We start from the raw sequence: 57,671 nt of genomic DNA, 5'->3' as shown, positions 1-57,671 counted from the left end.
CAAGGAATTGGAGAACGGAAATACGATCATTTCTCCAAATGACATAAGAATCATACCAATAACCAGGGCTCCTATCCATCCGGTAAGATTGATTACAATGAAGCTCATTGCTGTTAATAGGACCCCAATGAGGATGAGTTTGGACATACTATTTTTACTGCTTTCCAACCATTTGATCAGTGGCATTTCAAAAATAAAAATAAGAAAGCCATTCAATCCTAGGAGCAGGCCTATCTCTGCCTCCGTTAAATGATGCACATCTTTGTAATAAAGGGGAAGGGTAGATAACAATTGAAAGAATGCCAGCCCAAATAATGTCATTCCAACCAAAAGAATCATAAAGGCCATATCCGTGTATGCCTCTGAGGGATTTACCACCTTAACCTGCTCAATAACCTTTGCTTTCTTAGGGTTCAGAATTTTCAATAATAACATACCGGCTATAAAACAGGTTATGCCATCTATCCAAAACAGTCCCCCATAACTTAGAGCAAATATAATGAGACCTCCCAAGGCAGGTCCCGCAGAAAAACCCAAATTAATGGCCAACCTGATCAGCGTTATGGAGCGCGTTCTATTTTCTGGTTTACTATAGGAGCTTAATGCTACAAACATGGCCGGACGGAACATATCGGCGATGGCCATTAGAACTAAGACTCCAACACAAAAACCAACAAATGTTGTAATGTACTGTAAGAGGATAAATGAAACTCCAGAGGCCAATAGGCTTAATACCATCACCTTGTAATAGCCTATTCTATCCGTTAATTTTCCTCCCAACCAAGAGCCGATCACAGACCCCAAGCCAAAAAGTGCCATGATCCAACCTACATCCGAAAGGCTAAAGTTTAAACTTTGGGTAAGGTATAGGGAAAGAAATGGTATTACCATGGTACCGGCCCTGTTAATAAGTGTAATAAGTGCCAGCCACCAAACTTCTCTGGATAGTCCATTAAAGGTGTTAACATAACTGGATAATAGCTTTCTCATTTTTGTCGTTCATTTTTAATCCCACTTGGTATAATGGTATATTCCTACATTGGTGATAGATACGAGATAATTGTTACAGATTATCATCCCAATAATAAAAATTTGATTCCTTGTTCAACGCAAATCCGGTTTTTGAATATAGATTATTGCCCTTTAAATTGAATATTTTCGTTTCCAAAAACATCCCGCAGGCAGATGTCTCTTTTACTAATTTCTTGGTCCTTTCAATTAAATGTTTGGAGATTGAAATTATTCCTTAATTTGCTTTTACCAATAAATCATACAATAACCATAACCTTTTTATTCCCGAAGATGAAAATAATAGGTAAAGTTGCGTGAAAGCGGTTATTTAGTATTATCCCTGATATACTGTACAAATTTACCCTACCATTGATTTATTACAGTAGGTGGCTTTCTCAAAATCCCGGATGTTTATGGAAATAATGGGAACTTCCGGAAACATTGATTTCAATTCAGAAACTATTTTTTTTGATAAATCTTTTTTTTCGGGAATGCTTCTTCCTTCCATAATATTGGCGAAAACGTGCATAAAGTCGTCTCTGGTATTGCCTATCGTATAGTATTCAAAGGGATTGATCCTTACCTTGATGTCCCCGGCTTCAAAAAGATCGGTTGCTTCAGCGGTATCATAAACCCTCTGAATGATTTCGTTAGGAGCTTTTTTGTTTAAAATGTTTTGCGAGCAATCAATTACAAAGTGTGGCATACTATTATACTTTAGATTATTTTAGGCAAGTCCAACCTGCTTTATAAGGATGTTGAACTTGCCATACTTTTTTTCAATTCTATTTGGTCAGGCAGTTTGGAATAATTCTTCCTTGGTCTTTCTTATTTTTAATCTATTCTGGGATTTATCGGAAGCAGATCTATACCCTACAGGGGCTATCACTGTTGCATTAAGTCCCAGTTCATCCAATCCCAATATTTGATTATAGGCCTGGTTGTCATAGCCTTCCATGGGACATGCGTCTATTTTTAGCTCGGCACAGGCAATAAGAAGATTGTTCAAGGCCAGATAGGTTTGCTTTTCCGACCAACTTTTTCGTTCCTCTGCCGACATCTTGGCGATGCTTGTCTTAATAGATTCTCCATATTGTTTTATCCCATCGGAAGAATTGCCCTGTGTAGTGATAATTCGTTCTACATAATCGTCTACATGCCTATCATAATCTAGGGTGTAATTACAAAAAACGAACAACTGGGATGCGTCGGTAATTTGGGATTGATCCCAAGAAGCTTTTCGCAGTGCTGCCCTGATTTCATCGTTTTCAATGATCAATACTTTATAAAGTTGTAGGCCATAGGATGATACGGAAAGCCTTATGGCTTCTTTTAGAAATTCCAAGTCTTGCTTGCTTACCTTTCTTTTTGGGTCGAACATTTTGGTGGCATATCGCCAATTTAGATGATCAATTAAATTCATTGTATACTGTTTTAATGTTTTACAAAATTTTGAATAAGGAAATCTTCTTGAAATCCTGTTTTTAGATATAGTTCTTTTGCCATGGAAGACGCTTGTAGGGTGGCATAGATGGCACCTTGCTGTTTGGCCAGGTCCAAAACATGATTCAGTAGGTCTGCGGCATATCCCTTTCGCCTATGGTCCGGGACAACACCAATGGAATGAATGCCTGCCGTATTGGGATTATCTCTATAAAGAACAGCTGTTCCAATGGATTGTGGCCCATGGTTCCCAATGAGATAGTCTACCCGACCCATGGTGAGTTCTACTGTTTTCGGGCTGATAAAGTATCCAAAGGCTTTAAGGAAAAGATTGGACCACAGTACAGCTGAGCTGGCATCGCTTACCTTTTGGAAGGATAATCTATGTGTTCTATTGTGGGTGCCATTCAGCTGTAATGACATTCCGGTCAATTCATTTTTTAAGGAGAAACCACGGGACTTTAATAGTCCTTCCGGCACAATGTTTTGCCATATGGGAATAGTGATGCCGTCACTTTCACATCTAGTAAGGATTTCCTCCAATAGCTCTTGGGTTGGAGGCCTATGAAACCATAATTTATTAGGCCATTCCGATTCTGACACGGTGCTGATGGCGAAATTTTCATTATCCAAAAATTGACCGTCCTTAATGCCAGCCAAGCTCCATAAGCTTGTAAGATTTTTAATGTTTGCTGTAATCAAATCCATAATCATTAATATTTTATGAGTATTACTCCTAAGGTCATCACTATCATTCCCATAACTTTTTTAATGGTCATGGGTTCCATGGGCATTCCGAACCAACCAAAATGGCTCGCTATCGCTGCAAAAATTATTTGACCACTTAGTCCAAAAATTACCGCTGTAGATATCCCAATACGTGGAATGATGTAGTAAAAGAGGGTAACTGCCAAGAAACTTAAAGCCCCTCCTGTAAACCACATATAGGTGGGTATAGATTGTATTTGGTCTATACTTGGAAGTTCGCGGACGGTCATGAAAACTGCAATTAGTGTAAAACTTGCACTCATTACCAAGGCAGCGGTGGTAGCTAGCAAGGTGTTGTTTAGCAGTATCCCGAGCCTAGCGTTAATTCCACCCTGGATTACGACCAAAATACCTACCGAAAACGAGAGAAGTAATAGCGATGAATTGTTCATGGCTTACTTTTTTGTGTTAAAAGGGATGGCAAGGGGCCGCATTGGGGATCCGCTTGCACCCCTTAATTTTAGGGATGCCGCAATAAATGCAAATTCATAGACCTCATCTTTGGATAGCTCTTCCAAGGATAGCTGCTCTATGAACATTACCCCTTTTTCGGCGAGTAGATAGGTGTGCACAGGTACCCAATTGTCTTCCCGTTCTGGCGGAAATGCCTCAAAACTAAGGTTATCGGCACCCAAGAGCATAATTCCTTGCTCTTCTACCAACCACTTAACGGCCTCAAGGCCAATACCTGGATAGTTATCTAGGTAGTGTGAGGCATCTTCGTAGAATTCGGCTTGGCCGGTTCTGATCAAAACAACATCCCCGCTCTTTAGCTTTATACCCTGTTTTTTAAGGGTGAGCTGTAAGTCTTGGGAGGTGATGTGATAGTTTTTTGGAAGGGGTCCTTTTGCATCCGCCACATCCAAGAGTACTCCTCTGGCAATAATTGGAGGAATAGTTTCTGCTCCGGTCTTCTTCCAGCCCTTGTTTCCTAGGTATTCCTCTGGGGTAAATCCGTTCCATATTTTCCCATCCAGGCCAAAGTGGTTCAGGGCATCTATGTGTGTGCCCATATGGGTATACAAGGAGATGGCGTCCCCGGTATAGCTTACCTTTCTGTTCATTTCCTCACCTAGGCCATTGGGATTGTCCACTATAGTGCCGTGTGGTGTATGTGTAAGCCAATACTGGTATCCAGGATCTCCCAGCGAATGAAAACTGGGCATCCCAACAAAGTATTCTACACTGAGGTCGTAGGTCTTTCCAGAGGATATTTTGGAGAGTACCTGAAGCTTTGAAGCTTCGGTCATCATATTAAGGGTGCCAATTTGATCCTGTGGTCCCCATGGGCTTTTACCCACTGTTTCTTGTTGTTGCCCTCTCAACATTAACTGAAAAAAGAGCAGGACTGCAATTAAAATCTTAGTTCTTTTCATGGTTTAAATAATTTGTTTGTGCAAATATTAAAACCATGTGGAACTATTCCATTAAGGTATCTTAAGAACGCTAATAATCCCTTATATTTTTCCGGATGGAGCTTAGGTGCTCTGGGGTCACCCCCAAGTAGGAGGCAAGCATATATTGAGGAATCTGTTGTTCTATGTCTCTGTAACGCTCAATAAACTCAAGGTAACGTTGCTCGGCGGACTGACTCATATTATTGATAGTTCTTTCCTGTAGGGCAACATAGCCATTCTGTGTTTTGATACGGAAAAATCTATCCATCATATGGATTTTATCAAAGAGTTCATTTAATCTATCCCTATGTATTTGAAGTACGGTACTCTGTGTAATGGCCTGAATGAAGAATGTTGCAGGTTTTTGGGTGAGATAGGCATACAAGTCGTTGATCCACCATCCACTTATCCCAAATTGTAGAATATGTTCAACACCCAATTCATCTAGGTTATACAGTTTTACGCATCCCTGGGAAATGAAGCGCATATGGTTGGAATATTCCCCGCTTTGAAGTAAAAATTGTTTCTTTTTAAGATGGACCGGTTCAAACGATTTCTTGATCAGCTTGGATTCATCTTCGGTAAGAGGTACTAATTCCTTAATATTTCCAATGAGGAGGTCATACATTATTCACAGATTGGATTACACTTAAATTTATAAAGTTAAACGTCGAATAAAAATATTATCAGTCAATTTCTATAATCAAGGCGGTATTGTCATGTTCTAAATAACCGTGACGGTTGATTGGAATAAAAATAGTTAATTAAGGTAAACGACCATAATGCTGTTGATCTTTTTCGGTTTATAAGTACCCATTGTTATTTCTTATGGTGTATGTGGGAATTGAAGTTTTAAGTATAGACGGGAAAATGAAAATTTTGTTCTTTATCCATTTTTATTCAACTAATCCAAAGTATACTTCCACAATTTTTAAATAGCCAACTTCTAATATTGCAAAATCGCTTTAGTAAAATTGCCATCCTCAGTAAATTGGGATTTAACGGTTCCAATTCTCCTTGTCTATACGAAATATATTGAAGGATTTTATCATTTTTTCGAATGTCATTCCATTTCTCAAAGCGACCTTTTCAGAGCTTAGGTTATCTTCATGAATCATAGAGATCAATGAATCAGCAAAGTTGTTTTCAAAAGCATAATTTTTACATTTTGTAGCAGCTTCGATAGCAAAACCTTTTTTCCAAAACTCTGGCAGTATAGAGTAACCTATTTCCAATCTCTCCCTATTTTCAATGGTTTGGACTAGGAGCCCACATTGACCAACAAGTCGGTTTGTTCTTTTTTCGATCAGCACGTTCATTCCGCCCAGATCATTTTGGTATCTATGAAAAGCTTTATCAAACCAAATTTTGCATAATTCCGGTTCCGTTAGTTTTGGATCAAGGTCTAAATATTCCGCCACTTTATCTGCCTTAAATAAATTCACCCAAGAATCGAAATCCTCTACTTTAAGTAGTCTAAATTTTAATCTTTCGGTTTACTGTCCTGTAAGTAGGTATTTCATTTGTCAGCAAGTGTAACCCAAAGATAAAGGATCATGGTAAATATGTCTTTTATAGCCTTAGTATAGTAAATCCAAATTATTTCTGTAGTTTGGATACTATTGGTGTAAAGCCCAAGAAAGGCTTCATAAATACAAGGCTAGGGTTGAAACCTATTCTTAAAAAAACAATTGAAAAAAGATGGAAGACAAATGTAAATTTTTTAAACAGTCATTGATTATGTGGATCAGGTCACCAAAGTCCAAATTTATTTATTGTCTTTTCTTGCAATTTAAATTCAGTAAATAATTAGGTGCAAACAAAAAGAGAAATGAAAAGGATCTACAGTGAATTAAATTTCTCAGAAGATATTTCCTTATATTTAATGGTTTGTCTATCGCATGACATATTTGGTGAATATCAAAACACTTTGATAAATTAGTTAATCAGTATGAACCACTTCAAAAAATCAATAAAATCAATTGTCCTTATTTCCCTAGTTGGTTTAAGTTTTCTATTCAGTTGTAATTCAGTAAAAATTAAAGAAAATTCCAAAAAGCAGTTTACTGTTGCTCCGGATTTATTTAATCGTAGAGCAATGGTAGGACCTCAGGAGGATGGTAGCCATGTAGTTGCTACTTCACAAATAATAAATCCAGCTGGTAATACGGTAGTTTTTCCTGGAAGGCCTACGGATCTTGCTTTAAATAATGCAGAAACTATTGTAGCTATAAAGAATAAGAGTGATTTGACATTCTTGGATGTAAACAGTCAATCGATTATACAAACATTGGAATTGCCCAAAGGCGGTAATACATTTGAAGGTATTGAATGGGCGTCAAATGATTCTATTGTTTGGACTACCGACACCGAAGGTATTTTAAGGTCGGCCATATTGGGTGTGAATGGTTTTAATTGGCATAAAGAAATTACATTAAAAGGTCCTGAAAAGGAAGATAACAACAGGTCTTATCCTGGTGGTTTTGTTATTGATGAAGCACAAGAATTGATTTATGTAACCCTTAGTCGTAATAATAGTCTTGGTGTTGTAAACACAAAAACAATGGAGTTGGAAACGCAGATTCCCGTGGGAATAGCTCCTTTTACTGTAATTATAAAAGATTCTAAGGCTTATGTAACCAATTGGGGAGGGCGCACTCCAAACTCGGAAGATATAACAGGGTTAACCTCTGGGTCAGATGCTGTTATTGATCCCAAAACGGGTATTGGTTCTTCAGGAACCATTTCGGTAGTTGATTTAAAAAGTAGAACCGTGTTGAAGGAAATCGAAGTTGGTTTGCTTCCATGTAATATGGTATTGTCAAATGACGCGTCAAGGTTGTATGTTGCCAATGCCAACAGTGATATCATATCTGTTATTGATACCAAACAGGATGTAGTATTAAAATCTATTGAAACAAAACCCAGTGCAGAACTACCTTTTGGGAGTGCTCCCAATGCTCTTGTATTGGAACCATCTGGGAAATTATTATATGTAGCCAATGGTGCTAATAATTTACTTGCCGTAATAGATCTTGAAACAGATAAAGTAACTGGATTAATCCCTACAGGATGGTATCCAGGGGCCGTTGTTATGAATAAAGCCGGGTCAGGGTTAATCGTGGCTAATGTAAAAGGCACTGGAGGTAGATGGGAAGAACGTTCTAAAATTCCTAAGGGAGGTTATAACTCACATGATCATATGGGGTCTGTCTCCTTCATACCAGTTCCTGGAGAGGAGGAGTTAAATAGCTATTCATTGCAAGCGGCCTCTAATATGAGACTTCCAAAAATAATTAACGAATTGAATATTGAAGCTACTGAAGAAAAAGTGGTGCCTTTGCCCACCCGTCCGGGTGAAAAGTCTGTATTTAAACATGTGCTTTATATTATTAAAGAAAACCGGACATATGACCAGGTATATGGGGATCTTCCTCAAGGCAATGGAGATGCCAGTTTATGTCAGTTTGGGAGGGAAGTAACCCCCAACCAACATGCCCTTGCAGAGAAATATGTTTTGTTGGATAACACTTATTGCAATGGAGTGCTTAGTGCCGATGGACATATGTGGGCTATGGAAGGATTTGTTACCGATTATCTCGAAAAAAGTTTCGGAGGTTTTGTTAGAAGTTACCCCTATGATGGAGATGATGTCTTGGCATATTCTTCAGGGGGTTTTATATGGGATAAGGTTTTGGATGCAGGACTTTCTTTTCGCAACTATGGCGAATTTGTAATAGCGGATATTGAACCAAAAGAAGCCACTTGGACCGAGCTATATAATCAATTTAAAGCAGGTACCAATGAAATAAAGATCAGGGCAACTACAGAGGTCAAGTCTCTGGAGCCTTATCTTTGCCCAACCTATGTTGGATTTCCGGGAAAAGTACAGGATGTTTACCGCGCAGGGGAGTTTATAAAAGAATTAAAGGAATTTGAAAAGAATGATAACTTTCCGAATTTTACAGTAATGCTTCTACCTAATGATCATACAGTGGGTACCAGAGCTGGATATCCTACACCTAGAGCAACTGTTGCAGATAATGATTTGGCGTTAGGGCAAATAGTAGAAGCGGTAAGTCATAGTAAATTCTGGGCAGAAACGGCCATTTTTGTTATTCAGGACGATACTCAGGCAGGTTTAGATCATGTAGATGGCCGCAGAACAGGTGCCTTGTGTATAAGTCCGTACACCAAAAGGGGAGAGGTAATAAGCACTCACTATAATCAAAATAGCTTTCTCCGCACCATGGAATTGATTTTGGGATTATCGCCTATGACACAATTTGATCTATTAGCGGAGCCATTGGTTGATTGTTTTACCAGTGAGCCAGATTTTTCTCCCTATAAAGTGATACCTAATAATATTAAATTGGATGAGATGAACCCAGAGTTGTCTTCGATTTCTAATGAGAAACAATTGTATTATGCACAAAAATCAATGGAAATGCCACTTGATGATATTGATGAGGCGGATGAAAGCATTTTTAATAGGATAATTTGGCATTCCATAAAAGGCTATGACGTAGAGTATCCAATTTTGGTCAATAATAAGGATAAATAGAAAATTAGAGATTTACTTTCGTTCCCTTAGCAAGTTTTGTAATACGTTACATTCGGAGTTAAATCGTCCGTTAATAGTTGAATCCAACCGGTGAAGGTCTTGAGTTTTATTTCCTCAAAATTACCTTTACTGGAACATGGGTGATCACTATATTTGGTTACAATAACTTTGCACCATAATCCTTTGACTTCTTGGGTAAGTTTTATTTCCAATAAATCTCCTTTCAAATCTAAAATTAGTTCTGAATTTTCTGAAGGATTTTCCCTTAAATGGAGACCAGGTTCTTTTGCATAGTACCCAATTACTTCCGGACTTTTCTCAATTAGATATTGCATCCAATTAACAATTTGCAATCCCTTATCCTCCAATTCTCCTAATTTAATCCAATAGCCATTTTGTAATTTAACAAAATTTGAATGTTCATCAATGTACAGCAGAGCTGTAATATCATCGCCTATTATTTTTATGTTAGGATGTTCTATTGGTTCTAATTCCCCTTGCACTTTAATGAATATTCCCCTTGATTTATTTTGACGATCTTTTCCGGAGTCTTGAACAATTCTTCCTTGAACTTCACCATTGGGTTTGTTATAAATCTGGATGCCAGACTCCGGAACATAAGCACAACAAAAATTAGAGACGTTAGCTTCTTTGGGTACAATTAGACCCTTAGTAATTTGGGCATAAAAAGATTGACTTAAAGTGAAAACGGCAATAAAAAGGAGTTTTAATTTCATTGGGTTACAAGTTGAATCTGAATAAAAGGATTGCCATTTGGCTCAATAATCATTTATAAAGGGCGTGCAGCCTATTGTAAAAACTGGCTTAAAAGTATTATTTTTTAAGTGAACTACTGTATATCTATGAGAAAGACATTTAAGCTAATAATTCTTCTTGAGCATTAGACTTACACTTTTTGCATAGCAGAAGTTATTAAGATGACCCTTAATTTCTTTGGGTTAGATTTAATCACCGCACCTTTTAAAATATTTTTCCGTAACTTATTGTACACTAAACATATACGATCATGAAAATTAAAAAGGAAAGCATTCCGATCACCATGCAAGCACCAGGTACTACAATGCGGGCTCAACCTGATTTTGGAGGAATGACCGTTTGTTTCAATGAATTACCAAAGGGCACCGATTTCACACCACTCTTACAAGGTTTGAATAATGACAGTTGTCATTGTCCTCATTGGGGATATATATTGGAAGGTGCTTTGTTAGTTATCTATGATGATGGAAAAGAAGAATTACTCGAGAAGGGAGATGTTTTTTATATGCCATCAGGACATACGGCTATAATTCAGAAAGATGTTAAAATGATTGATTTTAATCCAACAAAAGAATTCAACGAGGTAATTACCCATGTTGGAAAAAAAATGGCCGAATTGGGAGGATAAATCTCATTCAATTTAACTCCAGCTATAACAGGGTAGGTTAGTAGAGTTAATATACTACGATATTCTTTTAATAGTATTTATTGGAAACGAAATTCCAAAAGCAGCTGCTCCTGAGAACTGTTTCATACTTGGATGAAAATAATAGGTGAAGGCAATATCAAAATTCTGGTTGGGTCCCAATTCCAATCCAATAGAGCAGGGGACGTGAACAATTAATCCACTTTTATCAAAATCTGTATATGGTGTTAAGGTTTTAAATGACCCTATAGATGTGCCAACCCCAGCTTCTATATAGGGGGCAACCCATGGAATAGGAGCCGTTATTCTTGTTTTTCCTCCGATTAAAAATGCTTTGGAAGTTGCTTTATAAGGAGTTGGATTCTCATTTAAGTCCTCACCATTGGATTTTGTCAAAATTAGTCCAGCATATGGCCTCATGTCCATCCACTTGGCAAGGGTAAATACATATTCGCCCTGTAGGTAAAATCCAGTGGCGGCTACATTAACATCATCATAGGGTGCACTTAACCCGTAACCTACAGAAAAGGCAATGGACTCATCTTTTATTAATTGGGACTTGACCTGGGAAAAAGCCAGTATTGCTATAATTATTATGGTTTTTTTCATAATGGCTGGTCGCAATCGTATCTAATTATCGAATGCATATCTTAAACTAAGATAGCAATTCGGAAGTATATTTTGATATAATATTTTAAGGGTAAATAGCCTTTTGGAAAGAAACTTTATTGTGGAGATTTCATCTAAATGTACAGGTGGTTTTACCAGTGCCTTTTAAGTAGTCCGTATTATAGTTTGGAAGTTTTTTGTTACAATGACTACCTATCATATCTGTCCCACCGATTCTTCCAATCATTCATTACATTATATCGCCATTTTCCTATAGTCATTTGGCATTCAGCAGGAGATTTGTCAAGATCAATATAGTAATTGGGATGAGTATTTTTGTCTGAATGCCTAAACTGTCCGCCCCAACTTTCTTGGGTGGGGTCATCAACGTTTCCCACACCACCAATTATAGGAGACATTAAATACAACAGTGAAGGGCTATCTCCTTCCTTTAAACTGTTTTTGGGATAATTGGCCAATGGAAAGACATCACCGCATTTTTCTTGAAACAAGCCATCGTGGGTAGAGCCGTGGTTACGAATATTGAAATCGGTGAAACTGGTATAGGACCATTCTCCATCTTGAATTCCGGATTGATAAACACCACGAAAAGTTTCATGTTTGCCCCTTGGAAGGATTCCGTTTTCAATCCACCATAATTCAGGGTATTCATTTTCCATGAAGGTATATACAAAATTCCTGCTTACGGGGTCATGTAGGGTGTTGGAAGAACTGATATAGTAGATCCTTATTTTATCGGCAATGTCAGGAGCATCGTGAAGTGCCTGGGCAGTTGTTGTTAAACTTCCCCACACCAATATCCATATTGGACTTTCCTTCGTATAATTTTGGGCTGTTTTAATTATCCATTCAGAACCTTCTGTACTCTGGTTGTCCGAAGGGCCTCCTGGTTTTTTTGCTCCCGATTTTATGATGGAGAGCAAATCTTCCTCCCGCATTAATTGTCGGTAACCGTTTTTACGCAAATGTTCAACATCTATCCTCTTGATCCAATTTTCAATTAGTCCTGTATGTTCTATGGTATCCCAAGGGTGGTGATCAATATCTGAATTGGGCGTTGCTACAATACCTTTTATCTTGATTATATCAGAATAATGCACAGTTCTGAACAATGATTGTATATCATCGGGATCACCTCCCAGATCTGTATCAATAATAACATCAAAGGTTTTGTTTGATGTTGACTCTTGTGCATTCGCAAACAAGATGGTTGTCAACATAATCAGGATATATACCCTATAATATCTCCCACTCTTGTTTATTCTTTTCATTTTCAATTGTTTTTGATGCTATTGTGTCTTCCAAATAAGGGTTCCATTTAATAGAAGTAGCGGTATTTAAGTATCAATCTTGCGGTCTTAAAGACAGATGTTTAATTGAAAATAGTACGTTAAAAAATTTGTTTAATAAATACATCATCAATTAAATAACTCGAAAGCTTTTGTTTTTCATCGGCACCCTTTAAGGGTGGCAATTCCACTTCGTTGGGAGTCTTCCTGCTAGGTATATCGCGATAAGCCCCCGTTCTAAATGAAATTCTTTCAGCAGATTTTACAGCCACTACTGCAGCTAAATTATCTGCTACTGTCTTATCATTGATAGCAAGGGAATAGAAACCCAAGCCACGGGTATCATAATTTATTTTAAAGGAATACCATTTATTGACCTCGAACTTCTGTAAAGACATAATTTTAGCCCCATTTGCAGCCTTAATATAACCATCCGTGTCAAATGATATTTGTACAGGTCTGTTGCCATAACGGTCAGTAATGTCAATATCGAACTGGGTAGTATCCATTGCTTTAACTTTCAACTTAAAACTTGCTGTAACTACTTTGCTTTCTTCAAAAACACGGATCGCCCTGCAATAATCATATGGGTCCATATCCTTCATTTGCAAACATTGATTGCCGTTGTTTTCTTTGATCAAACTTGCTTTTGCCCAGGTTGGCGAATAAATGTTCCAATCTATAACATGTCCAGTGATGTCCATATTTTCAAAGTCATTGGTAATGTCTTCGTCCACTTTGTATTTAATAGGTGTGGGAATACGGGATACCCACATATCCTCTTTATTCATGCTGTAGGTCATCCACATGTCCGTACCTGGAGGGTTTCCATTACCTGGCGTAATGCCTCGCATATAACAGGGGCCGAAATCTTTCCATATGCCATAGAATCGCCTGGCAGGAACTTCTCCTTGGACGAGCAGCAGATCATCATATAGAATACCGTCATCACTACTTGTAATTGCCATGGGAAAACGATACTCCGATTGATCTACAGGGTTATATGAAATTGCATATCTGTCATCTTCTGTTCTTTGCCCCCACATTTTACCTCCGGACATGACTAAAGAATTTACTTTTACAGGGTCTGAAAAGGTAATACCCCCATCGTTGGAAAGTGATGCAAAGGAGTGTTTAAAAAGTCCCACTATCTTTCCATCTTTCCTTACATGCCAATTAAAAGCCTGTTCAGAATTGTTGAAGGTGTAAAAACCATCAACGCCATTATCCTCTTCAAACCATTGTAGGGTCATTAATTTATCTTTCAAAAGAGAATCACAAGCTTCTAAAAATCCTTTATTTGTTGATTTTTTAAAGAATGGATATGTGGTGTTGGATTCATTCCAATTTGTTTGGCTATCATACCTTATAAAATAGATGGGACCCATACTCCCATCTTTGTAAATTTCGCGTACTACACGCCCTATACCATTTTCCCGGAACGGATCTTCCGTGTGACCATAAAAAGCCAAGGTCAGTAATCGGCCATTGGGTGCAACATAAAAGCCCATTCGCTGATGCATCATATAACCCGTTGATCCCTCCGGGATTTTAACTCCTTCCGGAGCTTTATAAGGAGGAAAAATCACTTTGGGAAAACTCCAGTCTTTTCCATTCTTGGAAGTAATCAACATTGTTTGCACGGGTGATCTATGCTCATCGGCTTCACCACTAATATATTGTTGGTAGAATTGACCATTCCAATAGGCTAGGTTGGACGCATGACTATATGTCCATCCATATCCATCACTTAACTCTGGATGTGTACGGTTTGCTCGAAAGGTTTGAATATTTTCGACACCAATGGCATATCTTAAGCCCGCTTCGTGGGTAAAGGGGTCAATATGTGTGCCGCCAATGTAGCGTATAGGTTCGTTTTCACTGCCTGTTTGGGCTTTCGAAATTTGACAAGACATTATAATTAGGAAAATAACACAGTTTATGGCTATTATTTTCACTAGAGTAGCTAAATTTAAAATTGTAGTTGGGTATCCAGCTTTCATTGGTATGTATAAAGATTAATCATTTATTTTATTCAATTTGTTCAGGGTTTTTACCATCCAAGTTTACTCTTAGATTGTTTAAACCTTCAAAGCGCTGGTTACAACATGGTGACCGGACAAATATTTTGAATCTAAGATAGCAAATACCAATTAATAACTTTTACCATTACTTGATTAGCAAAATGCATGGAAAAGTAAAAATACATTGGAATGGATATTAAGCTGATTTTGTAGTTTGCAGTGCCAACTAGAGTGTTTATGGAGAATGAAAGAAAATAGAATAAAAAGAACAAAGAAGCCTTGGCCCACCAAAGCGACTATGGAACAGGTTTATGAAATGAACCTGTGGGGCGGAAACGAATCCGATTTTTATTCCGGCGCAGGGTCACATCACCCAGAAATAGTAAACCCTTATATAGCTGTACTAACATTATTCTTGAGCTCGTTTAAAGAACCCTTAACCGTATGCGATTTAGGTTGTGGGGATTTTAATGTTGGAAAGGAATTGGTAGGGCATACCAGGAAGTACATAGCCATAGATATAGTTACAGGGCTTATAGCCCGTAATAGGGAAAAATATAAGGCAGATAATTTGGAGTTCCATTGTTTGGATATCGCCCTTGATGAGTTGCCTTCTGGGGATTGTGCTATATTGAGACAAGTGCTTCAACATTTATCCAATGAGGAAGTACAAAGTGTAGTGGGTAAGTTGTACAATTATAAATATGTTGTTTTAACGGAACATTTACCTGAAGGGGATTTTGTACCCAATAAGGATATTATTTCTGGACAGGGAATTAGGTTAAAAAAGCAAAGCGGTCTAAACTTATTGGCCCCACCATTTAATTTAAAAGTAAAGGAAAAAAAACCATTATTATCCCATGTTTTAAATGATGGTAAAGGGGTAATAGTAACTACGCTTTATAAAATATTATAGGATTACATCTTGTTGATGTACTTGGTTGTATTTAAAGTTTAACTTACCAGGGTTTCAATTTTAACCAAAGGACGGTCCTTAAGCTGGCCTGTTTAAAGAGGTATTGCCCTACTGATAAATATCATAGCATCCCAGTTTTTAAAAAAATATATTTGGGCAAACAGGTTCAATTATGACACGAAGAATACTTTGTCCTACGGATTTTTCAAGAAATGCTCAAAATGCAATTGATTATGCCATTGCACTTTTCAAGAAGGAAAAGTGTGTTTTTTATATTCTAAACACTTATCAAGTTGAAGCTTATACTTTGGAGCTCACGTTTACCAATACATTGGAGCAATCCAAAAAGAAATCGACTGATGGATTGCAAATTGTTCGTGATTGGGTAACTGCTGATAAGGCTGTTCATCATGAATTCCACACGGTATCAGAACGTGGTAATTTAATTGATACCATGAAAAATATGGTGGATAAACACAATATAGATATTGTTGTTATGGGGACCAAGGGAGCTGCGGATTCTAGAATGGAAATTTACGGGAGCCAGACGGTTCTTGCCATGGAAGAAATAAGAAGCTGTCCGGTACTTGCCATACCTTCAAAAACAACCTATACCAAAATAAAGGAAATTGTTTTTCCAACGGATTATAGGACTACCTTTAAAAGACATGAATTTCAGTCTATGGTAGATATAGCAAAAATCTCAAAATCATCAATAAAAGTGTTAATTGTGCTCCCCAAGGATGAAATACTGGATGAAGACCAGATTAATAATCAAAACCTTTTAAAAGATTATTTTGAAGGCTTGGACTGTTCTTTCCATTCCATAATTAACAAAGATGTGCAATCTGCAATCAATGTGTTCTTACAGAGTAGTGGTAGTAATATGATTGCCTTTATGAACAGAAGGCACCATTTTTTTAAAATGATATTATCCCGACCTATGGTAAAAAACCTGGGTTATTACAGCACTATACCGGTTTTGGCTTTACACGACTTTAGAAAATGATGATAGGAGTACTATGATGGACTCTCAGGAATTGGGCAATGTGCGTAGTTGCGCATAATACGGTTAAAGGGGAGTGTTATGCACTACAATAGAAGTCAACAGGAAGCTTTAACTGCATACATTTGGAGTTCATTAAAAAGACCACAACATTTTATATAGCAGTTCTAATATAGGTATGTAGAAGGATTTTAGGATAAATGGGTCTGTGTTATATTATTTCTAGGGATGACCAATATCATATTATTTGACCCAGGAGTTGGATATTTTTAAAGTATAAACCTAAAACAGTTTTTATATGAGAATTTTAATCCCAACAGATTTTTCAGAATTATCCAAGGTAGCGATCCAGTATGCTGTAGATATGAGCAAGGACCTAGAGGTAGAACTTAAACTACTTCACGTAATAGATACCAGTGCCCCTTCAAGGGCCAGAGTGGGTTCCAATAAGCTTCAAGAGGCTATAAAAGCTAGTTCCGAAAGGGCAATGAAAGAACTTTTGGCATCTATTGAAAAAGATAATACCCATAAGATTGATATAAGCTATGAAATTACTTCTGGTACGTCCATAGGAAAATATGTAGAAACGACCGCGCTTAAAAATGATATCGATATTGTATGTATTGGAACAAAAGGTGCCAGTGGGCTTAAAAAGATTCTCTTTGGTAGTAATGCCGCCAGTATAATAGAGAACAGTAGTATCCCAGTACTGACCATTCCTGAATTTGCCCGATATAAGGGTATCAAAAATATTGTATACTCCAGCGACTTTTACAATCTTGAGAAAGAGCTTGATTTAATTATCCCTTTCGCAAAATTAATGAATGCATGGATTCAAATCCTTCATATAGATAAGGCGGATGAGGGTTTTGAAGGAGACCTGCAACAAAAGGAAAAGAGTTTGATAAAAGATTTTTCCTATCAAAAAATTAAAATGACCGAACTAAAAATCAGCTCCGTTGTATTGGGCATCAATAAGTTTGTGGCCGATGTTGACGCAGATATGGTAATCATGTTTACCCACCATACCAACTTCATAGAAAAGGTATTTCAACAGAGCGTCACCCAAAATACGGCATTTCAAACTAGAATACCACTTTTTACTTTTCAAAAGGAGGCATAAACCTTGAACAAAACATTTTTCCCGTATTAAATAGTGTTACTGTTTTGACCCAGTTTTAGGTATAGGTAGGTGCAGTTCGGAACTAAAACCAATCAAGGATAGTCTAAGTAAAATTGGAGGTTTCGCTTCAGTGAATTTAATGGTATCAAAATAACAGATAAAGGGAAAATTGGACTACCGGAGATATGGTGTTGGCAATCTGCCAAGTGCATTTATGAATGGCACTTAGTATACTCTAATATGACTACAATAGGCTAAAATATTGATATGCATTACCTCAACGAAAGCCACATCCTACTTTTTATTGTGCAGATCCTTGTACTTCTTGGGGTTGCACGAACTCTTGGTGTTATCTGTGAATCCTTAAAGATACCGGCCTTGGCTGGTGAAATTTTAGCTGGCGTTATTTTGGGGCCAACCCTACTTGGACGGGTATCGCCAGACTTACAAAACATGCTGTTTCCAGATAGTGAACCCCAATACATAATGCTGGAAACTGTTTCTTGGCTAGGGGTCTTTTTTCTTTTGTTATCTTCAGGGTTTCACGTAAATGTGGGACATGCGTTACGTAGTGGTCGTTCGTCCATTTTAATCGGCATTGTCGGGGTGTTGTTTCCCATTGCTATTGGCTATCCAATTTTTAGTGCTTATGACCCTATTTATTGGGGAGAAGCAGCTACGGGAATCACCTTCCCTTTATTTTTGTCCGTAGCATGTTCTATCACTGCCATCTCGGTCGTGGCACGTGCCCTGGGCGATCTTGGAATTAGTAAAACGCCACAAGCGTCCCTTGCCCTTTCGGCCTGTGCAATCAATGATATTTTTGGATGGTTATTGTTTACTGTGGTTATCTCATTGGTAACGGCCCATGAAATGAGCTTCATTGATCTGGGCGGTAGGGCATTGCTTGTGATAGTCTTTATTGTTATAAGTATTGCCGTTGGGGCCAAGGTGTTGAATTTTGCGATAAAGCGTGTCGAAGCCACTTCATTACCACAGCCCGCAGCAGCACAGACCCTAATAGTCAGTGTTGGTCTGCTCTGTGGAGCCATCACGCAGTGGATGGGAATTCATGCCATTCTGGGATTCTTCCTTGCCGGTACCATGGCCGGTAGTGCCAAAAGGGTAACAGAGGATCTTCGCAATAGTGTCTCGGATACCTTGCACGCTATCTTTGTACCCCTCTTTTTTGCGACACTTGGTATTAAAATCGACTTTTTGGCCGGACTGGAATTATGGCCAACCCTAATATTCTGTATGGTGGCCATTTTAGGTAAATTTGGAGGGGCCTGGTTAGGAGCAAAATTGGGCAAACAATCCCAACAAACATCTATTTTGATGGGCTTGATCTTTATTCCGGGAGGAGCCATGGAGATTGTGGTTGCTACACTGGCCATTGAACTACAGCTAATTGGACAAGCAATATTCGTCGCTATAGTATTTTCAGCGCTACTGTCCTCAATCCTCGCTGGGCCATTAATTGGAATCCAAGCACGGCGCTTGGGAATTGGGAAAAAGGAAGTCAATCCCGGTTAGAAAGTAATGGAATCACTTTAATCACCTAAAATAAAATGAAAACTTGCAGGCATGAAGAATGAAAAGGAAGAGGTTGGGTTAAAGAAACAACTGGGTACAATGCAAATACTCCTATACGGAGTTGGGACCATGCTGGGAGCAGGTATTTATGTGCTGGTGGGCAAAGTAGCTGGATATTCTGGAACACTGGCTCCTCTTTCCTTCCTTCTTGCCGGGGTTTTGGCAGGATTGACCGCATATTCCTATTCCCTTCTTGCACCGCGGTTTCCGAAAAGTGGTGGGGAGATAATCTATGTAAATAAGGCATTCAATTCAAAACGATTGGCCTCTTTGGTGGGGTGGGGGGTAATATTTACAGGGTTCATTTCCGCTGCTGCCATTCTCAAAGGATTTGTTGGCTACTTGGACGTGTTTATAGAATTTCCCGATGCTATTGTGATCATTGTTAGTATGACACTACTTTGTTTACTTGCCATCCGGGGTATTGGGGAGTCTTTAAACGTGATCGGATTAATAACACTGATTGAGGTAGGGGGGTTACTATTTGTCATTTTTGTGGCAGGTATAGATTTGGAGAAATTCACTTCACAGTTTTCCCAAATGTTCATTATGGCACCTGGTTATGATATATTCGCTGTGTTTCAGGGTGCGTTTCTGGCCTTCTATGCCTTTGTTGGGTTTGAAGATTTGGCAAATGTTGCCGAGGAGGCCAAAGACCCGAAAAAGAGCATGCCTATAGCTATAATGGGCAGTTTGTTCGTAGCCTTGTTCCTGTATATAGCCGTCGCCATAGTCGCCGTGATTGCCTTGCCACTGAACGAACTTATTGCCACCGATGCTCCAATGGCGGAAATAGTTGCGAATAAAGGGCCACATTATGCCTATATTATAAGTATCATTAGTTTGGTTGCTGTTTTAAATGGAGTATTGGCACAGGTAATAATGGGTTCAAGGGTTCTATATGGAATGGCCGGGCAGAACAGCGCACCCAAATTGTTTCATCAAGTACATAAGAAGTATCGTACTCCATTACTGGCCACCATTGCTATAGCCATTGGGATTGTTGTTCTCGCCATTTTTGTTCCTATTGTTGAACTGGCCAATGCTACAAGCTATGTAGTCATAAGTGTTTTTACAATGGTAAATCTCTCACAGACCAAATTGGCCATTAACGATTATGGCAAGGAGAAATGTTGGGGAAACCGGAGGTTTTTACTGCCATTGTTTGCAGCCCTGCTATGCATTGTTTTTCTTGTTTATAAGATACTGGCCGAAATGTAGCACATAAACAACAGGTGTTCAATTAAATATATATTGTTTATGAGTTGTTATGGATAATCAGTTAGGCGCATTCCGATAGCCATCGTGCGAGACCTCATATTAATGCTATAATAGTCTAAAACCTCTCGACTTCCTTATAAGATTAGCATCATTATATTTATAAGTGTTTATTATATGGAGATTACTGAATTTACTTTCTTCTCTCTTAATGACTCAAATTCCCAACGTAATCAATTCCTTTACTTTGTGATAGGTCAATGAAGCTTTAATACATTCCTTCAATTCTTCTTTTGGGATTGTCTGATTTAATTGAAAAACTATGGCCCGTTTACCTTCGTATTGAAATTTGTGATTGAAAACCAATCTAAATGTATCTACCAACCTACTTGTGCAATGAAAATACATGGCGTACTTATCGGGTGTTTTTTCTTTCCAGTCCATGCGCAAGGTACTACCATCTTTGGTTACAAAACTTGGTTCTCCCCATTTCAGGGTTTCTTCCAGTTTGTAAACTCCTTCGGTTTCTTCCGCTGTTTCAAGAACCAATTCCCGTAACGCCTGCATCTTTTCCCTAACAAAATCAGGATAGTTTGCAAAGACCTCATCTACTTTAGGGTTAGTTTTTACTTTTACGTTACCCATTTTATTAGCTTTTTATTTTTGCTGTTTGTAAACAACTACTGACTAATATTAATTTGGAAGTAAGTTACGGTTTTGTCTGAATATATTAAATAGGGAGTAACTTCCGCTAGTCTGATCATTTATTAGAATTGAAAGTATGTTTTGACATTCTAATTTTAGGTAACGTGATTTAGTTGGAAAGTCTATGAGCCTGGTTTACAGAATAGGTAGATTTTGATACCGTATCATAGATTAACAATCCCTCGCTTTGGCTATCGAGTTGTCCGATTAGAATTCCGTTAGCGTCCCAGATGGATGTTTGTCCCGCACTCAGGGAATTATTACAATACCCGATGCAATTGACCATTAAAACTGGCATTGAATATTTGTCCGCTATTTTCGGATAGTCCGTATTCGCTTTTTCCATTCCCGCTTGTGATTTCGCTACGCTCGCCAAATATATTTCTGCTCCCATTCCATGTGCATTTTTGGAATGTTCAGGCTGTAAGGATTCGTAACAAATAGCTAGGGCAATTTTCGAGTCCTTAATGGCCAAAATAGTCTGTTGGGTTCCTTCATTAAAGTACGGCTTTTCGTCCGGATGCAGAATTTGTTTGGAATAAGTTTGTCGTGCTTGCTTGGGCTGAAAAATAACCATACTAATTAAAATCTCGGATTCCATTTTGGTAGGTATACCAACACCAATGGCAATGCTGTTTGTGTCGCTAATTGCTTGAAATACGTCCAATCTCAGATCATTTTGGTCGGTCGCAAAATCTTTTGCGAGTTCCGGTTCGTAGTTTAACAAGGATAATTCAGGGAAAATGATCAAGTCCGTTTTTTCGGAAACGGCAAGTTCTATCCACCTTAAATGGTTTTGGATATTGGCCTTTATATTTCCTTTTTCCGATTTTGTCTGTGCAACACAAATTTTCATTGTATTTGTTTTTTCGAAATTAATTTTCCAACTAAAGTTCCTTTTTTGGTTTTAAATTATGTCGTCGGAGAAATGTCCTTTGTGCTTTCCTTTAGAAAATTTCCCATGGTTAAATTCTGTTGATCTTCCTTTTGGAATAGTCAAACTTTTCCATTCACTTCCTTTGATCATTTTGCCTATATAAACTATTTGTCCAATGTGATAGGAATAATGGGCCAATTGTCTATTTATCGCCTCGATTATTGAATGCTCTTGGTTCCTGATATAAACCTTGGTGTCAAAATTTTCTTTATTAATAGAGGCTAGTGCCTCAAACAGGCAATTCCATCCATCATTCCATTTTGAAAGTAGTTCAACTTTTGATTTTATTTCGGATTCAAATTCCGAATCACGATTACGCCATTCCTTTTCTCCGTCCGTGGTTAAAAAATCTGTCCAGCGCGATTTCATGTTTCCCCAAAGGTGGTTGACCATAATTGCTATGCAATTGGACTCTTCGTTATATTGCCAAAAGAGGTCTTTTTCGTTTAGTTGTTCAAGGGTTTTCTCTCCAAGGGATTTGTAATACTCAAATTGCTTCCTTACGCTATGTAGATATTCAATTTCCATAATATTTTTTCAAATTGGCTATCCTAATTTCTTAAATGTGCACATTGTTGGTGAATGGGGTTTTTTCTCACTTAGATCAGAAAGCTCATTTACTGTTAGCTGAGCGTCAAGTTCCTAAAAGTTAGTTTCTTCGGCCATTTTTACAACACCAACAATAAGGATCAAATTGGCGAAGCGGCGCTGTTCACCGGTTTGAATAATCAATGTGGTGGTAGGTTCCCTGATTTTATCGTAGAAAGCCCAGCGTTCCATGCTTTCCCAACTTACATCACCCAATAATTTTTTATAAGCATCGTGTATTTCGGCGCTTGCTTCTGCAGGCTTTTCCATGACGATAGCACCTTGAACAGGGCAGACTTCCAGAATACCTTCAAGCACCGTGAGTGCGTCCAATAGTCCCGGACGAAAGTTGAGGTGTACAGTGGTGGAGTTTGGACCTGTCATGGCAGCGACCGGTAAATTTCCGTCAGCAATGACTACTTGTGCAAAATGCCCTGAACGGGCAAGCACTTCCATGATTGTAGGATGTATTACCGGAGTCTTTAACATAAACTTATCCTTAAAAAAAAATTAATATTAAAACACGGGGTGTTATTTAGCTCCCAGTATTTTCTGTTTTTCACCTACCTCTTGCATTTGGTTAAGTTTCTGGTCACGTTCAAATTTAGCACGACCTACATATTGTAGACGCCGCCATTGATGTCCAGGGTAGCACCGGTAATAAAGCCGTCGTATTCGGAAGCCAGAAATAATACTGCCCGCGCCACGTCATCTGCGTTACCTGCTCGTTGGATTGGAATACTTGCCGTTGTTGCAGCCGCTGATTCTTTTGTCGTATGAGTGTTGTGAAATGAAGTACCAAGGATAAGACCTGGAGCAACCGCGTTGACCCGAGTACCTTGAGGTCCCAATTCGGCTGAGAGTGCCCGCGTAAATGTAAGGATAGCACCTTTGCTGGTAGAATAAGCCAACGATCCCGGGTGACCTCCTTTTCGCCCGGCAAGTGATGCCAAATTAACAATACTACTATTGTCATTTTTGGCTAGAAAAGGAGCCGCAGCTCGTGTTACGAACATCATGGAGGTAAGGTTTATATCCATTACTTTGTGCCAGAATTCGGCCTCCATTTCGCTCAGCATTTTACGGGCAACAAGTGAACCTGCATTATTGATCAGTATGTCCAGACCACCAAACGCTTTTACTGTTTTTTCCACCAATGCATTCGCATCGGCCTCCTTTGTTAGGTCACCACTTATAGCAACCGCCTTTTGTCCTTTACCAATTGCATATTCCGCTAATTGGTCCGCGGTATCGGCACTGGAAAAATAGTGGATGGCAACATTGGCTCCACTATCAATGAAGTGTCTGGTGATTGATTCACCAATACCTTGGGCACCAGCGGTGATTAGAATGTTCTTTCCTTTTAATTTATTATCGTTTTTCATTTTGTTCCAATATAAGAAGAGTTGATAATCGTAGTGAAATTAATACTTGTCACTTTGAACTGCATACTTTTGCTTGTACAAATATAAAACAACAAGGTACGTAATTTCATATTGTTGGCATCGTCATGGCAATGATTTTGGTATTCGAATCGCTACAGATAATGCTTATAAGCCCGTAAGTATATTAGCATCCAGGCTTAAAACAGTATTTAGTTTTCGACCTTGCCCTGCACAGTGGTAAATCCAATTTGTCCCAAGCTTGTTTCTGCATTTTTGGCAAAAACATGATCTTGGGCATCTAAAATTTGTTTAAAAGGTACATTGCCGACGGTAACAATGGCAATAGCACCTTTTAGTCCAATTTTTTTATCCATTTTGTATTTTTTTCAAAACTGTACACAACTGGCACGGCAAGGTAGGCCGACAGCGGTAGGAGTAGTGGGGTGGGCTTATTACCAAAACAGATACTATCAATTAACATTGCTCTATGGCATTATTCTTCCTTTTTTCATTTCTTGACTATAGTCAATGAATAAGGTAAAATGAGAACCTAAATTTGTAGAAATGATTTTCTAAGCAACATAAAACTATGAATTTAAAGGTAAAATTATCGATGATTTTAATGAACGTTTCTTTGTAGAACCGGCGTACGCACTTAAATATTGGCCTATTGATACTAACTTCCCTTGAGATTTTGAAAAAATAGAAGAAGGAAAACCAAAACATATATTTGAACCAAGTTTAAACTTTGGCTTTAAATTCTAATTTAAAAAATAATGAAATGAAAAGTTCAGAACATTTCTGGAACAAACTATCCGAGAATTATGATAAAAAAGCTATGGATAATGCCTACAATCTAATTCTAAGCAAAAGTCCAAAGTATTTTAAAAACTTTGATACTGTTCTCGATTTTGGTTGCGCTACCGGCCTATATGCTATCGAATTTTCCAATAAGGTTAAGGAGATACAGGCTTTTGATATATCATCTAAAATGATAAGTGCAGCAAGAGAAAAAGCACTAAATAACCAAATTGAAAATATTACATTTTCGCAAACAACCCTTTTTGACAAAAATTATAAATGCAAGAGCTTTGATACTATTTTAGCCTTAAATATTCTATTGTATTTTGAAGATATTGAAAAGGTTTTAAATCGAATGAATGACTTACTAAAAGCAGGGGGTTTGATTATTACTTCAACGGCTTGTTTAAAAGAAAAGCGGACATTTGTAGGGGTATTGTCCGGCAGTATAATACTCATTTTGAAAAAGCTGAAAATTCTCCCTTATTTAAAATTCGTAACAATGTTGGAATTGGAAGAAATGATTACGGATTGTGGTTTTAAAATAATTGAGACGGATATCTTAATAGATAAACCAGCTACAGAATACTATGTTGTGGCACAGAAAATTAATTAATCCATTGTAGCAATTCTACTCCGAATCCGACTTAGGGTTTCTGACTTAATTCCAAGATAGCTTGCTATTTGATATTGAGGTACTCTATTTATTAGGTCGGGCCTTTCTTTCAATAAATTTAAATAACGACCTTTTGGAGTTGATTTTTTAAAATCAGTTAGTTTTTCTTGACTTGCTCCTAGTATTTTTTCCATTTCCACACGACAAACTTCACCAAATCGAGGGAATCTTTTATATAATGCAGTTTCTTTTTCAGCGTTCATAATGGCTACAGTAGTATCCTCAGTACAAGTAAAATAACATTTAGAAGGTTTGTTATTGGTCATGCTGTCAAAATTCACGGCAGATTGAAATTCAGTATAAAACTCGGATGTTATTTCTTCACCATCGTCAATTGAATATTCTCTTATGCAACCTTTTATTACTACAAAAGCATCTTTGGCAATTTGCCCCTGTTTGAGCAAACTTGTGCCTTTTGTATACGTTCTAATAGGAAAAGCTTCTAAAATCCCTTGTTTTTCATCATTGTTCAAGTCAATAAAACCTGACATCATTTCCACCAATGTATTTTCCACTATGTACTAATCTTTTGATTTGTTGGGTTAAGATATTGATTTATGTTTTTAAAGTTGCGATACTGGCTGGACAAAAAATGAACGGTGCCATGGAAGAGTACACTTTGCCGCTAATGGAAGCAGTCCGTTTGGTGACTAATATTGTAGTTTTTACCATATTGGGATAAGGAAATATAGCGATAGCGGGGACTAGTTTTTATTTTTAATTATTTTCACAATTCTGCTATACATTACTTCCGATAAATTCCAGTTGTAACCTTCAAAGTTCACCGTATTTGTAAATTGAATGATCACTGCATCAATGTCGTTATGATATTTGGCGATGGTTTGATAGCCTGGAATCAAACCCGTATGTTCATACTCGTAAATTGAGGTGTAGATTTCCTGTTCTTCTTTATCTTTAAAAACAGTCCCTTCATTTAAGGCTCTTATAAATTTACCAAGATCTTCGGCGGTTGCCAACATTGAACCAATATCATCCGTTTTTAGATCCATATCATAACCTACATAGTAACCGCTCATTACATCATCCATATTTACATCCTGGATGGAACCATAAGTGTGTTTTAGTTTCAATGGTGTCAAAACCTCTTTTTGAATGTAATGGAATGTGGCGTATCCCAGTACTCGGTTCATTATTTTGTCGAGTAATAGATAGTTTGTGTTTGAATATTGAAAATCTTCACCGGGTTTAAAATTGGCGGGCAAATCCAAAACCAAAGCAAGATTCTCATCTGCCGTTTCCTTAGGTGCCACCCAGTACATGTAAGTATCAGTGTAATTTGGAATACCACTTTTGTGCCGAACCAACATACGCAAAGTAATTTTATCTGCATATTCTATTCTTCCTTTTAATTCGGGCAAATAATCAGCTAGTGTTTTCTCCAATGATAATGTCCCATCTCGTACCAATTTAGCGACAGCCACAGCAAAATAAAGTTTCCCTACACTGGCTATTTTAAACAAAGAATGTGGGTCCGCAGGGATTTTATTTTCTCTGTTTTTATAACCCGCAGCATAAAATTCAGGTTTTTCGCCTTTTTCATCCGCATAAACAATAATTCCATCAAATCCATAATCGGAAGCCATATCCACTTGCTCCTGTACTGTATCGGGTAATGGAGCTATCCACGCTTTTACTATAGGCCATGGAACAAAGTATAATGAGATTATTGTTCCAAGAAACAAAAGGATTCTAATTATTCGTTTTGATTTTTTTATAGTCATACTGTTTCTAGTACAATTCTTTCAAATCAGCAACAGCAGCCCCGGTTTACGACCGGACTGTGGATTTAGGAATGCCGATTTGTAGGCTTAACGGGTTTATTGTGGATACTAATTTAGTCTTTTTCTAGAAACCGGCTATTTATCCGAATCGCAGTTGAAATATACTTTAAAAATACACTATGGTTTTTAGACGGCACAATTAGAAACTAAATAAAAAGGTCTTAAATGAAGAGCCAATGCAATCATAAAGTGGATCTCTTGTCGTAAACTGTTCAATTATCCAATCTCACTGATTTATTTAGTCTTGTCTGATTGCTTGGCTATATATGCTGTAACATTGTAAAAGGTATCTACCCAATAATCTTCTTCGTTTTCTTTAAGGTAAATTAATAATTCCCGTAAGGCTTCATTGGATACGTTTAAGTAACCACCTCCAACACTATGAAACATAAAAGTGGCAATAGTGCCTTTTTCTCTTGCCTCTTTTACATAATCAATCAATTCTTGACCCGTATGACTGTCTACATACCAACTTGGCATAAAATTGAGGTCAATATTCTCCATAGTGTCCGGTATGGGCCCATCACTTCTAGCTGCAGAAAATAGTTCTTTTACCACATCTATGTAGGTTGTATCGCCCTGTACTGTATAGTTTGAGCAAGTATAGCCATAAGTTCTATGGCTTTTTCCATCAACAGCCTTAAGTAGGGTGTTGGCTGTATATAATTCCATACGCATTTGTTCCAAAGTATAATTGTTTAGGTCATATTCTGGTGTAACCCAATCAAATAACCTACCATCACATGGATGAAATAACGAATGATTACCTAGTTCATGTCCGTTTTCAACAATTTTTTTCCATTCAGAAGTGCGATTATGTAAAGATTCTTTATTTCCGGGACAGTAAAAAGTGGCTTTTACATTTAAAGAGTCCAATATAGGTATGGCGTTATCCAGATGGGAATCTAGACCATCATCAAATGTTAAACATACTGCGACTTTTTTATTTTCAGGCCATTTGAAGTTCTTATTTATATCCTGGGAATATAAAAATTCGGAAGTGACTGTTATAAGTAATGCACAAATGAATATATTTTTCATAATTATATTTTATTATTCAATATTTTAAATGATGTTTTTATCCTAAAATACTGACAACGGTTCATTATATGGTCATTGGTGTGGGCAGGAGGTAAGTTAGTAAAAGAAACTGAACAATAGGTATGTGCATAGGATTTTAAGAGTACACAGAGAACTTGCAACCCTCCCCCGCCCGAATCGGTACGGTCGGGCGTACCTATTCGGGCAGGGACCATGCCAAAAAGCATGGCAAGCGCGAATGATTATGTGGGGCTGGTTAATTATACGCGTTGTTGATCAACCTTATTACTGCTTTAATAATTCCATTCGATAGGCAACCATACTTTCTATCAACTCTTTGGGGAGCGATTTGTTTAAAGGAAATTGAACAGATCCTTTGCCTTTCTTAAAGTTGCTTAGCTCTGAATTAAATTTTTCTATGGTAGTTGGGTGAGGATAAAAACCAACGTGTGTTTTATATCCGGCAATCATAATTTGTTGCTCTCTTTTTCCACCTTAAATCAATGCATAAGCTGGAATATTATAATTAAACAATTCGGTTGCCTCAGGTGCAACCTTTAGAATACATTGCTTTAATTCAAGTAATGCCTGTTTGGTTTTTATTGGTTGGGATTCAAAGTATTCTTGAACTGTTTTAAAGTTATCCGTTCCGCTCATTATTATTAAGAATTTATTAGTTTTTCTATATCAAACTTTTTCATTTTCATAAAGGCCTCCATAACATTTTTTGCCTTTTCAGGATTGCTCAAAAGTTTTGGTAAAACTGTTGGCACAATTTGCCAAGAAACCCCAAACTTATCTTTTAACCAGCCACAATTACCTTCTTTTCCTCCCTCGGAAGTTAATTTATCCCATAAATGGTCAATTTCTTCTTGGGTTTCACAATCAACAACAAGGGATACGGCTTCATTAAATTTAAATTCGGGGCCACCATTTAGTCCCATAAATTTTTTGCCGTTCAATTCAAATGTTACCACCGTCTGATTGTCTGCTGTAATTTTTGAATTTTTAAAGATGGAACAATAAAATTGGGCCGCTTCTTGCGCTTTTCCATCAAACCAAAGGCAAGGATATATTTGATTTTTCATTTTTATAGTTATTAGGCTTACTTGCGTCCGATAAACGAATTATTTCATTATTTCGGTTTATAGTAATGAATTACTGCACCTCCTTTAAAGGTTTTAGTTTTTATGAGTTTTAGGATAGTCCTTTCTTTTATGTCTTCAAATAATGCCAGACCTTTTGCTGCAATTACTGGATAAATACACAGTTGGCATTCATCGATCAAATTAAGATTCATTAGTTGTATAATTAAGCTGCGACTGCCTACTAAAATGTCCTTACCTGCTTGTTGCTTCAGCACTTCCACTTCTTCTTTTAAATTACGATTAGCAACTGTTGCGCTTTTCCATTCAACACTTTTCAAGGTGTGCGAAAAAACAATTTTTGGAATTTTGTCAATAGCCAAAGCAAAGTCGTTCATTGATTTGACTTCTGAAGGGGTTTCCAAAAATGGTCGCCAAAATTCCATAAGTTTGTAAGTTTTTCTACCATATAAAATTAGGTCTCCCTGTCCTAACAGTTCAGTATAATGTTGATGTATTTCCTCATCAGGTATTCCGGCCGTATGGTCGCAAATCCCATCCACTGTCATATTGATTGCCGCAATTAGTTTTCGCATATTTCGGTTTTTATATCAATCCCAAGTTGCCGGTTTTTATTTTTTCAACAATTTGTATCTCAAGTGGGTTGTTAGGTCAGATGGAATTACTTCAGCAATTTGAATTTTATACTTGTCTTTTTCTATACCGTCAAATAGTCGGATTCCGCTGCCCAAAAAAATTGGAGCAATATGAATAAAACATTCGTCAATAAGTCCCGCATTTAGAAATTGCTGAATAGTATTTGCGCCACCCTGTATTCTAATGTCCTTTCCTTTGGCCGATTTTCTTGCTTTTTCCAAGGCACTTTCTATTCCATCATTAATGAAGTAAAAAGTAGTGGAACCCTTTTGCACCCATGGTTCCCGTTTTTCGTGTGTGAGTACATAAACATCGGCTTCATATAAATCTTCTGCCCAAACGACTTCGCCTTCTTCAAACATGCGTTTCCCCATAATGTAAGCTCCTGTTCTGGCGAACACATCGTCTATTAACTTGGAGTCTGCCCCGTTTTCTACGCCACCTTCCATTTTGATGTGTTTCCAAAATGCTTTTTGTTTAAACATCCATTGGTGTAGTTTCCCTGATACACCACCCATGGGGTTTTTTGGACTTCTGTTATCACCTGCGAAAAAGCCGTCAAGTGATATTCCGCTATCAAAGATAATTTTGCTCATTGTTTGTTTTTGTTATAGAGTAGATTGTACTTGTGTCCGTCCGGATCGGCAAAAACGCAAACATAATATCCATTTTTATCATAAAACTCTTTCCGGTCAATGTTGGAATCAAAGTGGATTTTTCCGCCAGCTTTTTTAATTTGTTTCACCCATTGGTCATACTCGGATTGTGTTTCTGCTGATAATGAAAACATAATTTCGTTTCCTGTACTCAAATCGGACAGTGCACCTTCCATACTTTCTTTCAATTTGCCCTTTTTGAAAAAGTGAATAATAAAATTGTTATCACCAAAAATGAAGCTCACCAATTCTTCATTTGGTTCTCCGTTTAATTTAAATCCTAATTCGCGATAAAATTTTTGGGTCCTAGCTATACTTTCTACACCTAAATTAGCCCAAATCATCTTTGTTTTCATTGAGTTTAGAATTTACAGCCTTGTTAACCATTCACTTATTTTGTAGGTCAATTATAGGTTCCGTTTTGCGCTCTGTATTAAATCTGGATTAGGTATGATGTTATTGTTTTTAAATCTGTTGACTTTGTATTTTTAAATTCGTAAAAATCCGAAAAGGCATATTCTTTGCCATCATCCATCTTCATTACTCCATTTACTGCTCCTTCTTTACCATGGGTAACTATTTTTTCAATAATGCATTCTGACACCTTGTAATCTGCCATTTGTTGTATTGCCTTGGCAAACGCTTCCTTTCCTTCAATGACCTTATTTCCTACCATAGTCCAAACAATGTCGTCAGTAACATTTGCTGTTAAAAATTCTGTGTTTCCCTTACCGAAAGCCACATTGAAATCCTTGAGGAATTCTTTTTTTGGAGAGTGGCCACAATCTGTTTTTATGGTTATTTTAGTCATTGTGATTTTTATTTCATGGAGTGTATTCCAATCATATTGCCTTCAGTATCTGTTGCAAGTACCATGAAACCATAGTCACCAAGTGAAAGTTTGGATTTAAAGACACTTCCTCCTGCTTTTGCAATTCTAGCTTCTTCAATACTACAATCTTCACTCATAAAATAAACAATAGTACTGTTGTTTCCTGCTTTAAATCCATCCATTTTTACCAAAGCACCAGAGGCGCTGTTCATAGATTCCATATTGCTAGGGAAAAACAACATCTTCATAGAATCCTCTCCAGTATCTGGCATAGGCAATTCGTTTAATTCCAATTTAAAAACGGTTTCGTAGAATTTTCTGGCTCTCTTTAGGTCGTCAACATAAATTTCGAACCAAACAACTGGATTTTCATTTTTCATTTTTAAATTATTTTAGGATTAATTAATATAAATTTAAAAAATTCAAAATCGATGTCACTTGTCATAAGACAAGATTTATGTATTCAAAGAGATTTCTTTTCTTATTCTACTTAAGGACGTATCGGTAATTCCTAAATAAGAAGCTATGTATTTTAAGGGAACTTGTTTGATGATTTGTGGTTGTTCATCAATGAGTGCCAAATATCGGTCTGTTGCACTTTGTGTAAGCATATGAATAGAGCGTTGTTTTGAAATAAAAAGTTGGTTGGACATCCAAGTTCTTCCCCATTGGGTAAATCCAGCTATGCTGTTGAACAATTCTTGAAAAGTGATAAAATCAATTTTCCAGACAGTTCCATCTGAAAGCGCTTGTATATTTTCTTTTGAAGGGATGCGAAGAAATAGCGAAGCAACTTCAATTAATATTTGGTTTGAACCAAAAAAATTAGTGGTAATTTCATTTCCGTTAAAGTCTATGACATAAGATCTGAACAATCCATTTTCTATTAAGTAATATTCATTGCTAGTTTTTCCTTCATTTAATATAAGTTCATTTTTAGAAAATTCAACTTTGGTATGCGAATCCATTAATGTTTTATAATCTTCTTTTTTAATTGAAGGATGGTTGTAAATTTGTTCAAAGAAAATTTTGCTCATCGTTTGTTTTCAACAATTTTTTACCAAACCTTGTATGTACCTATTCCTTCCTTGATGTTTTCAAAGGGTCCAGGTAAGGGTTTTTCCAGGTTTCTTTTATTTCCTTGGAAATCGAGATCAAACAGATAGGGCATTCCATCAGGATTCTCGAATATCGCTTCGGATATAATGGTTGTACCCAGTCTTTTGGTGGTAACTGGTGTGGTAATCGAATTAAAAATAGAAGTGTCCCAATCCATTTTTAGATATACTTCATCCCCTTTTTCTTCTAGTGCAATTACAGGTTTCCAAGCCTGTGTTTCTATAAAATCTGTTTCTTTTTCAGCTGGTTTTGCATTATTATAGTAAATGTTACCGTTGGCCACATTTTCAAACTCGGCTATTTTATACCCATCCAGTCCATAAAAAGTAACCACATTTTCTTCTGTACCCAAGGTGGCAATTTCAGGTTTTACGAAAATGTTGTTGAAAAAACGATTATCACCTAAGTTGATGTTCCTTAATCCTGCTAATTTCGTCGAGTGCGGTAAGTGATAGGGAGAAGAGCGATCCAACACTTTGCCTATCTCGACTCTACCCATGAAAAGATTGTGAACGAACGCACCCCCCTCGGACCAGTCTCGTAACGAGGTCTCTGACAAACAAATATTGTTGTCCATCAAACACGGTCCATGGTTCATTTCGGTGAACAAATCCTGTATAGTGTTATCGTATAATAGATTGCCAGTTATTCTAGTGCCTTGGGCCATCCAATCCACCCAGATACCTCTACCGGCATTATGGACCCTGTTGTTTTTAATGAGCATGTCAATGGCCGCGTGGATTTTTATTCCCGCCAATTCCGCACCTTCAAATGTTCTCTTCGTCCATATATCGTAAATATGGTTATTATAAATTTCGCTAAAAACAGCGCCTAGGCTGCCCACGATTCCAGCCTGTCCACAATCAAATATTACATTGTTCCGAACAAGGTGGGAGCCTATTTTTTCTTTGGACCATCCGATGTTCAGGGCCTTGAAAATAACCTCGTTATAGTGTGTGGCCCCGTCCTTTATCGGGTTGTTCAACCAAACATTTTGCCCGGTTGCCCTATCTTTTCCTAGGGTAATACCGACCGCTTTTGAGTTGCTGATAAAATTGTCCTCGATGATCCAACCTTTACTCCAATGTGTGCCGATCAAACCGATCTGTTCGGCAGTAGGCGCTGCCCACTGTGTTGCTGCCTGGTCCATAATAAAACCGCGTACTGTGATATAATCCACTCCAGTCTTCTCGGGATAAAAACAGCTTTCCCTTGCATTGATCTCCACCAATTCTTTGTTAGGGTCGAATTTTTGAAAATTAGCCCATATGGTTGTATTTTGTGTATCCACTTCTGAATACCAAGTGTAGATGGAGGCCTCTTTATCCCTTGAGTCGGGATATGGCTCCGAAGTAAAAACATCTTTTAACGACGACTTTTCATACAATGATTCGCCATTAAGAAATACTTCACCCGTATGATGTTCCATCCCTTTTTTATCCAACCAATCCCCTGTAAGCAAATCTGAATATGGATTATAGTCCTTAAAAGTAGTATTGGGTATTTCTGCTTTCCAAACGGAACCTTTTACCTTTTTCCAATTCGTAACAATCTCCGAACCTTTGATGATCACTTTCTCGCCAGGAGCGGCTCGATAAAGAATTCTGTTCAAATTATTTGAACCACCGTTCCGTGGGGTTACCCGTTCCCTATAAATTCCTTCGTGTACGGTAATTGTATCGCCTGGCATAGCTATTTGTGCAGCGGCGGATATGGTCCTGAACGGTGAGTTAGATAATCCAACAGACTTATCATTACCAGATTTTGCAATATGGTATTCATGGGGTTGGGCCGTTGAATTAATAGGGGTAAACAATGCAAATAGAACGATGGCCGTAACACCGATTATGGGAATGCCGCTAGTACAACTTCGAACACTTAAACTTCTGATTCTGGAGATCTTAAATTTTTTCATTTTTATGTTTTGAAAGATTAAGATCGTCTACTGTATATTACAATGACAAGGACAAATTACGCCATTTTTTATTACTATAAAATTTTAGGTTACCAATTTCCTCAAGCGATTTTCCTTTGGTTTCAAAAAGTTACAGCGCTGACAAGAGGGTAACTGGCCCACTTTATAATTCAGGCGGTCGATCGGGGGGTATTTTATTTTTTTGTCCAAAGCTAAATTGAATATTTCCCTAACGGGTAATTTTCACTTTAGGACAATATAAACTTGTCTGACGGTAAGCAGGTAAACACCAACCTATTAATTTACCCTTAAAGTCCCCATTAGGTTTAGGTTTTGTTGTGTAACATTATATTTCCACCACCTCAATGTCCTTATTTTTTAGTCCATTTTTTAATTCCGCTATATCCAATTTTAATTCCTGCTTCAAGAAGATTTTGTGCATTTTATCATATGGCTGTGTACTACAAAAACATATTCTTTCCAAGGAATAAACACCTAATTAACCTCTAAAGATTTAAGTTTTAAATATTCTCCAATTAGTATTGCTGTAGGGAAAAAAACTTCTTCTTCAGTCTTTGCATGTTTTTGAAGTTCCTTTTCCAATTCCATAATTTCAGGATGATCTTCATCTTTAGAAGCTTGTACCAACTCATTCATGAATGCTTTGATTAATTGATGCTCCGCGTTCATATGGGCCCACTGAGATTTAAATTTTTCACATAATTCTACAACTTCTATACTATGTTCTGGCAATTCCCCATTTGCTAATTGAGGCAATAGTCCTAATGGGGATAGTACATAATCTTCTTCTTCGGCAAAATGATGCTGCATAAGTTCTTTGAGTTTGATTGCAACTAGACCTGTACTGTCTTGAAATAAGGTCATTTTTTCAATTTTGTCAAGAAGGTATTTGTGGTCTTCTTTTATAGATGAAGGAACTTCTGGCTTACCATAAAATTGTGTAATTGTATTATCTTCCTTATGTCGGCAATGACAAAAAAATAAAACAAATAGTGGTATTATGAATGAATATTTCAAAATTTTATTCTAAATATAATGTGCTATAATTTAATAACTTAAGAATTACATTCTTGCTGCCAAAAATAAAAAATTCAATTACAGCAAATTTCGATTTATTACCCATATAGTTTATGTGTAAGGAGGGCTGCGCCAGCCTGCGGTAGGCCGTCGGGTAAATTACATAAATTGTGGTACTTTCGCATGCCACCCTTTTTAGGGTGGTTATTTTTTAATGAATTATCAATCGATACAATTAAAATCACTTTTCAGAGTCTGCCAACTTCTTAGTATCAACAAATTGCTGAAAGGCCATAATTTTCCCTCCATCATTTAGGGTCCATAGATGAGCCGCTTGCGCATTATAACTCTTTCCTGTTGCCTTTACTTTAGCATCATATCTTAGAGTAGCTAAGACCATGTTATCGCTCATGCCATGGACTTTTGCATCCTTTAACCCAAAGTGTTCGTGGTTGGCTCCAAGACGTGCAAATACTCCTTCTAAAATTGCATCTGGGCCAATGTAGGGGTTGCCATCTGCAAGCGAATTACCTTCGGCTTCGTTCCATGCGATTTTTGGATCCATCAATCCCAAAACAGTTGGCATATCGCCAGTTGAAAAAGCGTTGTACAGTGAGTCAATAATTTGAACGTTCTGCTTAGTTGTCATGATTTTGGTTTTTGTTGTTAATAAAATTATCAAAGATGTTGTTTCATATTATGTAGCCTATATTCAAGAGGGGGCATAATGAAGCACTAAAGTTAGGCTATGGGCAGCTCGGGGATTTTAACGTAAGCCTTTCCGTTTAGCACATAGCAAAAGCCTTATTTTTTGTTTTTAAATTTAAAGATAAAAACTCAAAATAAGGCTTTTGTTGACTTTGATTTGTACAACTACCTCTCAGCAAGGGCCAAAGCCCGTATTGCTTATGGATTAATGTGTGTTCGTTCTTTTTTGCCGTGTTTAGTTTGGGGAATTTAAACCAAGCTTATTTCCTTCGGTATCTATAAACAAAGCAAAAAACCCACTTTCATCGGCATGAGCTGTTTTCGGAACAATAATTTGTCCGCCATTGTTCTCGACTTTATCAAGAATGTTCTGAAGATTATCTCCTCCATTTAGATATAGGTTTACTCCATCAGCAGAGGGTATGTAACCTGCTGCTTTCATAATAACGCCCGTAACCATTTGTTCTTCATATGGGAATATTCCCATTTCCATTCCCGGTATTTCCATTTTTTCAATGTTAATGTCCAAAATTGCTTGATAAAAGCTGACTGCTCGTGAAATATCCGTTGCTGGAATTTCAAAAAGGGAAATAAAACTTTTCATATCGTTTGTTGTTTGTGTTACGTTTGAATCAATTTCCTGGTTCTCTATATTTGATTTGTCTTGATCTTTACAGGCTATAATGCAGAAGGAAAGTATAACCGCACTTAATAGTATTGTCTTTTTCATATTTGCTGTTTAAGTTCACAGTACAAATATGAAATTTTGGTGAAGTCTAAAATTGTAAAAATGCGACACTAGTACTTATTGATAGAAGAGTGTTGAAAGAGCCATATTTTCGTTACCTAAAAATTCCTTCGGATTAATTCCCGTAAACTCCTTAAAGTCTTTGATGAAATGGGCTTGGTCGTAATATTCACTTTCGTAAGCTATTTTAGTTAAGCTTTCTGTGTCTTTGTTAAGAAGTATTTTTAATGCGGTTTGTAATCGAATTACTTTGCCTAATTGTTTTGGACTAACACCAATTTGTTTTTTAAAATTTCTTTCGAGCTGTCTTCTTTTTGATAAGTCTTCTTTAAGAATTGTTGTTATCGATTCTGTTCCCTTTGATGACAAAAGTGCATCAACGGTCTGTTTTACAATATGGTCTATGGTTGTTTTATCTTTCAGCTTTTCTAAAAGAAAGTTTTCTATGATTTCAATTCGTTGTTTGCTGTCTGTTGCGTGAATAATTTTTTGTTCTAATTCTTTGGCAATATTTTCTCCGAACAATAATGCTATTGGTGTTTCTTTATTTGCCAAATTTTTAATGGGCGTAGTAACGAAATTGGCAAATCCGTAAGGATAAAATCGGATTGCGAATGTATCCACATATCCAGTTGGTTCAATATAAAATGGTTCAATGGTTTGTCCAAGTACCATTGCACGGGGTTGTAGGATAAATTCTTCTTGCGAAGTATAACGCTTTATGTCGTCCCCAAGAATAAATGCCATTTCAATACAGCCATCAGGTATAATGCGTTGTCTTTCCGTATCATTTTCGGCAGGAACTTCTAAGGACCAATAACAGCTTACTAGAGATTCCAAATCTGGATGTGGTTGGAATGTTCGATAGTTCATAGATCTTTAGTTTATTTAAAGCGTTTTACCACGTTTATATATATGGAAAGTTGCGTTTTTGTTTGCAAGGATTTTCTGTCCTGCCACGCTTTTTAGCGTGGAGGTAAATCAGATGCAAGCAAAGTTGAACCTACCTATTGGTTAAGCATTAAGCTAAGCATTTTTATACATTGTTAGCCTTTCGTTATTTGTTGGTTAATTCATTCTTAATCTAAATTAAAGTCATGGTCTTTGGGTAAGCCTACTTTATTACTAAACGGATTCCAGGGTGGGTCGCCAAATAAACTTTTAAACTGTGACTCATTAAGGATTTCTAGTAATGAAGCATCTCTATTATCTAAGGCTAGCTCCAGCCATATAATAGCTTTATCCTTTTCTCCCCAACAGGCATATATATGCGCAATATTGGGCTATGTGTTGTTGCCAAATTTATCAATAATTTGTTTTAACACTGTATGCACAGTTACTCATAATCAGGATTACGAACGTATATTCTTTGATTACCACTAAATCCGTCAACTTCCATTGCGGTCTTATCTGCAATAAATTCGAGCTGCATGGTTTCCGATTCCAGCATTTGCATTAAAAGGACACCTCTTGGTATTTGATCATCAATATTATCAAGCGAGTATAATTCGTAAGTTCCATCAGGGTTTCTTATTAAATGGAGTTTTGGAATTAATTCATATTTAACTATTCCAAATGCAACATTAACTTCTTCAGGTTTGGGATTATTACCTTTTATCCACGAATGTGAGTACGTGTTAGCTATATCAGGATCATGGGCTGGTAATCCATCGAGAAGGGCAATTCTTTGTGCATATATATGATCATATCCGATTGCAAAATAATTGGTAGCCTGATCCTTACCTTCAAATTTATCCTTAATATACCAATTTCCAGAGATTGTTCCTTTTACGTCAAAGTCATTTTTCCCTCCATAGGGAGGAAGTGCTCTAACATTTTTACTCAAAAATTCTGCTTTTACAGGGTTCTCGTCCTTATAGTAATCAAAAATGTCTGCAGCATATAAATTTTCAAAATAGGCCAATTCTGGATAACAAAATGACTTACTATCCGCCACTTCTAAATCATGAATGCCAATATCTAAAGCTGATAATGGCGAGATGTAGCCAATAATCTGCCCTGATTTTACTTCAATTTCAACATCTAGAGGGCTACCTTCTATTACTGGCCCTGTTTGATCCAATATAAAATTAGCAAATCTACCCACATGACCAAGTTTGGCACTTATGGTTGTACTATACTTCACGGTCATGAATAAATCACCTCCACTGGCCCCGAGTTCTATAACGACACCATCGGCCATAGCATAAATCGGCGTTTTTGGTTCATCTACCCCATATTCAAAGTGAATAAAGCCACCATGATCTTGAGGGAACACCCCCATAAATCCCATAGGTTCATAAAAAGAAGCTCCATCTAAATCCATGGGTGGGAAGTCGAAAAATATTTTACCTTCGGGATAATTATATCCCACCTCTTCTTCCATCTCTTCTTCCATTTCTTCTTGCATGGGTTCTTTTGGATCATCCTTACCACAACTCCATGTAAAGAATAAAAATGTAAAAACCAATATCAAAGAGATATGTATTTTGTTCTTGTTGGTAGAGAAATGTGTAGTTAAGTGAGTTTTTGTTATCATGTCATTAATTATTAGTATTAGAGAAATTTAATGTTTCTTTAGGCTAACATAGTTTCATATGTAGGTTAACGATCTCGGCTCGTATGTTTAGTTGCGGTATGATATCCCAGCCTAAGTGGTTGGTAGGGATTTCGGCCAGCACATTAAACATACTGAATATACGTGGATTTTCCGAAGGGAAAATCCGCCAACAATTAATTATGGGTGTTATTATCTGCTGGCTTTTCTCTTTTCAATTCATACACAAGGCAAGCCGTTCCTTCAAATTCTCTTTCCTCAATGAATTCAAATCCCAGCCTCTCATAAAACCTTAAAGCTTTATCGTTGGACATTAGAGGGTCAATCAATATACAATCTATAGATTTATCCTCACAATTTTAGATAAAGCTAATCTTGCTGTTCCCTAATCTTTTAGTTTCATTTTTCATTTTTGCGCAAGTATTGAAAACAACCATTTGATAAATTTTAAAAAAAGCAGAAGAATAGGATGAAACATTATTATCAAGAATATCATGGCGGACTCATTGGAACCTGGGATCTGCCTGACCTGAATTATTATTTGAATTAAAATGCCGCTAAGAATGAGATATAGTATAGAATAACCCAAAATTCGAAAAAAATAACCCCACCCCGCATCAATAAACAAAACAAGTATAGAACTGAAGATAATATAGCAACCAAAAACAATACCTCCAATGTTCCACAAGCTTTCAGCTTGGTCTTTACCAAAAATCAAAAGCGACAAGACAGTCAAAAGTAAAAATCCAATTGTCAGGTATAGTGGGGAAGAAAAGTATGATAACATCTATATCTTAAATTATATTTTAATCAAATAAATAATAGTGCGAAACGCATATTTCATTGCATGCAACGGTTATGAATATGGAAATTTACATGTTTGTGCAGGATTTTCCGTCCTGCCACGCTTTTTAGCGTGGAGGAAAATCAAACGTAACAAAACGGTACTAAACTTTGATTAAGCATTAACTACCTAATTATTTTTATACATTGCTAGGCACTGGATTTTTTGTTTTACTTATTAGTTTTTGCTCTATTATTAGCCATAAATATTTAAAAAAGACAGACCATCCACTTAATTCAGGCTTAGTTTTTTTTCCTTGTCCTATTCGTTTTATTTGTGATTCATACCATATTATATTCATCATTCCATCAATTGCTTTTACTCCTGTTTTTTTAATTTTTGTTGTAAAATCAGCTCGACTTTCGTTAAATATTTCATTCCCAATATTAGGGAACACAGCAAAAGGTCTGGCAATTCCAATAATATCCAATTGATTAGAAGCAATGGCATCTCGCATCACTGAAGTAGTGCGGAATCCTCCTGTTAACATTAATGGAGTATTTGTTATTTTTCTCACTTTATCAATATAATCTATAAAATAAGCTTCTCTTTTTATTGTGCTCTCTTTGCGTTTTCCCATCATTGCAGGAGCTTCATATGTTCCTCCTGATATTTCTATTAAATCAATTCCTTCCTTTGAAAGGATTTTGACAACTTCCATTGATTCTTCTTCTGAAAATCCACCTTTTTGAAAGTCCGAAGAGTTTAATTTAATTCCAACAGGAAAATTATTTCCTACGCGTTCTCTAATTTTTCTATAAACTTCAACAACAAATCTGGATCTATTTTCTAAGTTTCCTCCCCATTTATCTTTTCTAATATTTGTATAAGGCGATAGAAATTGACTAACTAAATAACCATGTGCACCATGGATCTGAATTCCTGAAAAGCCTGCTTCTTTTAATATAATGGATGTATTGGCAAAAGCTTCAATTGTTTCTAGAATCTCACTTTCTCTTAAAACCTCAGGTACTTTTTTTGTTGTTTTTTTTCTTCCACCAGTTTTTAGAGGTACAGCGGAAGGAGCTTTTAAACTACTGTTAATTTGTTCCATAGCTTGTCTGCCGGGATGGTTTATCTGAGCCCATAAATGTGTTTTTGTGCCTTTTACACTTTCAGCCCATTTTTTAAGAATTTCAATATTTTTTCTATTTTGAACAACTACATTTCTTGGTTCTCCAATTGCCTCCGAATCAATCATAATGTTTCCAGTAATCAATAATCCTGCACCACTTTGAGCCCATGTTTTATATGCATTTATCAGAATAGCTGTTGGCTCGTGATGTTTGTTGGATAAATTCTCACTCATTGCTGATTTGGCAATTCTATTACTTAGGATTACTCCATTTGGTAAAATCATTTCTTCTTGTAATACATTCATGGGATTAGTTGCAAAAGTGTTTTAAATAAAATTCAATTTATTATAGTATGCTCTAATTTACAATTCGCTTGTACCTAATGTTTATGTTTGGGAATAGTGCGGTTTTGTGTGCGCGGACTCTCCGTCCTGCCACGCTTTTTAGCGTGGAGGAAAATCAAACGTAACAAAACGGTACTAAACTTTGATTAAGCAATAACTACCTAATTATTTTTATGCGTTGTTAGCCTTAGTAATTTCTATTCTCTAATATATTTCCTTAAATCAGAATTTAGGATTTCTTTTAGTTCTCTTTCATTTCCTTCACTTGTTTCAGTAAATAAGATTCCAAATGCAGGATATTTTTTAAAATCTAATTTTCTGATAACTAATATATTTTCTAAATCTTGTTTAAGCAGATCAAAATCAAAATAAGAGATTTCTGATGGTTTAAAACCTGAATTATTGTTTAATAAAATAATGCTATAAATTTCATCTTTCTTATTTTTGAAAATTTCATCCCAATTCGGTTTTTCATTTTGAATGAAATATTGGTATGAATTGAACTTAAATGCATACCACGAAAGATCTCCAGTCGTGCACCAGCCTCCAAATCGTTGCGGGTTTATTTCTATTGGTTTTATTACTCCTTTTTTATCAATTCTAACCTCTACATGTAAAGGAAAGTATTTCAAATCAGCTTTTTTTCCTATGGGATTTAAAAACTTTTCAAGGCTTTCTTTGTACTTACGAATTATGCTTTGAGAAGTAGAGTAAACCCTATCACTTACATCAGTATTTGAAGAAAACATATGATGTAGAATATTTAGAATAACTACTTCTCCATCATTATTAAAATAAGCATCTATGGCAAATTCTTCTCCTTCTATGTATTCTTCTATAATAAAAGTAGAAGCATCCATTACCTCTTTAGGGTAAATGCTTTTTAGATTATCATAGTTTAATTCTTTTTGAGCAGTATACCAGTCAGACTTGTTACGAACAATGTGTACTCCAATACTAAAAAACCCTAATGAAGGCTTAATGACAAATGGCAATTTTAATTCATCAATATCTAAGGTTTGAATTTCATCTATTTTAATTTTTCTAAACAGGAAATTAGGAAAGATATCTTTAGTCAGTTCTCTAAATTTAAGTTTGTCCTTAAATAATCTTATTTGGTTAGGTAGGTTAATTTCTTTTAGATTGTTGAAAATCCAGGTTAATGAGTTCTCAGAATTTGTGTAAATAATAGGGTTCGGGCTGGTTAAGATTATATTCTTCGCATCATTTTCAGAAATCCAATTCAGAGAATCATCATTAATCAATGACTTCGCTTCTTTAGTAGAAATAATTTCAAAATTATTTTCTTTAATAGTTCTTATTAGAAAATCTGAAATATATGGGTTATCTATAAGTATCATTTTTTATTAAGGCTAACGGTCTTTTGTATGGTTTGTGCGTGTAAACACGCGGCTGATTTTCCATCGGAAAATCAGTTGTATAAAAGTGAAAAAACTTTGTGTTAGAAACAAAATTGAACATGAATTTTTAACGGTGTTGTATGTAGTTTTCTCATTATTTTAGAGTTTTCAATATGTCGTAATCATCTTTAAACATGTTTAAAATATTAGCTGCTGGCTTCATCTCTGTTTTATGAAATCCGCTATCATAAATAATATTCCGCATGTTTAATGCTTTTTTGTTTTTCCAAAATGCAACTTTGGTATATCCAACTGCATATATTTCACCTTTCTGCCTGAAAGTTTGACGATGATAAACCCATTTGTCATCCCAGCCTTCCAGACTTATAGTGATTTTAAATTTTGTCCATCTTTTTAAGGGTTTTTTATAAATGAATTTTTGAGAACCTAAAACTGGAAATATTCCTTTCTTAAATGTATTATCGTAAAGCTTCGATCTAAAGAGTATTTCAAATCTTATAAAATCCATGTAATAGAAATATTTAGAATTAGCCATGTATCGCAAACTATCACAATCCATTATTTTGACAGTTCTAATTCTAGAAAGGTCTGATTCTATGTCAACCTTGTTCCAAAAGAATTTCGCACCTAGATAGATGTAAAACAAGTGTAGCCAATAGTAAATCATTTTTTTAGATTTAATTTGTTTGGTTGCTTTTTTACTTGGGATTCAAAATTACACATAACGCTTTTGTATAAGAGCAGTAGCGGATTAGCTGCACTTACTTTACTGTGTAATATACCTAATCAAATGCAAAAACGGTTCTATTAGATACCCAAATCGCTATTGCTTTTATACCTTGTTAGCAGCTCGCGTTTTATTTTTCAATGTCTTTAAACGATTCCACCATTCTATTAACTCCATCTTGATAATTAGAAACATGGAAATTGGGAAATCTCTTTCTGAACTTATTATCAGACATGACGTACTTCTGTGCAAACTGATACTCCATTTCTTTAGCTTCTTTTATCATAGGTATAAAAATTGGCAATATTTTTTTTAATAAAGTTGGCATCACACTTACTTTAAAATTGCTGCCCAATTTTTCATTAAATATAGCAAGCATTCCATTTGTCGTTATTGGTTCTCCAACCGGTAAATGCCATACTTCACCATAACAATCATCATTCAAAGCCAATTCCACTAAAGCTCGTCCATTATCAAGAACATCGGCATATGTATGTTCTATATCAGCCGAAACGAGGGTTTGTGGCCCTTTATCCTGTAGCATTCGTTCCAAAAAAGAAATATAAAAGGGACTGTTTACCGCACCTTCTCCGTAAAAATCAGCAGAGCGTCCAATCAGTCCTTTAATCTTTTTATCTCTTAAGGCTTTTATCATTAAATCAGCAGTTTGTTTACGAGCTTTTCCTTTTTTTGAATGAGGGTTTTGAGGCGTGCTTTCATCAAACGGAATAGGTAAAGGCGAAGCGTACATATAGATATTATCTAAAAATATCAGCTTAGCTTGAGACTTTTCACAGGCGTCAATCACATTTTGCATTATCTGAGGCCATTGAGTTTCCCAAATCTTAGCATTGTATGGAAGGCCTATGCAGAGATAAACGTAACTGCTGCCATCAATGGCTTTCTCAGCGTCTACTTTACGAAGTAAATCTGCTTGAACCCAGGTAGGCTTTGAACTAACTTTTCTTATTTGAAGTTGTCGAATTTCTAGTTCCTTTATAACGGCTTTTCCAATTGCTCCATTCGCTCCGAGTACAGTATGAATCTTATTTTCCATTTGTTCTAATTTTATTTGTGAGTGTTATTATTAATTACACTACAAAAATGGGAGAGATAAATGTGTAGCCACTGAACAAATGTTAAGAAATCACTTTACACTATTTTTTCTTAATCTACTAAGGTGTTGTGGGGTAACACCAAGAAAACTAGCGGTGTATTGTAATGGTACCTTTAGAAGGATATCGCCATTTTCTTTAATCAGATTTTCATAACGTTCTTGTGCCGTTTTGGATTGAAGCATTGAAATACGTCTTTCCAAAAGAATAAATAGGTTTTCAGCAATAACTCTTCTCCAGATTTGAACTTTTGGAACCTCTTTAGATAATTTCTCTAAATCTTCTCTATTAATAACCAGCATTTCTAAATCCTCAACGGCTTCAATATTTTCCTTAGTTGGGGTTAGCGTTAAAAAGCTCGTATACGAAGAAATGAAATTGTTTTCAGGCATAAAGAAACAACTGATTTCATTCCCATCCTGGTCATTATAGAATATCCGACAAATCCCTTTTTTAATAAAAGCTATATGGTTACAGTATTGACCTTCTTTAATCCATAATCCTCCTTTGGGTAAAGTTTTAACTGTAAAATACTTTTCGATAGATAATTTTTCATCCTTCGTCAGATTGACTACTTGATTTATTGTATCTGTTAATTCCATATTTGTTTTTTGTGCTTGCTGCTAACGCAGCGCTATGTACGCCATCTGCGAGAGCAGTGGGCGAGTTGTAGCGTTGGTGCGATATTTTATGGAAATATAGTGAAAACCTTTTCTGGATGGGTTTTAATACAATGGAAATGGCATGAATAGATTACATATAGTGACTTGATATGTTGCGTTGATTTCTTCCGTTGAGCGTCGTTCGAAGAAAAAGTACTCTTATCCTTCGGTTTTATGTGATCTGACATAGCGCTGGGATGATGTTGCATTTCCCTTTGTGCGGGCGACATCTGCGACAGCAGTCGGCGAGTTGGGGCGTTGGCACACGAGATGTAGCACATAGGCTCGACGTAGGAGTTCCGAGCGCAGCGAACATATGAATTCCTTTAAAATAAAATAAAAATGATATGAACTAATGCAACATCATCGTTTTTGTGTATGGGCCGTTGCGTGTCTCGGCACGAACCATTAAAAGTACAAAACTGCGTTGGGAAATCCGATAGGATTTTCCAGATTAGCGCTGAACAAGCAATGGCTTATACACGGTGTTGTATGAAATTTATATACCTTCACTTTTTTGTCAAAGGAAATTATGGCTAGCGAGGGGCAAATTAGCCATTATTTTCGGTCTAGCACTGACAATATCAATTGCGAGTGGATTCGGACGTAGTCGAATGAGCCGTAATTGCAGTTATACATTGTTGGCATTAGTTTGTTCCTTATTTTGGTAAACATTCGGATTAAATTTTTCCATATAGATTTCTGGTTTGGGTAGTTTTGTAAATCCGTATTTTTCATAGAGCCACTCCGCTGTGCTTGTCAATAAAATCCAACGTCTTAAATCTTGTAAATGTTTATGATCCATAATTGTTTCCATAAGCCATTTACTCAACCCAAGTCCTCGATATTCTTTTAAAATAAAAATATCTCCAAGATATGCGATAGTAGAAAAGTCTGAAATAACTCTTGCATAACCAATTAATTTTGAGTCAAGATACATTCCGAAATTCAAGGAATTATTTATTGATTTTTTTACCTTATCAAATGAAATTCCATTACTCCATCCAGATTCGTTGGTCAAAAAATTGTGAATTGATGAAATCTCCAATTTTTTACTATCTGTTGAAATCAGATATTCGTTTTTATATTTTTCTATAATCTCCAATTTAGTTCGAGTTTCTTAAATTAATGCTAGCTATAGTTCATATACGATGTGTGTTTTTCCCTATTCTACTAATTCCATCAGCATTTTTATGCTGCCAAAATCAATTGATTATATAAGTACTTTTCTTGTCGATGTATCTATGTAATATGTGCTTATAGCAGCGTTGTTTGAAATGTCATCTGTAGTTTCAACTTTCCAAACTTGTCTCTTCTTTCCATTGAAACTTATAGTGGTCTGTTCTGTGTTTTTTATTGTTGCAGTAATTATTCCAATTACGGAGCTGGGGTTATAGTCAAAAATAGAAATAGTGCTTGAATATGTATCTTTTAATGGCAGGAATCTTATTAATTGAGGGTAGAAATTACTGTCAAAAAAAGGCTTGTCAGCGACTTCAGAAATCTGCGTTTTAGTTTCTGTTTGTTTATCAAAATAATAGCCTGTAATTTTTTTTCCAAATTTCAATACCATATCTCTCTGTTGGTTGAATGAAGAATGATATATAGGTTTAAAGTTCAGTGTTTCAACGATTGTACTGTCAATCCATTCATTAGGAGACTGTTTCATATTGACTGTTGTTATAATATATAGTCGCTCTTTTTCTTTCTGAATTTTAGTTTGCACATTTCCTATTTCTACTATAAGAGAATCTTTAAGCATAAACCAAGTCATTTCCGAAGTTTCGGACTTTATAAGGTTTTTGTGAGCTGGATTATTTAATGGACTTAATAGTGTTTCCTGACTAAATACACGAACAGAGGCTCCAAAAATAATCAGTAAAATGTAAAGTGTTTTTTTCATTTGTTTTATTTTTCGGTTCCGACTTTAATTGGATTAGTTAGAAATACATATTCAAAACATAAAGCTAGAATAGTGTAAATAACTGTAAGTGAAATTATAATTTCAGTATGTACTTTGATTCCGAATACAATTTTCACTAAAGTGATTGCCCAAACACCAAAATGCATAAAATTTCCAATTGCCATAGGCCTATTATAAATTCCTCCAATCAATGTGCCTTTCGCCATCCAATTCATAATTCCTAATCCAAGATAGAGTGCGCCTAATAATTGAAGTAGAAGATATAAAATGGGATTTGAGCCCATATTTAAATATATGAATATTTCATTTGGCAAAAAGGACTAACCAATTCCCATCAGTCCCAAAAAGAATGCGCTTGCTGTCAATAAAATTTTTGTGATCAAATTAGTTGTTTTAAATGTTTATATGCTATAGGTGATTTCAACTCGGATTTTGTTACAAATTAATGCAACTTTTTTCTTGTTAATGGATTTCTGTTTTTATGAATTTAATACCAATTATCAATAACCATATTAGCCAAATCGTACTACCTAAAAATCCTGCTATATTCCATACAGGGAAATTTGGAATCACTGTTGAGAATAACTCTGCTTGTGCAAATAAATAATTGACGCGGCATATCCAAGCCATATAATCCACTTTGGGAAGAGTTTAAGTTTTTCAAACGCAGACGTTATCATAACTGTCCAAGCAATCGTAAATAACTGTCCGATGTGTTCGCCTAAAATGATTCCTCCATATTGGTGAACTACTTTAAACGCAACAGTTACCGCTTCTTTTGTCATCTCGTTACCAAGCACAAAATCTTTGGCTAAAACTGGTACAACGAAGGTCCAGCGCAATAATCCTAATACTTGAACCATTAAGCCAATGACACCAAGAATTGTTGCCAATCTTACAAAGTAAAATTTAGATTCTATCTTTTGGCCTATTAAAATACAAGCTTCCAATATGGGTAGACCTAATATTGCAAAAGCCCACCAAGTCCATATTAAAGGATTACCACCATTATAAAATTTTATTAAAATAGTGCCTGTATCTTGCCTTAATATGGTTGGATATTCAAATATCATTGTCAAGATAGTATAGGGAACGAAAATGCCGATGACTCCAACAATCAGTAAAATTCCAATGGTTTTTTCAGTTTTCATTATCGTTTAGAATTTGAATGAATAACTGATACTTGGTGTTGGGTTAATTTTTAAATCCTTTCCTTCAGCTGTTAGTGCAATTACACCTATACGAAAGTTTAAGCCTTTCCAAACATACCAACGAAAACCTGCTTCTACTCCCAAGGCATTTTCATCTTTATACACCCTTGTAGTACCTCTCAAATAGGACAGTCCGCCGTAAAAAGAGGATGGAATTTCTTTTTCATCAACAGGAAGAAACCAATAGGTTATGCCTGCTTTTAAAAATTCGGTGGTTACACCACTTTCAAAATTGGTAGGATAATAACCTGCGTGAATTGAAAATTGATTGCGTTGGTACTCCAATCCAATAGATGGGTTTCTAAATCCATTGATGCTCAATTGATTTTCAGGAAATTTACTTTGAGCGAATGTTGCGCTTGCTATTAAAAGTAACACAACTAATAAAACATTTTTTTGCATATCTTTTTATTTAAAATGATGATGCAAAATTGCTTCAAGTAATGTTGTTTTTATTGGACAAATGTCCAAAACTACTTTTTAGCAAATATTTTTTCGTAATCTACTCAAATGTCTTTGTGTAATTCCCATCATTGATGCGATGTATTGCAAAGGTATTTGCTGTAAAATTTCAGGTTCTTCTTCCATTAGTTTTTTATAACGCTCGTCCGCCGTAAGCGTCAGTAGGTCAAACTTGCTTTTGTCGATACAGCAAATTTGCCATTCTATAAGGCCAATATAAAATTCCTTAAATGCAGGAACTTCATTTTGCAGTTTAACTACATTTTTTTTGTCAATAATCCACAAGGTAGCTTTTGTTAAGGCTCTTATATTTTCCCTTGAAGGTATTTCTCTCAAATAACTTAAAAGTGATGCGACAAAAGAGTTTTGAAGCGCAATGTAGGTAGTGCGTTCCTCTCCTTTTGACAAGGAATAATATTGAAAAGAACCTTCATCTATAAATGCGAGTTGATTGGTAATTTTTCCCTCTTTAATAAAAAAATCACCTTTATTAAATTGTTTGAAATGAAAGACGTTGGTTATTTTTTCAACATCAATTTCGCTAAACCCAGCTTGAATGAAGTATGCTTTTAATTTTTCCAATGTTTGTGGTGATTATGGTTTAAATTACTTACAACGGTCTAGTTTATGGTTAGATGCGGACTTTTCCAACGGAAAATGTCCGCCCGTACGCTAAAGATAATTGATTGCGAGAATTTCCAAGTGGAAATTCTGACCGCAATTAATTATACACCGTGTTAGCATACTTACTTTTTATTCCGGAATTACTTTTTTCCAATTGTCCGCTCAGCAAACTCTTTTATGGTTTGATTGCGTTTTTCGAGCAAATCCATCATATACTTTTTGAGAAACAACTTGTCCGCTAACTTTCCTAAGATACCTGTTGGTGACTCGTATTCAAAAAAGTCCGTCATTAGAGTTCCTTGATTTAAGTCCGTAAAATGATGTTCGTGTTTAAAACTTTTGAAAGCACCTTTAACCATTTCGTCTGCAAAATAGTTTGGTCGGTCAAACTCAGTCACTTTTGATGTAAGATTTTGATAAATCCCAAAGTGTTTGGCTTTCCAAGTGACAGATTCGTTCAGTCCAATTAGGCCAGTTGTAATTCCATCAATGGCCTCTTCATTTGTGTGTTGTGTTGAGATTTTATGCAAGTCAATACTCCGAGATAGGTCGAAAACAATTTCTTTAGGTGCATTTATTTCTGTTCGCAATTCGATTCTTGGCATAAATTAATAATTTCTTATAATCAAAATTATTCCCCAAAGTGTTAACATGATTGCAACTCCCCAGGTATTTACAAAAGCTTTCCATGAAGCAAGTCCGTGCTTGTTCATATTGAATGTTTCATTTTTATTAATCTGATACGCAAAGATTAAAATTCCTAGCAGTAAAAATAATATTCCCGTATAGATTGGATAGGTGTCTATCGTATTTACAAAAAAGTCTTTCAGTTTTTTGAATTAGTTTAAAATTGTACTAGTATATATGCTAACTTTTCGGCGGTTGGTGCAGTGGCGGATTTCAGAGCACATAACTGTCAATATAGCACAAAAATTGATGCGAGGCAGAATGTTAAATTAACCACGTCACCCGCCATTGAGCCAAACACCTGTTAGCGGTAGGCATTTTATCCATTAATCTGCTAGATTTAAATCTTGTCTTAATTCGTATTCTACTTCATTGTCCTCCACATCTGCAATTTTAATAAAGTTAAGTTTCTCAATTAGTTTTATTGCTTTTTCGTTTTGTTTAGTTGTTATAGCCCAAATGCGTTTTAGTCCAATATTATTTAGTCCAAATTCAATTGCTAATAACATTGCCAAAGTCATATATCCTTGTCCACGGTATTGAGGTAATAAAACACAACCCAGTTCTCCTTCGCCTTTGTCAAGTCCACGATAATAACCGCATGTTCCAACAATCTTATTTGTTAATTTGTCTGCAATACCCCAGTGTATTGAATTTCCGTTACTGTAGTCCACATTTATTTTGGCTTGCATTTCTATTGCTTGTGTCAATGTTGTAGCTTGAATAGAGTCGTAGAATGAAATTTCAATAATGTCATTGATGTCGGAAAATTGAATTTGTCGCAACAATATTTTGTCGCCCGAAATACTTGGAAATTTGTCGTATGGTGGAAGTCTCATTGTGTTTGTTGTAGTGTTTGTTCATGCTTACTGCCAACCTTAAGTATATGAAAAGAAAGCGGTTACGAAGCACTGTACATTCGGTTAATCGCAAACTTTGATATGAGTCAAAAGCTGTGTTTCAACATTGTTCCGCCTATTTTAAATATACATTGTTGGCTGTAGTTATTATTTATCCGTTCCAAATTCAAGTTGTCGCTTGTATTCTTTTTCATCAAAATGGCCTTTTGATTCTTGGATTAATCCATCATCATTTAATATCCATTCTTCAAATCCACTAATTTTAACTTTCTTACCAGTTCCATTTGGTACGTCATTTGTTCCAGTCAGTGTCCAATAGAATCGTTTTTTGTCCGATTTAGTAATTAGACTATCCATTGAAACAATCATATCAGGAAAAGCGTCCATAAATCCTTTAGCAACATTTGTAATGGCATTTCTACCAACGGCAGGTTCTCCGTCATTCACTTGTAATGAACCGTCTTCAGCATAAAACATAGCAACAAACTCAGGTCGGTTACTTCCCCAGACTTGTGCATAGTTATGTGCATAGAGATTTAAGTCGAATTCTCTTTCTTCTTCGGGAATACGGTGAGCGGTCCATGAAATACTTAACAGTTTCCATTGGTCACTGTCTTTCATCATTATAGCATGATTAACCTCATTGCTACTGGCAACACCGAATTTTGAAATGACGGTAGGCATTATTATTGAGGCCAATCGATCTTCGGTTATATTTATCTTATACGAATTGGCGGATTCTAAAATAGGCTTTGGATCTTTCATATCTCGGATGGTTTGCAAATACGAGTCAATAGTCATCTCTTTATGCTGCCATTGTCCATCCTTCGGATACGTATATGCGATATTGGCCTGGTCGAAACTCAGGTCATCCAATTCTTGAGCATCCCGGTTTCCAACTGCAGCCAAGATCCTTTCCAGTATAGCTTTTATTTCTTTTTCAGATTTACTTGATGTGCTTTCTATTTGGTCTGAAGTAGTGTTTTCTGAACGTTCTTCTGTGCTTTGTTTATATTGACAACTCACCATCAGCAAGGAAACGAAAAAGGATAATAAAATTTGATTTCTCGTAATATTGTTCATTTTTCGATTGGTTTAATTGTTGCCAACGGTTCGTGTATATTAAATGTTGCATCCCTTAGGGTGCTATGAACTCATATACTTTGTTGTAAGTAGTATTTATTCATTCAATTGATTCACAAATGCATGAAGCAAGTTCACGTATATACGCTGACCTTTCTTGAAACTCTCAATACGCATATATTCATTGTCAGCATGAAAATTTTCATCACCCCTTTGAAAGCCTACGGAAACTAAATTTGGGCCACCACCATCGGGAATAGACGATAGGGCCGGCACGGTACCTCCAATATAAAGTATGATCGGTGGGGTCCCGAAAAAGTCTGTTAATACTTGTTTGCCTATTCTAAAGCCCAAATCACTTTCATCGAAAACAGGTGCAGTGCCCATCACACTTTCTTTGAAATCCACTTTCAATCCCCATGGGAGACTATCTTTGACGTGTTTTTTAAGCATTTCCAATACTTCTTTAGGATCATGGTCGGGCCCCGTCCTTGCCAACATTCTGAACCAAGCAGTGTGAGGTATAATAGAGGCCTTACCTTGAGTATAACCAGCTTTAAACCCTGTAATGTCTACTGAGGTACGAATCCAAGGACGCTCATAAAAGGAGTATTCTCTCTCTCCGATCCATTGGTCGATGCCAAATTTCTTTAAATCCTTAGCTTGTTGATCTTGGTCTACAACAGCAGCAATTTCCTTTCGTTCTTTTTCAGAATATTGCCTTAGGCCATCATAAAATCCTTTAATAGCTATTGATCCATCTTTATTCCAAAGGGAAGCAATCACTTTAGAAGCTGCTAAAGCAGCATTTGGTGCAACACCTCCGTAGATACCTGAGTGCAAATCGGTATTTGCCGAAGTAATAGTGACTTCAAGGTCTGCGGCTCCTCGTAGTCCTTTCCACATCATTCCTTGGTTGTCATTATTCATCATGGCATCTACATTAACTCCAAAATCAATGTCACTTAGCCAGTCTTGATTTGAAGCTAACCATATTGGTAAATGTGGACTCCCCATTTCTTCGCCACCATCCAATAGTAGCTTGATGTTGACAGGAAGATTGCCATCCACTTTTATCAATCCTTCTATTGCGCTAATTAAAGCAATAATAGGCCCCTTGTCATCGGTGGCTCCTCTTCCATAAAGCCTTTCATCTCTTATTTCTGCACTAAATGGGTCGCTTTTCCAACGTTCTTTATTGACAGGTTGCACATCAAAATGCCCATAAAAAAGGATGGTAGGTTGCCTTTTGTGGCGTGTATAGGTGGCAGTAACTACTGGCAATTCATTGGTGAAATACACTTCTGTGTTTTCCATACCAATGGTATGGAGCATGTCTTTAAGTAAGTCTGCAGCTTTTTTGAGTTCTGGCTTGTTTTCTGGTTGCATCGACATGGTCGGGATGGCAATCAGTTCAACTAACTCATTGATATGTCTTTTATGATTTTCTACGAAAAAACTATCATATTCCTTTAGTTGCTTTTGAGTCGCCTTATTTAGAACCAAGGAGTTATTCCGATCTTGACTTTGAGCGATAGAATCATAATTATAGCTAAAGAAAACTAGCAGCGTGAAATAGTAGATCAAATTCTTTTTCATCATTAATTATATTACGTACAACGTCTCGGCTTTGGTTAGTTGCGTGGTTTTGCGATTAACTTTTAAAGTACACGCCAAGTTGGAAATTCCGCAGGAATCTCCAAAATAGACGAGGACAACCAATTACTTATAGTCATTCTTATACCCAGTTATTTATTCTTAAGTGTAGGGATTATTCTGTCTTGTAAAACTCTCCAAGTCGACTTTTCAGGCTCATCATTAATATTCCAGCCATTAAAGATGATTATTAAATTGTATTCAGGTGCCATCATTAAATACTGTCCACCATATCCATTGCCTGCATAAATACTGGATTCACCTTTATTAGTGTATTCCGGAATCCACCATTGATAGCCATATCCCATATCACGTCGCCATTCAGGTTTTACGTCTTTGATTAAAGGGCTCGTGGATGTATTGACCCAACTTTCTGATACAATTTGTTTGTCATTCCATTTCCCTTTGTTCAAAAACAATATACCAATTTTAGCCAAGTCTTCTGCCTTAAGATATAAACCTCCTTCTGTATCAATTTCTCCATAAGGCGTTTCTTTCCAATAGTAATCCGTAATGCCGAGTGGCTCAAATAATTTTTCTTCTGCCCAATCGTCAATTCGTTTGCCCGTAATGGTTCTAACGATTTTACCTAGAAGTACAGTTGCTCCACCATTATACACGAATTTTGTTCCCGGTATAGTATCCATAGGTTTGCTCAATACATACTCTATCCAGTTGTCACTTGATTCCAGCCTAAAACAGTCATTTGTAGTATCATTATGATCGGTTTCTTCATTCCATTGTAATCCACTTCTCATAGTCAATAAATCTTCAATAGATATATTTTGCTTTTGTTTATCTTGAAAGTCAGTATTATAACCAGTCAATAAAGGCATTGCTTTGTTGCTAACATTATAATCCCCATTCAAATCCAACGCAATACCTAAAAGGATTGAAGTAATGCTTTTGGTGACAGACTGAAGGGTATGTAATTCAGTTTGCTTGTAGTATGGATGCCAATCAGTACTATTGAAATTGAATTGATGATTGACTGTGTCATATTTCTGAGCCATGGTTTCATAGTCCTGTTCATATTTGTAATCTGCCAATAACTCGTCATTTCGAATGACCATAAAGCGGTCAATTAATCCATAATCTCCGTTGTTTATATCTGAATTAATAGAATCAATCACAACGGAAAGAACATTTTGGGAAGTTACCCTTTTAGTATCTTTAATAGACTCTTTATTTTTTGAGTTACAACCAAATAACGTTACTATAATTAAAATTGAAAATGTTAGGGTTATGATTTTAACTATAGCTGTTCTCATTAATAATGTTCTAATTGGGTATAACGGCTCCGTATATGAAAAGTAGCTGATTTTAATAAACATACTTTTCCGATAGATGGAAGATAATAAAAAAGCGCAAACCAAATGGCTTGCGCAAATTCTGCCATTTTTTAAATACGGTGTTGGCAATAGTTTTTTATTCAGATTCAATTCAGTCATCATTCATTTATCTTTCCATTGTCAGAGCAATATAGAAAAAAGCAATTAAGAAAAGTAAAGTCAGAATTGAGTTTCCAATTAGTCCAATCAGAGTTTTATTTCCCTTCGATTTCAGTTCTTTAATTCCGACAAAAATTCCACCAGTACTGATTCCGAATATTATAATTCCGATTAAAGCGTAATAAATGTTTTACGAATCGGTTAGTCCTAATTCAGTCCAAAATTCGTTTGCGATAAACATTAAAACTATTAGAATTACGTTTATCAGTAAAAGTTTATTTGTAGTACTATTTGTCATTTTTAAATTATTGCCAACGTGTTTGTATATGGTTTGTTGCGTGTTTTTACCACCTAATTTAGCAAATACAAACGAAATAGAAAATCCGTCCTGCCACGCTTTTGGGCGTGGGTGGATTTTCGTAAGTAGGTGAGAACCAGCCATTAATTATAGCATCGATGAAAAAGCAGTAAGTCGAGTATCTTTAAATTATAGCTAAAACCTTAAAGATATGAACACTCAAATTACTGCCACACCTAAGTTATTCATTGGTATCGATATACACAAACGAAGCTGGAAGATTCATTGTTCCACGGACCTTTTTTCAGGCAAATCCTTTAGCATGGCTCCCGATCCGGAACTTTTACGAAAGTATGTAGACAAACATTTTGCAGGACATGAGGTCAATGTTGTCTATGAGGCCGGTTGCTGTGGTTACCATGCCCATCGTTGCTTTGAGGGTTATGGTTGGCGTTCAATGGTGGTGAACCCTGCCGACGTACACAGAAAGGGACGGGAACTCCATGCAAAGACCGATATGATCGATGCTCAATTGCTGAGTAGGGAACTTAAGGACGGTCGTCTGGACAGCATCCACGTACCAGGGAAGGAACGGGAACAGCTCAGGAGCCTTTTCCGTAGGCGCAACGATCTCGTAAAGGACTATAGGCGGATCAAGAGCTACATCAAGATGCAGTTGCTCTATTTTGGTATCAAGGAACCCGAGGAGTTCGACAACGACCATTGGAGCCACAAGTATCGGAAGTGGTTGGACGATTTGGTCTTTGGATATCCCACGGCGAAGGCGACCTTGGAGAGCAGGATGCGTTTTTTTCGTTTCGTGGATCAGGAACTGCGCGATGTTTCTACCCAACTCAGGAGGTATTGCAAAGTCCACTACAAGAAGGATTATATGCTGCTGCGGAGTATTCCCGGAATCGGAGGGATAGTGGCATGCGGCATTCTTTGTGAATTGGGGGACCTGAGGAGGTTCAACAGCGTAAAGCATCTGGCGGGCTATGTAGGCCTGGCCCCAGGGGTGCACCAGAGCGGAAGTAATTATAGGACACTGGGGATAACGCCAAGGGCGCACCGTTTGATCCGGTCCTACTTTGTGGAGGCTGCCTGGCAGGCGATACGGGCGGATCCTGTTATGCAGGCCTATTACCGCAAGCACCATGGCAAGAACGTAAAGAGCATTATCATAAAGGTGGCCAGGAAACTGCTGAGCAGGACACTGGCGGTAATAAAGACGGAGACCCCTTATGTGATAGGGGTATTGGAATAACCTAAAGGATAAACAGCAACCAGATAACAAAGCTCACAACGAAGTATTCAAAGCCAGTACCACAAAACAACGTGGGTGGCCCAAGGAATTGGGATCACATTTTTATAGCAAGTGGCCGGGCTTATTATAACTTATAATCATACAGATGCCGGTGACGTTCATAATCTAGGATCGATCACATATAGGATGCGGAGCAAGTTATATATGGTGTTGAAGTATTGACAACCAAGTAAAAAGCTGACAAGGGTTGCCAACAATTCAACACCCCAAAATCACCAATATGGACTGATAAAAAATAAAATATTAACTTTAAGGAACTGGACTAGTGCTTTTCATAGGA

The 57,671-nt window shown here is 36.5% G+C and carries 61 protein-coding genes and 1 pseudogene (1 of these 62 running past the window's edge); 9 read left to right on the top strand and 53 right to left on the bottom strand.

All coding sequences use genetic code 11. The features are described 5' to 3' along the window. The 8 genes and pseudogenes from LV92_RS15845 to LV92_RS15810 form a co-directional block, all read right to left on the bottom strand. Positions 1–990, bottom strand: partial view of an MDR family MFS transporter gene (locus LV92_RS15845; RefSeq protein WP_111624595.1) — the 5' portion only. It extends 246 nt beyond the left edge of the window; the window shows 990 of its 1,236 coding nt (coding positions 1–990); it begins with the start codon at positions 988–990; its stop codon lies off the left edge, out of view. Positions 991–1,369: 379 nt separating this feature from the next. Then, positions 1,370–1,717 (bottom strand): 5-carboxymethyl-2-hydroxymuconate Delta-isomerase, encoded by a 348-nt coding sequence (locus LV92_RS15840; RefSeq protein ID WP_111624594.1) that lies wholly within the window; start codon positions 1,715–1,717, stop codon positions 1,370–1,372. Positions 1,718–1,804: 87 nt separating this feature from the next. Further along, positions 1,805–2,434, bottom strand: coding sequence for an NAD(P)H-dependent oxidoreductase (locus tag LV92_RS15835; protein WP_111624593.1), 630 nt, complete (start codon positions 2,432–2,434; stop codon positions 1,805–1,807). Between the two features lie 11 nt (positions 2,435–2,445). Continuing rightward, the gene (locus LV92_RS15830) at positions 2,446–3,162 is read right to left on the bottom strand and encodes a GNAT family N-acetyltransferase (RefSeq protein ID WP_170126344.1); all 717 of its coding nucleotides are present in this window, start codon (positions 3,160–3,162) and stop codon (positions 2,446–2,448) included. A 5-nt stretch (positions 3,163–3,167) separates the two neighbouring features. Next, on the bottom strand, positions 3,168–3,614 hold the full coding sequence (locus LV92_RS15825) for a DMT family transporter (protein ID WP_111624591.1): 447 nt from the start codon (positions 3,612–3,614) through the stop codon (positions 3,168–3,170). 3 nt (positions 3,615–3,617) lie between these two features. Continuing rightward, positions 3,618–4,598, bottom strand: a complete 981-nt coding sequence (locus tag LV92_RS15820; RefSeq protein ID WP_111624590.1) for a cyclase family protein — start codon at positions 4,596–4,598, stop codon at positions 3,618–3,620. 70 nt (positions 4,599–4,668) lie between these two features. Further along, on the bottom strand, positions 4,669–5,247 hold the full coding sequence (locus LV92_RS15815) for a Crp/Fnr family transcriptional regulator (protein ID WP_111624589.1): 579 nt from the start codon (positions 5,245–5,247) through the stop codon (positions 4,669–4,671). Positions 5,248–5,617: 370 nt separating this feature from the next. Further along, positions 5,618–6,097, bottom strand: a pseudogene (locus tag LV92_RS15810) (GNAT family N-acetyltransferase); the annotation flags it as partial. Between the two features lie 620 nt (positions 6,098–6,717). Here LV92_RS15810 and LV92_RS15805 point away from each other — a divergent pair. Further along, positions 6,718–9,183 carry an alkaline phosphatase family protein gene (locus LV92_RS15805; RefSeq protein ID WP_170126343.1) on the top strand — a complete coding sequence of 822 codons (2,466 nt, stop codon included), beginning with the start codon at positions 6,718–6,720 and terminating at the stop codon, positions 9,181–9,183. A 26-nt stretch (positions 9,184–9,209) separates the two neighbouring features. Here the strand turns inward: LV92_RS15805 and LV92_RS15800 are convergent, their stop codons facing one another. Then, positions 9,210–9,920: a hypothetical protein gene (locus tag LV92_RS15800; RefSeq protein WP_111624587.1), complete on the bottom strand. Its 711-nt coding sequence runs from the start codon at positions 9,918–9,920 to the stop codon at positions 9,210–9,212. 290 nt (positions 9,921–10,210) lie between these two features. On the opposite strand from LV92_RS15800, the gene LV92_RS15795 reads away from it, so the two are divergent. Beyond that, complete coding sequence (locus tag LV92_RS15795; protein WP_111624586.1) at positions 10,211–10,588, top strand: cupin domain-containing protein; 378 nt, start codon at positions 10,211–10,213, stop codon at positions 10,586–10,588. A 54-nt stretch (positions 10,589–10,642) separates the two neighbouring features. On the opposite strand, the gene LV92_RS15790 is transcribed toward LV92_RS15795, so the two are convergent. From LV92_RS15790 to LV92_RS15780, 3 genes are all read right to left on the bottom strand, one after another. Beyond that, on the bottom strand, positions 10,643–11,215 hold the full coding sequence (locus LV92_RS15790) for a hypothetical protein (protein WP_111624585.1): 573 nt from the start codon (positions 11,213–11,215) through the stop codon (positions 10,643–10,645). 209 nt (positions 11,216–11,424) lie between these two features. After that, positions 11,425–12,507: a nucleoside hydrolase-like domain-containing protein gene (locus tag LV92_RS15785; RefSeq protein WP_211323004.1), complete on the bottom strand. Its 1,083-nt coding sequence runs from the start codon at positions 12,505–12,507 to the stop codon at positions 11,425–11,427. Between the two features lie 119 nt (positions 12,508–12,626). Next, entirely contained in the window at positions 12,627–14,441 is a 1,815-nt protein-coding gene (locus tag LV92_RS15780) for a sialidase/neuraminidase family protein (protein WP_111624584.1), read from the bottom strand. Between the two features lie 352 nt (positions 14,442–14,793). Between LV92_RS15780 and LV92_RS15775 the strand changes: the two genes are divergently transcribed. The 5 genes from LV92_RS15775 (at position 14,794) to LV92_RS15755 (ending at position 20,411) form a co-directional block, all read left to right on the top strand. Next, positions 14,794–15,465 carry a class I SAM-dependent methyltransferase gene (locus tag LV92_RS15775; RefSeq protein ID WP_111624583.1) on the top strand — a complete coding sequence of 224 codons (672 nt, stop codon included), beginning with the start codon at positions 14,794–14,796 and terminating at the stop codon, positions 15,463–15,465. Positions 15,466–15,637: 172 nt separating this feature from the next. Then, the gene (locus tag LV92_RS15770; RefSeq protein ID WP_111624582.1) at positions 15,638–16,474 is read left to right on the top strand and encodes a universal stress protein; all 837 of its coding nucleotides are present in this window, start codon (positions 15,638–15,640) and stop codon (positions 16,472–16,474) included. 295 nt (positions 16,475–16,769) lie between these two features. Then, positions 16,770–17,594, top strand: coding sequence for a universal stress protein (locus LV92_RS15765; RefSeq protein ID WP_111624581.1), 825 nt, complete (start codon positions 16,770–16,772; stop codon positions 17,592–17,594). Between the two features lie 267 nt (positions 17,595–17,861). After that, on the top strand, positions 17,862–19,130 hold the full coding sequence (locus tag LV92_RS15760; RefSeq protein WP_111624580.1) for a cation:proton antiporter: 1,269 nt from the start codon (positions 17,862–17,864) through the stop codon (positions 19,128–19,130). Positions 19,131–19,181: 51 nt separating this feature from the next. Further along, positions 19,182–20,411 (top strand): APC family permease, encoded by a 1,230-nt coding sequence (locus LV92_RS15755; protein WP_111624579.1) that lies wholly within the window; start codon positions 19,182–19,184, stop codon positions 20,409–20,411. A gap of 213 nt (positions 20,412–20,624) precedes the next feature. Here LV92_RS15755 and LV92_RS15750 read toward each other — a convergent pair whose 3' ends face one another. The 6 genes from LV92_RS15750 to LV92_RS21820 form a co-directional block, all read right to left on the bottom strand. Next, positions 20,625–21,053: a DUF1801 domain-containing protein gene (locus LV92_RS15750; RefSeq protein WP_111624578.1), complete on the bottom strand. Its 429-nt coding sequence runs from the start codon at positions 21,051–21,053 to the stop codon at positions 20,625–20,627. Between the two features lie 169 nt (positions 21,054–21,222). Next, positions 21,223–21,969: a carbon-nitrogen hydrolase family protein gene (locus tag LV92_RS15745; RefSeq protein ID WP_111624577.1), complete on the bottom strand. Its 747-nt coding sequence runs from the start codon at positions 21,967–21,969 to the stop codon at positions 21,223–21,225. Between the two features lie 51 nt (positions 21,970–22,020). Then, positions 22,021–22,578, bottom strand: coding sequence for a DUF1572 family protein (locus LV92_RS15740; RefSeq protein ID WP_111624576.1), 558 nt, complete (start codon positions 22,576–22,578; stop codon positions 22,021–22,023). A gap of 114 nt (positions 22,579–22,692) precedes the next feature. Further along, positions 22,693–23,127: an RbsD/FucU domain-containing protein gene (locus LV92_RS15735; protein WP_111624575.1), complete on the bottom strand. Its 435-nt coding sequence runs from the start codon at positions 23,125–23,127 to the stop codon at positions 22,693–22,695. Positions 23,128–23,252: 125 nt separating this feature from the next. Next, positions 23,253–24,023: an SDR family NAD(P)-dependent oxidoreductase gene (locus LV92_RS15730; protein ID WP_111624574.1), complete on the bottom strand. Its 771-nt coding sequence runs from the start codon at positions 24,021–24,023 to the stop codon at positions 23,253–23,255. A 209-nt stretch (positions 24,024–24,232) separates the two neighbouring features. Further along, positions 24,233–24,397, bottom strand: a complete 165-nt coding sequence (locus LV92_RS21820; RefSeq protein WP_170126342.1) for a hypothetical protein — start codon at positions 24,395–24,397, stop codon at positions 24,233–24,235. A 407-nt stretch (positions 24,398–24,804) separates the two neighbouring features. Here LV92_RS21820 and LV92_RS15725 point away from each other — a divergent pair, with 407 nt between their 5' ends. Beyond that, a complete protein-coding gene (locus LV92_RS15725; RefSeq protein ID WP_111624573.1) occupies positions 24,805–25,440 on the top strand; it encodes a class I SAM-dependent methyltransferase in 636 nt (211 codons plus the stop codon). On the opposite strand, the gene LV92_RS15720 is transcribed toward LV92_RS15725, so the two are convergent. From LV92_RS15720 to LV92_RS15540, 35 genes are all read right to left on the bottom strand, one after another. Next, positions 25,437–26,015, bottom strand: coding sequence for a Crp/Fnr family transcriptional regulator (locus tag LV92_RS15720; protein ID WP_111624572.1), 579 nt, complete (start codon positions 26,013–26,015; stop codon positions 25,437–25,439). The two genes, LV92_RS15725 and LV92_RS15720, sit on opposite strands and share 4 nt — an antisense overlap. 189 nt (positions 26,016–26,204) lie before the next feature. Further along, entirely contained in the window at positions 26,205–27,242 is a 1,038-nt protein-coding gene (locus LV92_RS15710) for a serine hydrolase domain-containing protein (protein WP_111624570.1), read from the bottom strand. 294 nt (positions 27,243–27,536) lie between these two features. Next, entirely contained in the window at positions 27,537–28,343 is an 807-nt protein-coding gene (locus LV92_RS15705; RefSeq protein WP_111624569.1) for a polysaccharide deacetylase family protein, read from the bottom strand. A 495-nt stretch (positions 28,344–28,838) separates the two neighbouring features. Continuing rightward, entirely contained in the window at positions 28,839–29,000 is a 162-nt protein-coding gene (locus LV92_RS22020; protein ID WP_245946403.1) for a DUF1801 domain-containing protein, read from the bottom strand. Positions 29,001–29,005: 5 nt separating this feature from the next. Further along, on the bottom strand, positions 29,006–29,431 hold the full coding sequence (locus LV92_RS15690) for a VOC family protein (RefSeq protein WP_111624567.1): 426 nt from the start codon (positions 29,429–29,431) through the stop codon (positions 29,006–29,008). Between the two features lie 47 nt (positions 29,432–29,478). Continuing rightward, entirely contained in the window at positions 29,479–30,024 is a 546-nt protein-coding gene (locus LV92_RS15685) for a dihydrofolate reductase family protein (protein ID WP_111624566.1), read from the bottom strand. 36 nt (positions 30,025–30,060) lie between these two features. Next, positions 30,061–30,681 carry a dihydrofolate reductase family protein gene (locus LV92_RS15680; protein ID WP_111624565.1) on the bottom strand — a complete coding sequence of 207 codons (621 nt, stop codon included), beginning with the start codon at positions 30,679–30,681 and terminating at the stop codon, positions 30,061–30,063. Continuing rightward, a complete protein-coding gene (locus LV92_RS15675; RefSeq protein WP_111624564.1) occupies positions 30,678–31,097 on the bottom strand; it encodes a VOC family protein in 420 nt (139 codons plus the stop codon). The genes LV92_RS15680 and LV92_RS15675 overlap by 4 nt, the downstream gene beginning before the upstream one ends. Positions 31,098–31,174: 77 nt before the next feature. Beyond that, positions 31,175–31,552 (bottom strand): nuclear transport factor 2 family protein, encoded by a 378-nt coding sequence (locus tag LV92_RS15670; RefSeq protein ID WP_111624563.1) that lies wholly within the window; start codon positions 31,550–31,552, stop codon positions 31,175–31,177. Between the two features lie 8 nt (positions 31,553–31,560). Beyond that, positions 31,561–31,953 (bottom strand): VOC family protein, encoded by a 393-nt coding sequence (locus LV92_RS15665; protein ID WP_111624562.1) that lies wholly within the window; start codon positions 31,951–31,953, stop codon positions 31,561–31,563. 75 nt (positions 31,954–32,028) lie between these two features. After that, a complete protein-coding gene (locus LV92_RS15660; RefSeq protein ID WP_111624561.1) occupies positions 32,029–32,610 on the bottom strand; it encodes a Crp/Fnr family transcriptional regulator in 582 nt (193 codons plus the stop codon). A 20-nt stretch (positions 32,611–32,630) separates the two neighbouring features. Then, on the bottom strand, positions 32,631–34,607 hold the full coding sequence (locus tag LV92_RS15655) for a right-handed parallel beta-helix repeat-containing protein (RefSeq protein ID WP_111624560.1): 1,977 nt from the start codon (positions 34,605–34,607) through the stop codon (positions 32,631–32,633). Between the two features lie 495 nt (positions 34,608–35,102). Next, positions 35,103–35,645, bottom strand: a complete 543-nt coding sequence (locus tag LV92_RS15650) for a hemerythrin domain-containing protein (RefSeq protein WP_111624559.1) — start codon at positions 35,643–35,645, stop codon at positions 35,103–35,105. 241 nt (positions 35,646–35,886) lie between these two features. Further along, positions 35,887–36,294, bottom strand: a complete 408-nt coding sequence (locus LV92_RS15645; protein ID WP_111624558.1) for a nuclear transport factor 2 family protein — start codon at positions 36,292–36,294, stop codon at positions 35,887–35,889. 294 nt (positions 36,295–36,588) lie between these two features. Further along, entirely contained in the window at positions 36,589–37,083 is a 495-nt protein-coding gene (locus LV92_RS15640; protein ID WP_111624557.1) for a VOC family protein, read from the bottom strand. 75 nt (positions 37,084–37,158) lie between these two features. Further along, on the bottom strand, positions 37,159–37,974 hold the full coding sequence (locus LV92_RS15635) for an AraC family transcriptional regulator (protein WP_111624556.1): 816 nt from the start codon (positions 37,972–37,974) through the stop codon (positions 37,159–37,161). Between the two features lie 206 nt (positions 37,975–38,180). Then, a complete protein-coding gene (locus LV92_RS22180; protein WP_394336285.1) occupies positions 38,181–38,369 on the bottom strand; it encodes a hypothetical protein in 189 nt (62 codons plus the stop codon). Positions 38,370–38,437: 68 nt separating this feature from the next. Continuing rightward, positions 38,438–39,640: a M23 family metallopeptidase gene (locus LV92_RS15630; RefSeq protein ID WP_111624555.1), complete on the bottom strand. Its 1,203-nt coding sequence runs from the start codon at positions 39,638–39,640 to the stop codon at positions 38,438–38,440. Between the two features lie 194 nt (positions 39,641–39,834). Further along, positions 39,835–39,972, bottom strand: coding sequence for a hypothetical protein (locus LV92_RS15625; protein WP_211323003.1), 138 nt, complete (start codon positions 39,970–39,972; stop codon positions 39,835–39,837). 669 nt (positions 39,973–40,641) lie between these two features. Beyond that, entirely contained in the window at positions 40,642–41,883 is a 1,242-nt protein-coding gene (locus LV92_RS15615) for an NADH:flavin oxidoreductase/NADH oxidase family protein (RefSeq protein ID WP_111624553.1), read from the bottom strand. Positions 41,884–42,119: 236 nt separating this feature from the next. Beyond that, positions 42,120–43,283, bottom strand: a complete 1,164-nt coding sequence (locus LV92_RS15610; RefSeq protein ID WP_111624552.1) for an ATP-grasp domain-containing protein — start codon at positions 43,281–43,283, stop codon at positions 42,120–42,122. A 154-nt stretch (positions 43,284–43,437) separates the two neighbouring features. Continuing rightward, on the bottom strand, positions 43,438–43,863 hold the full coding sequence (locus LV92_RS15605) for an acyl-CoA thioesterase (protein WP_262511304.1): 426 nt from the start codon (positions 43,861–43,863) through the stop codon (positions 43,438–43,440). A 298-nt stretch (positions 43,864–44,161) separates the two neighbouring features. Further along, the gene (locus LV92_RS15600) at positions 44,162–45,088 is read right to left on the bottom strand and encodes an NAD-dependent epimerase/dehydratase family protein (protein WP_111624550.1); all 927 of its coding nucleotides are present in this window, start codon (positions 45,086–45,088) and stop codon (positions 44,162–44,164) included. Positions 45,089–45,178: 90 nt separating this feature from the next. Further along, complete coding sequence (locus tag LV92_RS15595; RefSeq protein WP_111624549.1) at positions 45,179–45,748, bottom strand: Crp/Fnr family transcriptional regulator; 570 nt, start codon at positions 45,746–45,748, stop codon at positions 45,179–45,181. Positions 45,749–46,439: 691 nt separating this feature from the next. Then, the gene (locus LV92_RS15590; protein WP_111624548.1) at positions 46,440–46,913 is read right to left on the bottom strand and encodes a GNAT family N-acetyltransferase; all 474 of its coding nucleotides are present in this window, start codon (positions 46,911–46,913) and stop codon (positions 46,440–46,442) included. A 108-nt stretch (positions 46,914–47,021) separates the two neighbouring features. Continuing rightward, entirely contained in the window at positions 47,022–47,711 is a 690-nt protein-coding gene (locus LV92_RS15585; protein ID WP_111624547.1) for a DUF3108 domain-containing protein, read from the bottom strand. Positions 47,712–47,716: 5 nt separating this feature from the next. Further along, complete coding sequence (locus LV92_RS15580; protein ID WP_245946401.1) at positions 47,717–48,016, bottom strand: hypothetical protein; 300 nt, start codon at positions 48,014–48,016, stop codon at positions 47,717–47,719. A 285-nt stretch (positions 48,017–48,301) separates the two neighbouring features. Beyond that, complete coding sequence (locus tag LV92_RS15575) at positions 48,302–48,883, bottom strand: DUF4386 domain-containing protein (protein WP_211323002.1); 582 nt, start codon at positions 48,881–48,883, stop codon at positions 48,302–48,304. 6 nt (positions 48,884–48,889) lie between these two features. Beyond that, positions 48,890–49,345, bottom strand: coding sequence for a hypothetical protein (locus LV92_RS15570; protein WP_111624546.1), 456 nt, complete (start codon positions 49,343–49,345; stop codon positions 48,890–48,892). A 78-nt stretch (positions 49,346–49,423) separates the two neighbouring features. Then, on the bottom strand, positions 49,424–49,987 hold the full coding sequence (locus LV92_RS15565; RefSeq protein ID WP_111624545.1) for a Crp/Fnr family transcriptional regulator: 564 nt from the start codon (positions 49,985–49,987) through the stop codon (positions 49,424–49,426). 182 nt (positions 49,988–50,169) lie between these two features. Then, complete coding sequence (locus LV92_RS15560) at positions 50,170–50,634, bottom strand: SRPBCC family protein (protein ID WP_111624544.1); 465 nt, start codon at positions 50,632–50,634, stop codon at positions 50,170–50,172. Positions 50,635–51,042: 408 nt separating this feature from the next. Continuing rightward, entirely contained in the window at positions 51,043–51,555 is a 513-nt protein-coding gene (locus tag LV92_RS15555; RefSeq protein ID WP_111624543.1) for a GNAT family N-acetyltransferase, read from the bottom strand. A gap of 168 nt (positions 51,556–51,723) precedes the next feature. After that, complete coding sequence (locus LV92_RS21910) at positions 51,724–52,659, bottom strand: ester cyclase (protein WP_211323001.1); 936 nt, start codon at positions 52,657–52,659, stop codon at positions 51,724–51,726. 96 nt (positions 52,660–52,755) lie between these two features. Beyond that, positions 52,756–54,261, bottom strand: coding sequence for a M20/M25/M40 family metallo-hydrolase (locus tag LV92_RS15545; protein ID WP_111624542.1), 1,506 nt, complete (start codon positions 54,259–54,261; stop codon positions 52,756–52,758). 146 nt (positions 54,262–54,407) lie between these two features. Then, positions 54,408–55,586, bottom strand: a complete 1,179-nt coding sequence (locus LV92_RS15540) for a serine hydrolase domain-containing protein (protein WP_170126340.1) — start codon at positions 55,584–55,586, stop codon at positions 54,408–54,410. Between the two features lie 689 nt (positions 55,587–56,275). On the opposite strand from LV92_RS15540, the gene LV92_RS15530 reads away from it, so the two are divergent. Next, positions 56,276–57,331: an IS110 family RNA-guided transposase gene (locus LV92_RS15530; protein WP_085501051.1), complete on the top strand. Its 1,056-nt coding sequence runs from the start codon at positions 56,276–56,278 to the stop codon at positions 57,329–57,331. The last annotated feature ends 340 nt before the right edge of the window (positions 57,332–57,671 follow it).

Source organism: Arenibacter echinorum (genome assembly GCF_003259375.1).
Classification (GTDB): domain Bacteria; phylum Bacteroidota; class Bacteroidia; order Flavobacteriales; family Flavobacteriaceae; genus Arenibacter; species Arenibacter echinorum.
The sequence above is the reverse complement of the archived record's forward strand: the minus strand, read 5'-3'. Positions and strand labels throughout refer to the sequence as shown.

Excerpts from the sequence above, each read along its gene's own strand:
- LV92_RS15840 (WP_111624594.1), bottom strand. The coding sequence starts at position 1,717 with ATGCCACACTTTGTAATTGATTGCTCGCAAAACATTTTAAACAAAAAA.
- LV92_RS15835 (WP_111624593.1), bottom strand. The coding sequence starts at position 2,434 with ATGAATTTAATTGATCATCTAAATTGGCGATATGCCACCAAAATGTTC.
- LV92_RS15830 (WP_170126344.1), bottom strand. The coding sequence starts at position 3,162 with ATGGATTTGATTACAGCAAACATTAAAAATCTTACAAGCTTATGGAGC.
- LV92_RS15825 (WP_111624591.1), bottom strand. The coding sequence starts at position 3,614 with ATGAACAATTCATCGCTATTACTTCTCTCGTTTTCGGTAGGTATTTTG.
- LV92_RS15820 (WP_111624590.1), bottom strand. The coding sequence starts at position 4,598 with ATGAAAAGAACTAAGATTTTAATTGCAGTCCTGCTCTTTTTTCAGTTA.
- LV92_RS15815 (WP_111624589.1), bottom strand. The coding sequence starts at position 5,247 with ATGTATGACCTCCTCATTGGAAATATTAAGGAATTAGTACCTCTTACC.
- LV92_RS15805 (WP_170126343.1), top strand. The coding sequence starts at position 6,718 with ATGGTAGGACCTCAGGAGGATGGTAGCCATGTAGTTGCTACTTCACAA.
- LV92_RS15800 (WP_111624587.1), bottom strand. The coding sequence starts at position 9,920 with ATGAAATTAAAACTCCTTTTTATTGCCGTTTTCACTTTAAGTCAATCT.
- LV92_RS15795 (WP_111624586.1), top strand. The coding sequence starts at position 10,211 with ATGAAAATTAAAAAGGAAAGCATTCCGATCACCATGCAAGCACCAGGT.
- LV92_RS15790 (WP_111624585.1), bottom strand. The coding sequence starts at position 11,215 with ATGAAAAAAACCATAATAATTATAGCAATACTGGCTTTTTCCCAGGTC.
- LV92_RS15785 (WP_211323004.1), bottom strand. The coding sequence starts at position 12,507 with ATGAAAAGAATAAACAAGAGTGGGAGATATTATAGGGTATATATCCTG.
- LV92_RS15780 (WP_111624584.1), bottom strand. The coding sequence starts at position 14,441 with ATGTCTTGTCAAATTTCGAAAGCCCAAACAGGCAGTGAAAACGAACCT.
- LV92_RS15775 (WP_111624583.1), top strand. The coding sequence starts at position 14,794 with ATGAAAGAAAATAGAATAAAAAGAACAAAGAAGCCTTGGCCCACCAAA.
- LV92_RS15770 (WP_111624582.1), top strand. The coding sequence starts at position 15,638 with ATGACACGAAGAATACTTTGTCCTACGGATTTTTCAAGAAATGCTCAA.
- LV92_RS15765 (WP_111624581.1), top strand. The coding sequence starts at position 16,770 with ATGAGAATTTTAATCCCAACAGATTTTTCAGAATTATCCAAGGTAGCG.
- LV92_RS15760 (WP_111624580.1), top strand. The coding sequence starts at position 17,862 with ATGCATTACCTCAACGAAAGCCACATCCTACTTTTTATTGTGCAGATC.
- LV92_RS15755 (WP_111624579.1), top strand. The coding sequence starts at position 19,182 with ATGAAGAATGAAAAGGAAGAGGTTGGGTTAAAGAAACAACTGGGTACA.
- LV92_RS15750 (WP_111624578.1), bottom strand. The coding sequence starts at position 21,053 with ATGGGTAACGTAAAAGTAAAAACTAACCCTAAAGTAGATGAGGTCTTT.
- LV92_RS15745 (WP_111624577.1), bottom strand. The coding sequence starts at position 21,969 with ATGAAAATTTGTGTTGCACAGACAAAATCGGAAAAAGGAAATATAAAG.
- LV92_RS15740 (WP_111624576.1), bottom strand. The coding sequence starts at position 22,578 with ATGGAAATTGAATATCTACATAGCGTAAGGAAGCAATTTGAGTATTAC.
- LV92_RS15735 (WP_111624575.1), bottom strand. The coding sequence starts at position 23,127 with ATGTTAAAGACTCCGGTAATACATCCTACAATCATGGAAGTGCTTGCC.
- LV92_RS15730 (WP_111624574.1), bottom strand. The coding sequence starts at position 24,023 with ATGAAAAACGATAATAAATTAAAAGGAAAGAACATTCTAATCACCGCT.
- LV92_RS21820 (WP_170126342.1), bottom strand. The coding sequence starts at position 24,397 with ATGGATAAAAAAATTGGACTAAAAGGTGCTATTGCCATTGTTACCGTC.
- LV92_RS15725 (WP_111624573.1), top strand. The coding sequence starts at position 24,805 with ATGAAAAGTTCAGAACATTTCTGGAACAAACTATCCGAGAATTATGAT.
- LV92_RS15710 (WP_111624570.1), bottom strand. The coding sequence starts at position 27,242 with ATGACTATAAAAAAATCAAAACGAATAATTAGAATCCTTTTGTTTCTT.
- LV92_RS15705 (WP_111624569.1), bottom strand. The coding sequence starts at position 28,343 with ATGAAAAATATATTCATTTGTGCATTACTTATAACAGTCACTTCCGAA.
- LV92_RS22020 (WP_245946403.1), bottom strand. The coding sequence starts at position 29,000 with ATGAGCGGAACGGATAACTTTAAAACAGTTCAAGAATACTTTGAATCC.
- LV92_RS15690 (WP_111624567.1), bottom strand. The coding sequence starts at position 29,431 with ATGAAAAATCAAATATATCCTTGCCTTTGGTTTGATGGAAAAGCGCAA.
- LV92_RS15685 (WP_111624566.1), bottom strand. The coding sequence starts at position 30,024 with ATGCGAAAACTAATTGCGGCAATCAATATGACAGTGGATGGGATTTGC.
- LV92_RS15680 (WP_111624565.1), bottom strand. The coding sequence starts at position 30,681 with ATGAGCAAAATTATCTTTGATAGCGGAATATCACTTGACGGCTTTTTC.
- LV92_RS15675 (WP_111624564.1), bottom strand. The coding sequence starts at position 31,097 with ATGAAAACAAAGATGATTTGGGCTAATTTAGGTGTAGAAAGTATAGCT.
- LV92_RS15670 (WP_111624563.1), bottom strand. The coding sequence starts at position 31,552 with ATGACTAAAATAACCATAAAAACAGATTGTGGCCACTCTCCAAAAAAA.
- LV92_RS15665 (WP_111624562.1), bottom strand. The coding sequence starts at position 31,953 with ATGAAAAATGAAAATCCAGTTGTTTGGTTCGAAATTTATGTTGACGAC.
- LV92_RS15660 (WP_111624561.1), bottom strand. The coding sequence starts at position 32,610 with ATGAGCAAAATTTTCTTTGAACAAATTTACAACCATCCTTCAATTAAA.
- LV92_RS15655 (WP_111624560.1), bottom strand. The coding sequence starts at position 34,607 with ATGAAAAAATTTAAGATCTCCAGAATCAGAAGTTTAAGTGTTCGAAGT.
- LV92_RS15645 (WP_111624558.1), bottom strand. The coding sequence starts at position 36,294 with ATGACAACTAAGCAGAACGTTCAAATTATTGACTCACTGTACAACGCT.
- LV92_RS15640 (WP_111624557.1), bottom strand. The coding sequence starts at position 37,083 with ATGAAAAAGACAATACTATTAAGTGCGGTTATACTTTCCTTCTGCATT.
- LV92_RS15635 (WP_111624556.1), bottom strand. The coding sequence starts at position 37,974 with ATGAACTATCGAACATTCCAACCACATCCAGATTTGGAATCTCTAGTA.
- LV92_RS15630 (WP_111624555.1), bottom strand. The coding sequence starts at position 39,640 with ATGATAACAAAAACTCACTTAACTACACATTTCTCTACCAACAAGAAC.
- LV92_RS15625 (WP_211323003.1), bottom strand. The coding sequence starts at position 39,972 with ATGTCCAACGATAAAGCTTTAAGGTTTTATGAGAGGCTGGGATTTGAA.
- LV92_RS15615 (WP_111624553.1), bottom strand. The coding sequence starts at position 41,883 with ATGAATGTATTACAAGAAGAAATGATTTTACCAAATGGAGTAATCCTA.
- LV92_RS15610 (WP_111624552.1), bottom strand. The coding sequence starts at position 43,283 with ATGATACTTATAGATAACCCATATATTTCAGATTTTCTAATAAGAACT.
- LV92_RS15605 (WP_262511304.1), bottom strand. The coding sequence starts at position 43,863 with ATGGATTGTGATAGTTTGCGATACATGGCTAATTCTAAATATTTCTAT.
- LV92_RS15600 (WP_111624550.1), bottom strand. The coding sequence starts at position 45,088 with ATGGAAAATAAGATTCATACTGTACTCGGAGCGAATGGAGCAATTGGA.
- LV92_RS15595 (WP_111624549.1), bottom strand. The coding sequence starts at position 45,748 with ATGGAATTAACAGATACAATAAATCAAGTAGTCAATCTGACGAAGGAT.
- LV92_RS15585 (WP_111624547.1), bottom strand. The coding sequence starts at position 47,711 with ATGAAAAAAACACTTTACATTTTACTGATTATTTTTGGAGCCTCTGTT.
- LV92_RS15580 (WP_245946401.1), bottom strand. The coding sequence starts at position 48,016 with ATGGGCTCAAATCCCATTTTATATCTTCTACTTCAATTATTAGGCGCA.
- LV92_RS15575 (WP_211323002.1), bottom strand. The coding sequence starts at position 48,883 with ATGAAAACTGAAAAAACCATTGGAATTTTACTGATTGTTGGAGTCATC.
- LV92_RS15570 (WP_111624546.1), bottom strand. The coding sequence starts at position 49,345 with ATGCAAAAAAATGTTTTATTAGTTGTGTTACTTTTAATAGCAAGCGCA.
- LV92_RS15560 (WP_111624544.1), bottom strand. The coding sequence starts at position 50,634 with ATGCCAAGAATCGAATTGCGAACAGAAATAAATGCACCTAAAGAAATT.
- LV92_RS15555 (WP_111624543.1), bottom strand. The coding sequence starts at position 51,555 with ATGAGACTTCCACCATACGACAAATTTCCAAGTATTTCGGGCGACAAA.
- LV92_RS21910 (WP_211323001.1), bottom strand. The coding sequence starts at position 52,659 with ATGAACAATATTACGAGAAATCAAATTTTATTATCCTTTTTCGTTTCC.
- LV92_RS15545 (WP_111624542.1), bottom strand. The coding sequence starts at position 54,261 with ATGATGAAAAAGAATTTGATCTACTATTTCACGCTGCTAGTTTTCTTT.
- LV92_RS15540 (WP_170126340.1), bottom strand. The coding sequence starts at position 55,586 with ATGAGAACAGCTATAGTTAAAATCATAACCCTAACATTTTCAATTTTA.
- LV92_RS15530 (WP_085501051.1), top strand. The coding sequence starts at position 56,276 with ATGAACACTCAAATTACTGCCACACCTAAGTTATTCATTGGTATCGAT.